Raw genomic sequence first — 47,284 nt, 5'->3', positions numbered from 1 at the left:
GATCCTCGGGAAGCCAATCCCGAAGCGAGGGCGGCAGGAGAAGCGACTGGTCCGGCTCGTAGCGTCGAAAGTCTCGCGGCATGGCTCACTCTAGCGAGACTCACCCCTCAATGGCCCTCTGCCGCGCAGACTCCTAGAGAAACCCGAGCATGCGATTCAACACCCCGCTGGAGATACGCGACACGTATCCAATAAGCTGCGGCCAGGATGGGAAGGCCAAGGTACGCCTCCGGCACGCCAGCCAAAGACAACGCCAGATAGACCGAGTTGCTCGAGCAAATGCCCAACACCAAGCCGGCGGTGGCCAACTCGAGAGCGTGGAGGCGCCAGCCGATCAATCTGATGATTGCAGCGCCTGGAACGAAGAACAGGAAGAAGATTCCGACTACATAGAGACAGCGATCCGTGATGGAGACAGGGGATGCAGCGCCAAGCCAAGGCAGCAACCCAACGACCAGCACAACGGCGACCGAGAAAGGGATAGGCCTTGAAGATCGGAGAGTTCGAAGACTGGCCATCGTTCTACTTGTACTTGGAATTCCTCTAACGGGATCCGAGCGCACTCGGCACAATGGTGCGATGCGATACAGCACGGGCCCGACCCGCGGATAGGCTACCTCGGGTGCACCAGGTCCGCCTACGGCCGGAGGTCCCCTGGGGAGTTAGGCCATCGTTCTCGCTTTCGATGTTTTCGTTGTTTGCGATCGTGTCGAAGACCGGGGCGCCGCGGTGGCGGGTGAGAGAACGGTAGTAGGCGAGTCACCTGGTCGCTGCTTCTGGCGTCGTGGTCCTTAGTTCGAGCCGGATGTCGCATGTGTTGATGACGACGTACGCGTCGAGGGAGAAGACTTCGTCGAAGGCCTCCAGGATCGGTTCGGAAACGGCGCCTAGTGAGCTACCGGAGTGGCCGAACTCCTTCAGGGATGCATTGAGAAGGGCGCCTCCGGAGAGCGTCATTCCGTCTGCTGGAAGGGGTGCCTGCAATTTCGCGTCGACTCCTTCCTCAGTGAGGTTCGGGAAGACCCGCCCGAGCAGCCAACTGGCGAGCCCGTAGCCGACCTGTTCCGACCCCCAACAGGGCGGTTCTGGGGTCGACCAGGTCAGCAGTTGCCCAGATCGTACCGAAATCGCAGTCGGGGATGCGACCCTCGATGCTCAGCAGTCACGCCTTTCTTTCCAACTACAGGCCCAATGCTTGACTGCGGTCACGATCGCATAACATTTGGAGGAAGGCGACGGATCGAACGACTCCGCCGAACCTTCGAAGGGGGCTGTTTCTTGTCACCGACCGACTGACGACTCGATCGGATAGGCTGACAAGTCAACTGTGAACTCCGTCCCCGCAGGTTGACTTGTTGAGACAGCCTCGATGTGGATGGGGCCGTTGGCGGGGTCGGCATCGATGCGGGCGAAGTAGGCGCCCCATCTTTCGATGGGGACGGACTTGCCGGCCTGGGTGGCGGCGAGGCTTGCGAAGGGGGCGTTTCGGTCAGCGGCTGCGATGATTGGACGTTCGCCGCTTTGGGCGGGCTCGGTGAGCACGAGAACGGACTCGCCGGTCGGCTTCCAGGCGCTATGTAGCCGGCCGCTTCGGGCGTACCAGAGGCGGTAGCCGCGAGGGTGGAGGCTGCTCGGAAGGAGCCAGCGGAAGCCCGAGAGTGCGCCGGTGGTGATGTGCTCGGTAGCGCCAGCCCTTGCGCGGCCGTTGAAGTGGGTGTGACCGCTCAGCACGTAGGCCACATCGTGTTTGGCGAACAGGCCCTCGTCGGACGCGAGTTGGTCTTCGTCGTCGAATGGCCACTCAGGGTCGAGCAGGAAGGGCTCGTGGTTGAGGACGACCTGGGTTCGCCCGGAGTGGAGAGCGAGATCGTCGTCGAGCCAGCTTCGCACTTCGTCGCGCATGCTTCCGAACGCCCAGGCCTGGTCGTTCAGGAAGGTGGCCTCGGGGCGATGCGTGTCGAGCGCCACGAAGTGAAAGCCGCCCCAATCCCAGCTGAATTGGGTAGGTCCTTTGAGGCACCGCCAAAGCCCGGTTCCGAAGTCCGGGTGGGTCGGCGAAACGTCATCGTTCTGGCTTCCGACGATCTCGTTGTTTCCGATCGTATCGAAGACCGGGACACCGCGGTCGCGGGTGAGCGAGTGGTAGTAGGCGAACCACCGGGCGGCTGCTTCCGGTGTTGCATTGTTGCTTTCGAGCAGGAGATCGCCGGTGTTGATGACGAAGCTCGGGTCGAGGGCGAAGACTTCGTCGAAGGCAGAACGGATCGGATCGGCAACCGCCCCCAACGAACTATCGGGTCGACCAAACTCCTTCAAGAACGCCTGAAGCAGGGCACCTCCTGAAAGGGTCGAGTCACCGCCCGGAAGTGCCGCGCGCAGCTCCGCGTCGACTTCATCCTCGGCGAGGCCCGGGAAGAATCGCCCGAGCAGCCACCGCCCGAGTCCATAGCCGACGCGATCCGGCATCCACCACGGTGGTTCCGGGATCGACCAGGTCAGCAGATCCTCGGCATTCTCGTAGACGTGGGCATCGGAGATCTGGATGAAGAAGAACTCGTCTTCTGTTTCCGTGCTGGGCTGGAGAGCGAAGTCGCCTCCGCCCTCGCGGTACCAGGTCTCGGTCGAGAACGATTCCCGCCGCGTCAGGGCAACGAACTGACCTCTGGCGGGGAGGGAGTAGCGACCGGTCGTATCGGTCTGGACCACGTCGCGCCCGTTGCTGACACCCATCCCGGCGATGCCGGGCTCCCCGGGCCCTTGTCGACCATCGCGGTCGAGGTCTTCGAAGACGACGCCACGCCATTCCGCTGCGTTCGCGCCAACCGCGACCGCGAGGAGAAGCAACGCGCGCGGAATCCAACGCACGAGTGGGCGTTCAGATCGCTTCACCCGTCGCCCACTCAGCGGCGTCGGCCGCCTCCGCGGCGTCCGCCGCCACCACCACCGCCCCCGCGACCTCGTCCGCCGCCGCCGCCGCCGCCGCTGCGGCGTCGGCCCCGCGGGCGATCGTCGGCCGGCGGTTCGCCGGCGGATGCGTCGGCCGCCTCCGGAGGGTCGTCGTGGACGCCCGTGTCCGGCTTGTGCTCCTGCAGATAGGATCCACAGATCGCTGCAAGCTCCCGCAGGCCCTCCTCGGTGCTGGTCATGCTCTTGACCAACGGCACCAGACGCTCGATGTGGAACGCTCGATCGCGAGGCGAGAGGTGACGGATCTCGTGTTCCACCTTGTTCGCCAGGCGCTCGCGAACCCGCTCGAGCAGATCGGCCTCGGTCGGCAGGGGCCGTTCCAGCACCTCGATGCGATTCACCTTCTGGAGATTCCGGAAGCTGCCCACATCAAGGCCAGAAATCAGGGACAGGGCGGTTCCGGCCTTGCCAGCGCGCCCGGTCCGCCCCGTCCGGTGGACGTAGACTTCCGCGGAGTCGGGTGCCGTGTAGCTGATCACGTGGGAGAGATCGCTGATATCGATCCCCCGGGCCGCTACATCGGTAGCGACGAGGAATCGCAGGGTGCCCGCCTTGATGCGGGCCATGGCCTTTTCGCGAGCCACCTGGGTGAGATCGCCTGAGATCTGGTCGGCGTCGAAACCATGGCGCTGCAGGTAGGAGGTCACGAACCGGACATCATCCTTGGTGTTGCAGAAGATGATGGCGCTATCCGGATCTTCGTATTCGAGGATGCGCCGCAGGTTCGCTTCCTTCTCTTGGGCCGTCGTCAGGTAGAAGAAGTGGTCGATCTCCGACGGACTGCTGTGACCTTCGACGAGCGAGATGAACTCGGGCTCATGAAGGAAGGCCCGCGAGAGGGCGAGCACCTTCTCGGGCATCGTCGCGGAGAAGAGACACGATTGGCGTTTCTCGGGCAGGTAGCTGCGGATCTCTTTCATGTCGGGCCAGAAGCCCAGGGAGAGCAGCTCGTCTGCTTCGTCGAAAACGACCATCTTGACGTTGTCGAACGACATCCGACCCGCGCCAAGGTGATCCAGGATGCGGCCCGGCGTTCCCACGATCACATGGACGCCTTCTTCCAGCGCCTCGACCTGGGGCCCGTAGGCCGTTCCGCCGTAGACGGGCAGGCAGCGCAAGCCGCGGTGCTCGCCGAGCGCGATCAGCTCCTTGCTGATCTGGCTTGCCAGCTCCCGCGTGGGCGCCAGCACGAGGGCCTGGGGCGCGGCCAGCTCCGGATCCACATCCGCGGCGATCGGGATGCCGAAGGCGCCAGTCTTCCCGCTGCCGGTGCGGGCCTGGACGATCAGATCGCCTCCGCGCCGCATCACCGGAATGGACTGGGCCTGGACCGGCATGGGATCCTTCCAGCCCAGGTCGGCAATGCCCCGGCGGATGTCCTCGGGCAGGTCGTTGAAGAGGTCGTCGTTTTCTTCGGTGTCAGTCAAGATCGCAGCACGGTACCGGATTCCCCCCCGAGACGCCCCGAAGGGCCGGTTCAGCTTCATCTGCGGGCCACCCGGAGGTCGTTAGAATCTCCTCTCCATGTCCCGAATCGCCCCTGAAGACGCCAAGCGGGTCGCCGAACTGGCGCGCCTGCGCCTGGACGATGCCGAGCTTCCGGCCATGACCGCTCATCTCGAGCGGATCCTCGAGTACGTGGATCTGCTCATGGAGGTCGAAACCGACGGGATCGAACCCACGGCCCACGCGATTCCCCTCGCGACGCCTACCCGAAGCGACGAACCCGCCGGGGAGTTCACACCCGAGCAGGCAGTCGCGAATGCGCCGGACGCGGACGGCACGGCGTTCTGCGTCCCGAAGGTGCTCGACGACGAGGCGGCGAGCTGAGCATGACGGAACGCTTTGGGAGTGTCAGCGAACTGCGATCCGCACTGGACGCCGAGCAGACGAGTAGCCGCGAACTCATCGAGCGCTCCCTCCAGCGTGCGTCCGGGGTGGGTGAGCGCCTCTCGGTCTTCGTCGATCTCCAGAACGATCAGGCCGTCGCAGCAGCCGATGCTGCGGACGCCCGACGAGCTGCTGGCGAGACCCGTTCCCCACTGGACGGCATCCCGCTCGTGATCAAGGACAACATCGTTCAGCAGGGCGAACGGGCCGGTTGCGCTTCGCGCATTCTCGAGGGCTACGTCTCGCCCTTCGATTCCACCGTCGTGGCGAAGCTGCGTGCGGCCGGCGCCGTGGTGATCGGACGAGCCAACATGGACGAGTTCGCCATGGGTTCTTCCACGGAGAACTCCGCCTACGGTCCGAGCCGCAACCCCTGGGATCTGGAGCGCTCGCCTGGCGGTTCGTCCGGCGGCTCGACTGCGGCCGTGGCGGCAGACATCGTGCCGCTTGCGCTCGGCAGCGATACCGGTGGCTCGATCCGCCAACCCGCGGCTTTCTGCGGGGTCGTCGGCATGAAACCCACCTACGGAAGGGTCTCCCGCTACGGGTTGGTGGCCTTCGCTTCCTCTCTCGACCAGATCGGCCCGCTCGGACGCAGCGCGGCGGATTGCGCGACGTTGCTCGATGTAATCAGCGGCCACGATCCCAAGGATTCGACATCGCTCCCGGAGCCCGCACTGACGACGGCGTCGGCGCTCACGGGCGACGTGTCCGGATTGACGATCGGCCTCCCACGGGAATATTTCGAAACCGAGGGGGCCGACCCGGCTCTGCTCGAAAAGGTGCGCGTGGCTGCCGGGATGCTCGAGGCCCAGGGCGCCAAGCTCGTGGAGGTCGATCTCCCGCACGCCCGCTATGCCGTGGCTGCCTACTATCTGATCGCGACAGCCGAGGCTTCGAGCAATCTCGCTCGCTTCGACGGTGTTCGCTACGGCCGCCGAGCTGAAGGGGCCGCCAACCTGAAGGAGCTCTACGAGCGCACTCGCTCCGAAGGCTTCGGCGCCGAGGTGAAACGCCGGATCCTGCTCGGAACCTACGTGCTCTCTGCCGGCTACTACGAGGCCTACTATCGGAAGGCCCAGAAGATCCGCACGCTTCTGCGCCAGGATTTCGATGCGGCGTTCGCCGGCTGCGACGTGTTGCTGACGCCGACGACCCCGGAAACGGCCTTCCGGCTCGGTGACAAGACCGAGGATCCGCTCACGATGTATCTCTCGGATATCTACACGGTTTCGGCGAACCTGGCGGGTCTGCCTGGCGTCTCTCTTCCGTGCGGTCTGGTGGAGGGGCTCCCAGTGGGGCTTCAGGTGCTGGGGCGCCCCATGGAGGACGCGGCTGTGCTGCGGGTCGCAGATGCCTACCAACGCCTGACGGACCACCATCTGGCGCGGCCTGAGGATCTGGCGTGAGCGCACATCCCGACTACGAGGTGGTGATCGGTCTCGAGGTTCATGTGCAGCTGCGCACGCGCAGCAAGCTCTTCTCCACCGCCGGGGTCTCCTATGGCGATGAGCCCAACCAGCACACGACGCCCGTCTGTCTTGCGCTCCCGGGAGCCCTTCCTGTCCTCAATGCCGAAGCGGTCGAGCTGGCCATCCGGGCTGGGGTCGCCACGAATTGCACGATCCACCCGACCTCGATCTTCGCGCGCAAGAACTACTTCTACCCGGACCTGCCCAAGGGCTACCAGATCTCGCAATTCGAGGAGCCTCTTTGCACCGACGGGTGGCTCGAGATCGAGACGGACTCGGGTGGCCCGAAACGAATCCAGCTGACCCGGATCCACATGGAAGAGGACGCCGGGAAATCCCTCCACGATGGCCCCACCGATCGGAGCCGAATCGATCTGAACCGGGCCGGGGTGCCGTTGGTCGAGATCGTTTCCGAACCCGACTTGCGTTCGGCGGAAGAAGCGACCGCCTATCTGAGGAAGCTCCACGCGATCCTCCGCACGACCGGTGTTTCGGACGCGGATATGGAGAAGGGACAATTTCGTTGCGACGCGAACGTTTCGCTCCGCAAGCATGGAGAGGCTGAACTCGGCACCCGCCGGGAGATCAAGAACGTGAACTCCTTCCGCTTCGTGGAGGCAGCGATCGAGGCCGAGGTCGACTATCAAGCTGATCTCATCGATGCAGGCGGCGAGGTGCGGCAGGCCACTGTGGGCTACGACGCGGAGAGTGATCGACTCTTCTTGATGCGGTTGAAGGAGAACGCGGACGACTACCGCTACTTCCCGGATCCGGATCTGATTCCGCTGGTGATCTCGCAAGAGCGCATCGATGCGATTCGCGCGGCGCTTCCGGAGCTTCCCGATGCTCGCCGGCACCGCTTCGAGGAAGCGCACGGGTTGGCCGCGGCCGATGCTGCCAAGCTGGTAGGCGCTGGCGCCCTGGCGGACTTCTTCGAGGCGGCCGTCGCGGCGGGTGCGGAGCCCAAGGCCGCCGCGAACTGGCTCACGCGGGATGTGCTGGCGTGGCTGAATGAGCAGGAGCGCGAACCAGGGGACGCGGTTCCTGGCCCGGAGGGCTTCCGTCTTGATCCGGAGGGCCCCAGTTTCAATGCAGAGGGCTTCGCGGGCTTGCTCGGCCTCGTCGACGCGGGTCGGCTCACGACCAAGAGCGCCCGTGATCTGCTGCCGGATCTGCTCGCCGAAGGAGGGGACCCCGAGCGGCTGATGCAGGAGCGCGGTCTGGAAGCGGTCTCCGATTCGGGCGCTCTCGAGGCGCTGGCGGATGACGTGCTTGCCTCGCAACCGAAGGCGATTGCCTCCTTCAAGGAGGGGGACAAGAAGGCGGTCAACTTCCTGATGGGCCAGGTGATGAAACAGAGCCAGGGCAAGGCCGACCCGGCCCAGATCCGACAAATCCTCATCGCCAAGCTCGAGGCCCTGTGATGCGTGTACTCCGAATCGTGTTGATTGCCCTGGTTGCCCTTTTCGTGGTTGCCCTCGGGGCCGTCGCCATCTTTCTTCCCCGAATTGCGGACCGTCCGGAGGTACGTGAGCGAATCGTCAGTGAAGCCCGCGCGGCAACCGGACGAGAGCTTTCCTACGAGGGCATCGGGGTTGGTCTCCTGCCCCCGCGTCTAGAGATGCGCGCGCCGGTTCTCGCGGGAGAAGAAGGCGACGCGCCGATCTCGGCGGACCGGATCGGACTTCGTATCGCATGGCTTCCACTACTCGCCCGGAAGCTCGTGATCGAAAGCGTCGACGTCGAAGGCCCGACGCTCATCCTGCTGCGCACCGCGGATGGCTTCGTACTTCCCTTCTCGCCTCCCGAAGAAGAAGAGGAAGCTCCCGAGCCGCGTGGCCCGCGGGAAGAAGAACCGGAGAGCGAGGGGTTCGACCTGTTGTTGCGTGGCATTCGGATTTCCGACGCCACGCTCACGATCGAGGATCGAATGCTCGAGCCTGCCGCGAGCCTGGTCGTTCACGATCTGTCCGCCACGCTCCAGGGAGCCTCGTTGAGCACCGCTGTGGATTTCGACCTGGCCGCCAAATTGGCCGAGACCGGGCGTCTGGCCATCCAGGGGCATCGGGCCTCTGGCGGCGATCTACAGCTGAGTCTCCAGTTGGCCGCTCTCTCGCTCGCCTCCTTGGAGCCGTGGATCGGCGATGACGATCTCGTTGGCAATCTCGAACTCGACGTGACGGCTGAGATGCAACGCGATGTCTTCGACAGCCTCGATGTGAAGGCGCGGCTCACGGACGCGACACTCGAGTTTGGAGATGTGGTCGTGACGGGAGTCCTGCCGGTGGTGGCGAGTCTTGCGGGACCGGCGGATCGCCTGGCGGGGCCCGTGGATCTGGATCTCGCCGATGTCGAGCTCTCCATCGACGAAACGTTTCGCAAGCCTCGTGGCATGCCTGGCCGCCTGGCCGGCCGGCTCATCCAGGAGGGCGATGCACGCACGCTCCAAGAGCTCGTGATCGAACTCCACAATCTGAAAGCGACCGGAAGAGCGAGTCTGGGAGAGCGCAGGGAGATCAAGCTGGATGCAGAAGCCTTCAGCCTGGCCGGTTGGGAGGAGCTGCTTCCGGCGCTGGGCGATCAACCGCTACCGGGAACGCTGCAACTCGACGGCCTCGAACTCGGCCTGGGCCCGCTCTCCGTGCAGGGAAGCTTCCTCGTCGCGGGTTTCGAGTATCCGCTCGAAGATGGCCAACTGCTCACCCTGAACGGTCGTTTCCGCGGCACCGGCGACGCGATCGAAGGCGAGGGACTCGATCTACGCGTGGCCGAGCAGCCCTTCCAGCTGGCGCTCCGCATTCATGATCTCGCTGGAGAGCCGATGTTCGCAGGACGCCTGGATGCCGATGATGCAGATAGCCAGCTGTTGCTGGCTGCGCTCGCCGGCAAGGAGGACACCTTGTCCGGACCGCTTCGGCTGCGCAGCGAGTGGTCAGGCGCGCTCACGGGTGAGGACGAGTTGCTCGAGAGGGTGAAGGGCAAGCTGCGCTTCGATATCGCACCGGGTCGGATGAAGGGAGTGTCCTTTCTGGAGAAGACCTTCAAGGGGCTGCGTGAAACGGGAGGTGCGGTGGTCGCCATCGGTCGGCTGGCCGCGGGCGAGAAGGCGGACAAGTACTACGGCGACGAGTTCAAGCGGCTCGGTGGCACCCTGGACATCCAGAAGGGCATCGCAAGTACGCGAGATCTGCGTCTCGACTACCTGGACTATCGTGTCGATCTGCGGGGGAACGTCGGTGTCGTGAGCCGCAAGCTCGATCTCACGGGCAAACTCACGATCTTCGAAGAACTCGATGAAGCCCTGGCTCCGACCGAAGGGGAGGAGCCCAAGGCGCCACGCGAGAGGGTGATCCCTCTGGCCGCGGTGAAAGGGACGATCGACGATCCGAAGGTGACCGTCACCGCCGAGGCGACTCGTGCTTTCGGTGCGGCCTACGTCGCGGACGATCGGCGCCGGAAGAAGTGGGAACGCAAGATCGACGAGCGGCTCGGCGAGGGATCGGGGGAGGACGTGTTGAAGCTATTGGATTCGATCCTGAATGATGAGCCTCTTCCCGAGGAACCCGAGGGCCAGGTGGCTCCGTGACAACGGCGGATTGGTTTACCGTCCGTTGGGAAGACGACGCAGTGGCCTTGCTCGACCAGCGGCTTCTCCCCGTTGAAGAGCGCTACCTCCATCTTCGCGATGTCGAGGCCGTCGCGGTGGCGATCGAAGATCTCGTCGTGCGAGGCGCGCCGGCGATCGGTTGCACGGCAGCTCTCGGGCTGGCACTCGCGGCCCAGCTCAGCGCGGCCGAAACGCCCGAGGCATTGGTGGCCGATGTCGACTGCGCAGCCGAGCGTCTCGCCCGAACCCGCCCGACGGCCGTGAACCTCTTCTGGGCCCTGGATCGCATGCGCGGCTGGCTCGTCGAAGCCGCTGCTACGGGCGCGAACGCAGATACCCTGCGGCGCGACATGCTGGCCGAGGCACGGGCGTTGGTCGATGAAGACATCGAGATCTGTCGATCGTTGGGCGCCGCGGGCGCCTCCTTGGTGCCTGACGGCGCGCGTATCTTGACCCATTGCAATGCGGGAGCGTTGGCGACGGGTGGCTACGGGACTGCCCTGGGTGTCGTCCGGGGCGCGGTCGAGGCCGGCAGGCGGGTCAGCGTTCTAGCGGACGAGACACGTCCCTTCCTTCAAGGTGCGCGGCTCACCGCCTGGGAACTCGATCGTGACCGGATTCCCGTCGAGGTGATCACTGACAACATGGCGGCGTACTTCATGGGCGCAGGCGAAGTCGATCTGGTGATCGTCGGAGCGGATCGGGTCGCGGCAAACGGTGACGTGGCCAACAAGATCGGCACCTATGGCCTGGCACTCCTGGCCCACGCCCACGATCTGCCCTTCTACGTGGCAGCGCCGTGTTCGACGATCGATCCGAACACTCCCAACGGAGAGGCGATCCCGATCGAAGAACGCGGTCGTGAAGAAGTCGCTGAATTCGGCGCGCGGCCCGTCGTGCCGGAGGGCGTCGGAGTCCGGCATCCAGCTTTCGATGTGACGCCTGCCCGGCTCGTCAGCGCCATCGTCACCGAACAGGGGATCGCAAGGGCGCCGTTTGACGCGTCACTTGCCGCTTTGCTGCGTGCGGCCTGCACTCCTGCTGCCGCTTCCTGAACTTCGTAGCGATCTCCCCTCAGCTCGGAGATCGAGTCGGACGATACATGGGGCCGGAGGCTTCCGGTGACCGCGACGATCCTATGTGTCGATGACGACCCCAACTTTCGGCGCATCCTTTCACGAGCGTTCCGCGAACAGGGCTACCAGGTCGAGACGGCCGGTGACGGCGAGACTGCACTCGAGCGCATGCGCACGATGCGCCCCGATCTCGTGACCCTGGATGTGATGCTGCCCCGGAAGGATGGCTTCAGCGTGCTCGAAGAGATCCGTCGGGACGAGGCCTGTCGGCTGCCCGTGGTGATGCTCTCGGGTTGCCGTTTCACGCCCGACTACGAAGCCCGCGCGCGCGATCTGGAAGCCGACGTGGTGCTGACGAAACCCGTTCCCTTGAAGACGCTGCTCGGCGTGGTCGGCCGGCTGGTGCCCGATGGAAAGGCTGCAAGCCAGAATCGTCCCCTCGATCTGTCGGGTACGTTTTCCGATCTGCCGTTCCCGGCGTTGCTTCACCACCTCCACGGCCTTCGCGCCAGCGGCGTATTGCGGCTCCAGGAGGGCGCGAAGAAGAAGCTGGTCCAGCTGCGCGGTGGACGGCCGGTATCCGTGCGTTCCAACATGGTGAAGGAGACGCTCGGCCATCTGTTGGTTGCAAGCGGCACCATCGGCTGGGATGTATTGCATGAGTCCGTCCGGCGTGTGAAACGCGGCGAAGGTCTTCAAGGTCAGATCTTGAAAGCCATGTACATGCTTGACGATGCAGACCTGGCTCTCGCGCTCTACAAGCAATCCGAACAGCGCTTGCTCGAGGTCTTCTCCTGGAGCGCCGGGAGCTTTCGTTTCCAGCAGGGTGCCAAGCTCAAGGGTGAGACGGTCGGTTTGAAACGCTCGGCGGCATCATTGATCCTCGAAGGTGTTCGTGAGCGGGCTTCCCTCGAGCAGATCGACGCTTTCCTGGCCGAGCGCGCCCACCTGCATCCAGTGCCGAGTTCGGCACCGTTTCACGCCTATCAAGACATCGGGACTGAGCCGGCAATCGAAGCCCTGCTCGATGACCTGGATGGCAAGCGCAATCTCGCGGAACTCTCAGGCCTCGCGGAGGCAGAGCGCCGCATCTTGTACGGATTGATCGTGGTCGGGCACGTCGATCTCGAGGTGGCCTCCGCCCAGGGCCGAACGATTTGTTCCCTGCCGCGCGCCGGCCGCGTTGCCAAGGAAAAGGTGCATGTCGTCGACGATCGTGCAGAGGGCCGCAGGGCCCAGCGCGCACGCAAGGAGTTGGCAGAGCTCGCGGAGCGTTTCGAGGGAAAGAGCGAGTACGAGATGTTCGGGGTTCCAAAGGGCTCCGATGACGCCACGATTCGAAAGGCCTTCGCCGAGCTTGCACTGCGCACCCACCCGGATCGATTCAGCGCGGAAGGTGAAGCCGTGCGCGGGCTGGCCGAGCAGGTCTTCGACCAGGTCAATCGGGCCTACAAGGACATCTCTACGGCAGAGGCGCGGAAGCAGACAGCTCAGCGCCAGGAAGAGGAACGCGTTCTGGGTGAGGGTCAGAAGGCCTTGCATGCTGAGCGGCTCTTCCAAAGGGGCATGGGCGCCCTGCGTGGACGCCGTTTCGACGATGCCGTGAAGTATTTCGCCGAAGCCGTCGAGGTCTACCCTGAAGAGGGCGAGTACCATGCCTACTACGGCTATTCCGAGTACCTGGCTGCCCCAGAGGATCCGGCGTCGCTGCGTCGTGCGAAGAAACGGGCCCTGCTTGCAAAGAAGCTGGCTCCGCAGCGAGCGGTGCCCTTCTTGATTCTCGGGCGCCTCTGCAAAGTGGACGGCCGGGCGGATACGGCGGAGCGCTTCTTCACCCGCGCCGTCGAGCTCGACCCGGATTGTGACGAAGCCCTCCAGGAACTTCGGCTGATCAGCCTGCGAAAACAGCGGAAGAAGGGGGTGCTGGGCCGGATCCTCAAGCGGGGTTAGGATCCTCCCTTTCGGCAAGACGCGTGAGGGATCATGGCTGGCAATCGCATCCAAGGAAAGAAGATCTGGCTCGACGGCCAGATGGTGGACTGGGACGACGCCCACGTCCATATCCTGACTCATACCCTCCACTACGGTCTGGGCGTCTTCGAGGGCATTCGGTGCTATCGCACGGATGACGATCGTTCTGCGGTGTTTCGGCTGCCCGAGCACGTGCGGCGCTTGTACGAGTCCGCCCATATCAATTTGATGAAGGTGCCTTTCGACCAGGGCAGGGTCAGCGAGGCGGTTCTTGAATGTCTGCGGGTGAACGAGCTGCCGGAGGGCTACATCCGCCCGCTGGTCTTCATTGGCGAAGGTGCGATGGGCTTGAACCCGGCGGACAATCCCATCCGGGTCGCGATCGTCGTCTGGCCGTGGGGTGCCTACCTGGGCGAAGACGGCATGGAGCGCGGTATCCGCGCGAAGATCTCCACGTTCAGTCGCCACTTCGTGAACTCGAAGATGACCAAGGGGAAGACCTGCGGCGACTACGTCAACTCGATCCTCGCCAAGCGTGAGGCGCTACTCGACGGCTACGACGAGGCCATTCTTCTCGATACCCATGGCCTGGTTTCCGAAGCCAGCGGCGAGAACCTCTTCCTGGTGCGTGGGGGTGTTCTCCATACGCCACCGCAGCATACCATCCTGGAAGGCATCACCCGGGACGCGGTGATCCGACTGGCCAGGGATGAAGGCATCCAGGTCGTGGAAGCCGCGATCACTCGTGATGAACTCTACGTTGCGGACGAGGTCTTTCTTACGGGAACCGCTGCCGAAGTGACTCCCATCCGAGAGATCGATCACCGCCAGATCGGTGAGGGCCACCGCGGACCCGTGGCGAAACTGTTGCAGAAGGCCTTCTTCGATGTGGTTGCCGGGAGAAACCCCAAGTACACCGATTGGTTGACGTTCGTCTAGCCATGTCCGCGGCTACGTCCTGCATCTTCTGTCGGATCGTCGAGGGCGATGCGCCTTGCGACCGCGTCCACGAAGATGAGCTGACCCTCACGTTCATGGATCTCTTCCCCGTCGGTGAGGGGCACGTTCTCGTCGTACCGAAGCGGCATTTCGAGAACATCTTCGAAGCCGACGAGACTTCACTTCTGGCCGTGATGGCGAACTCGCGGCGTATTGCACACGCACTCAAGGCCGCGCTTGCCCCCGATGGCATTGGCGTTCACCAACTCAATGGTGCCGCAGCGGGCCAGACCGTCTTCCACTACCACATGCATCTGATCCCCCGGAACACAGGCGACCCGGTCGCCCTGCACGGACGCACCGAGGGGGATCCTGTGGAGTTGAAGGCGACGGCAGCGCGAATCCGAGCGGCGCTCGAGGGCATTGCCTGACGGAGATCCGTTGGGAAACGGCGCTGGTGTCAGGCGAGCGTGCGGCTACGCGGACGCAGCCATCACTGCGGATCCAGCCGGATGAACTTCCTCGGCGGGAAGCCCGTCAGAATCCGGAACATGATTCCATTGTCATGTTCGATCCCCAGCCGGTCGTGCTCCTCGTCGCTCGCCGGGACGGCACGGTACGCTTGCTTTGGGCCGTCCAGTGTGACGTGCACATCCGGATTCTCGAGGGCCTGCCGGTACCAGCGGCGAGGCCAATGGTTTGCGGCAACGTAGAGTTGGTCACCACTCGTGAGCCGGGCCAGCACCCGTTCGCTCGCGTTTCCGTCCCCATCCAACGTAGAGATGACGAGCGTCTTCTCGTCCGCCGGTTGGAAGAATCCGATCAGGGACTCGAACGCAACGACAAGGCCCACGTACACACAGAGAACAATCGCGATGCGCTTCATTGCCACCTCCTGGGTGCCGCGCCCGTTCCGGGCTGAGCGTCGACCCAGACCCTAGCAGGCGCCACTTGGCAACCACGCCCTCGCCGTCAGGACGGCTCCAATCGGGCGCGGGATCAGGTCGAGATTTCGCGGGAGCGGAAGGCAATGCAAAGTGCCGCGATACCGATGGCATCCCAGCTCAGCAGGCGTGGCCATAGGTCGAAGGGCCCGATCGGAAGCGTGATCTCTTCCATCCAAACGGCGAGGGGAGCGGCCATGGCATGGAGAAGAGGGGGACCGTAGTTGCCGATCCAGGCAAGCCAACCCTCGTGTTCGATCGGGGTCAGCCCGAGGCCCCCGGCGATCGCAATGATTCCGACCACGCCGACGACCAGCAACCAGGTGGCGAGGCGCGGGAGAAAGAGCGATGCGGTCATGGCCAGACTGGCGATCGCGATCGCACCCAGCCCGCATGCTGCCCCAGCGACGGCCGCAGGGCCCATGGGGAGGGCGTTCCGGCTCGCGAACAAGAAGGCGGTGGCGCCTAGCAAGATCAGGCCGGTGAGCGCCACGATTCCAAGCGTGCCGAACAGGCGCGAGAGGGCGAAGACTTCGCGTCGAACGGGGCGGGTCAGGCTCAGCAGAGCTGTTCCGTCTTCGAGGGTCTGGGTCAAGTGATCGGCCGCGAGCACACCGGCGAGGGTGATGATCCACAAACCCAGGATGATGAACGTCACCGCCGCGCTATACCCGGCGAACTGGGCCAGTTCCTGGGCCTGGCCGTTGACCATGACCTCGCCAGCGGCACAACCCGAGCAACTATCGACCACCATCAGGGAGAGAATCGAGAGGACGGCGATCGCCGCGACGATTCGCCGCCGGATCGCGTCGCGTACCGCTTCGATGGAGAGCGGGACGAACCCGTGAAGCACATTCACGATGGGTCTCCCCGCACGAGGCGGACGAAGGCGTCCTCGAGGGTTTCGCCCTCGTGCACGATCTCGGCGGTGGAACCGCTGGCGACGATCCTTCCTTCGTGCAGGATGATCACCCGATCGCAGACCTGCTCCACTTCCGAAAGCACGTGTGAGCTCACGAGGACCGTGCAACCCCGTTCGCGTTCGCGGCTGATCCAATCCCGGGCATCGCGAATGCCCAGGGGGTCGAGGCCCGAGGTCGGTTCATCGAGGAGTAGTAGATCGGGCGCGGCGAGAAAGGCCTGAGCAAACCCGACCCGCTGGCGCAGCCCTTTGGAGAGCCCGACGAGACGATCCTCGGCACGATCCGCCACGCCGACCCGTTGCATGGCTTCTTCTACGTTCTGGTCGCGGTCGCCTCCCGAGAGCCCGGCGAGGGAGGCCTGCAAGGCGAGAAATGTCCGCACCTTCATGCGCCCGGGCAGGATCAGCCGCTCGGGCAGGTAGCCGAGGCCGGTTCGGGCGCTCGCCTCGGTCGGGGACCGATCGCGGAGACGCACTTCGCCGCCACTTGGCCGTGCGAGCCCCAACAGCAGGCGCAGGGCCGTCGTCTTGCCGGCCCCGTTCGGCCCGAGGAGCCCAACCGCGCTGCCTGCTTCGACCGAAAAGCTCACGCCCTCGAGCGCGGTTCGTCCGCCAAAACGTTTCGAAACGGCGTCGAGTTCCAGGGCGGGCATCGGAGCGAGGCTACACGGGGGCAGGCTCTCCGTCAGGGCTGACGTCCTCGTCTGCAATGAGCCCGCCGAGAAGATCGCGCCGGCTCTGCACTGGGACGTTCGGTCGTGTCTCGTTCGGAATACACCGGCCTTCGCTCCCCGGGGGGTAGTTCGGCCCTTGTCCATCGAGATTTGACGATTTCTGACATCTCACCGGGCTCTAGGGTGGCAGAAGGAAGGTGGCGATCGCGACCGTGACGCTCTCACCCAGATTTCGCACGACCCTGTTGTGTCTGACCGCGGTCCTCCCGCCGGTCCTCGTTCTCGTGTTGTCGATTCCTTCCTTGTTTCGATCCGAGAGCCCGGTTTTTCCCTGCCCTCTGTATCCGAATGCGGTGGTTGGAATGGGGGCACCGCTCTACCCGGCATGTTCCCTGGCGTACGGCACCCGCATCGACCGGATCGATACCCCGTATGGTGCGACCGTCATCCAATCGGCCCGGGACGTGCACTCCCTGGTTGCCACGCTGCCACCAGGCCGGATCTCACTCGGGCTGCCTCCGTCTGCCGAGCCGGAGGGCGCCGTCCGATCTTTCCTCGTGAACCCTCTCGAATCTCGGACTCGCTTCGCTGCGGCGATCGTGCTCTGTGGAGTCCTTCTTTCGATCGTGTTGCTCACGGCCGTGCGAGCCAGAGTGCCGGCCGCCATGCCTTTCGCCCTGGTCTACGGGAGTATCGGTGCGTTGATGGCTTCAGCCGTTGCGGGCTGGATGGAAGCGGCCCTCTATCCGGTCGAGTCCGTAGCGCGAGCGGTACTTCCCGCGGCGATCTCAGACCTGGCGATGGTCTTTCCTCGTCAACGAGGAATCGCGGCCAGGGTTCCAGGCATCCGGATCGTGCCCTACTGCTTTTTCGGCCTGCTGTGGATCGCTGAACTCGACGCGACCTTTCGATCTTCCCATTCGACGATGCTTCTCGTTCAGCACATCTTGATGGCGGGAAGCGTGGTCGCCTGGGCACTTCTCTGCCTCTCGTGCACGCTCGCGATTCGAGAGTCGCCTTCGCGGATCGAACGCAGCCAAGCCAGGGTCTTCCTTCAAGGCATCTCGGCACTCGGTGGCGTGGTTGGCCTTCTCTGGCTGGTCGATCGCCCCAGTGGAATGTGGTCGGCCGCAGCCGTCGGAGCCGCACTCTCTCCACTCCCTCCTGGCTACGCAATCGCTCGCTACCACCTATTCGACCTGGACATGGCTCTTCGCCGCGCCGCGGGTCAGATCGTCTATCTGCTCGCAGTCAGCACGGTCCTGTTCATTCCACTGCTATTGCTGCGGGAGAACCTGGTTCTCCCTGCCGAAGTACGCTCCGCTCCAGTCCTGTTGGCACTTGTGTTCGCCTTTGTCTTGCCACTGGATCTACTTCGCTCGACCATTTCCTCGTCGGTCAAAGCCGCTTTTCGGCCACGCGGACCCGAATGGGAGCGGCTGTCGAGCGATCCGGGGTTTGCTTGCATCGCACAGCTCAGGGATCCCGAATCGATCGCAGCCGTCGCCAGCAAGGTTCTCGGCATCGGGTTCCCGGAAGCAGAGAATGCGGTCTTCTGGAAACAGCGTGAAGGGTTTTCGCTGGCGTCCGCGACGGGGCCCGCTGCCTGCACTGATTCCGATCTGGCGGTCGTCGCATCAACGCTCTTCGCAGGGGGGCCAACCGACCTGAATCGCGTCGAGCTGGGCGATGCCGGAGAACTTCTCTTTCAGTCCGGCGTCGAGGTGAGTTGTCCAATCGTCATTCGAGATGACGTCGTAGGCTGGATCCTGATTTCGCCCGCGAAGCGGGGAATGTTCGTTCCTTCGGGCCATCTCGGTTTCCTCGCTTCGATCGCTGCACAGGCGGCATCTGCATTCGAGGCGTCTCGTCTGACAGAGGCCCTGATCGTGGCGGAGCAGCTCGCTGCCTCGGGCCGAATTCACGCAGAACTGGCCCACGAAATCGGGAAGCCGCTCGGGGCACTCGAAGTCACGGCGCGGAAGCTCCGGGAGACCCGCCTGACGAAGGAAGGCCATGCCAGCGCACGGTCCATCGAGAGGTTGGCAGCGCAAATTCGCGGGATCGTCCGCAGCGTGCTCGGCGGTGCGGCCGTTGCATCCGAGGCCGCCCCGGTTCAACTCGGCGACATCGTGGAGCGGGCGCTTCGTGAGATCTCCGAGGTGATGGGGGAAGGGCGTGTCGTGGTGCATCCATTCCCGGCTCTTCATGGGCTTCCGATCGGGTCACACCGACTCGTTCGCGTCCTGGTCAACCTCCTGCACAACGCGATCGAGGCCAGCAAGGAAGGTGACCCGGTCGAACTCCGAGCGTTTGCGACGAATTCCGACCTCGTCCTGGAGATCGAAGACTCCGGATGCGGCATGACTTGCGACCAGCTCCGCATGGCGATGAGGCCGTTCGAGTCCTTTCGGCCCGGAGGCACAGGGCTCGGTCTCGCCATCTCCCAGGAGATCGTGGAGGGGCTCGGCGGGCGGATCCTGCTCGAGTCGGGAGAGGGAAGAGGAACGATGTCGCGCGTGTCGATTCCCAGAGCCGAACTCGTTCGCTCATGCGGGATCCGGAGGGCAACGCCCTTGAAACGAAGAAACGAGACGAGCCCGTGACCCGCTCCAGTGGCCGGTGGTTGCGAGCCCTGACTCTCCTTGCGTCGCTCTTGTTCGCGAACGCAGGCGATGCCACCCGTGAGGATGTCGGTTCACTCTCGTCGGAGCGCATTCTTCGCGAGGCCTTCGAGCACAGATACGGCTGTGATCTCAGCGCTCACGTCGAACTTCTCGTCACCAATGTCGCCGGTGAGCGAATGGAGCGAAGGCTCGATCTGGCCAGCAAGTACATCGATGGACGACTCCACAGCCGGGCGCAGTTCTCCGAACCGCAATATCTCCGAGGCACGGGCCTCTTGATCATCGAGCGAGCAGACCTCTGGAGTGCGGACGAGCAGTTCATCTTCCTTCCGTCGCTCCGACGGGTCCGCCGGATTTCGGGAGCCCAACGGGGGGATGCGTTTCTTGGGACGGATCTGACTTACGAAGATTTCGAACGGCATCGGGTGGAGGACTACGCACTCGCGCCCACGAGACTCTCGTCGACCGCAGGCGAAGACGTGTACGTGATCGAGGCGACGCCGCTGCTCCCGTCACCACGGACCCGGGTGGAATTCCATGTCGCTCGGAGCGACCTCGCGATTCTTCGCATCGAAGATTTCAAGAGCAGCCGAGAGCCCTTCAAGATCATCGAAATTCCACGTGGAGGTCTCCACGTGGACGGCGTGTTTCGCGTGCCCACGCTCATGACCGTCTACAGGCCGGCACGGGGAACCCGAACGGCCGTCCGAATCGAGAGGCTGACCTTGAATCCGTCGCTGGCGGAAGGGCTTTTCTCCAGCGCAGCGCTGGAATCAGGGAGATCCATCCCCATTTCGAACAAGGAGTAGAAGGAATGACGAATCACCGGACGGTTTCGAAGATTGTCGGGGTGGGTACTGCACTCCCCGCGTATCGAATCACACAACATGAGTTCGCAGAGCGCATCGCTCGGCTACACGGGCCGGGCACGCACGAAGCCAGGAGCGCACGAGCTGTCATGCGACGTGCCGGTGTCGAGACGCGGTATAGCTGCATCCCGGATTTCGGGTCGGGTTTCGTAGGCGTCCCCTTCGGCGCCAAGGGCACGACGGCAACAGAGCGCTTTCGCCTGACGAGTGAACTTTCGCCAGGTCTCGCATCCGCTGCAGCGCTCGAGGCCATTCGTTCAGCAGGCCTTGCTGCGACGGATATCGACCACGTCCTGGCTGTGTCCTCGACCTGTTTGTTCTCTCCTGGGATCGATCGCGCGATCATCGAGGCCAGCAACCTGCGCGCGGACGTTGGTAGAGGAATGGTCGGCTTCATGGGCTGTGAGGGCTTTTTCTCCGCCCTCGGAATGGCAAGTCGAATGCTGGGAGGTTCGCTCCGAAACGTTCTCATCGTCTGCGTGGAGCTTCCTTCGCTCCAGTTCAGACTCGATGACACTCCTGGTACGCGAGTCGCCAATGCCATCTTTGGAGATGGTGCCGGTGCCCTCGTTCTTTCATCCGACGACCGATGCGAAGGCATCGGGGTGGGCGAGATGTGGGCTCGGCACGAATGGACGGCGCCTGAATCGCAATGGGAAATCGGCACGTACGGTATCGAGTTCGGCATCTCACGTGGAAGCCCAGACTGCACGTTGGCATCGGATGCACGGCTGGCGTTGGACCTTGGGATTCAGAAGGGGGCAGGCCGCAGCTTCGCACTGCAGGCATCGGATGAGCGCACGATTTCCCTGCTGAGCCGGATGCTGGAAGCCGATTCCGCTTCAACGGAGTGCGCCAGGTCGGTACTGCGAGATACGGGAAATACGATCAGCGCCAGCATGGTATTCGTGCTGAAGCGCCTCATGATCGCGAGACTCGACCCGGCCGCAATCATCGGTCTGCGCCCGGGCCTGTCTGCGCATGTCGTCCCAACCAGGATCTAGCGAGTGGCGATGAGCTTCTTCTCGAGGCCCGCGCTCGCGCATCCCATTCTGGCGTTGGTGTTGGTCGGGATCGTGAGTGGGGTGGCGATTGCGGGGGTCCTACGACTCAGTAGTGATACAGGCTTCCGGTCCTACATCGGATCTTCCCACGCCGCTGTTCGTGAGTTCGACCAATTCATAGACGGATTCGGAGGCGGCCTGCCGATCGCAGCGGTCTGGAGCTGTGAGGACAAGAGCGTCTGCGACGATGTCTTCGATCCGCGCTCCATCGAAATGGACAATGCGGTTGCTTCTGCCATGCGGCGACAGTCCGAGGTACGCCGGGTCGATAGCCCAGCTACGACCAGCGTTCTTCTGGAATCACCCGCTGGGCTGGAATCTCACCTGCTTCACGCCGCTGCATCGCCGGGCGAGCGCGATCTGCTCCGGAACGCCGTCCTCTCGGATCCGATGTGGTTGCGAGCCCTGGTCTCCGAAGACGGCAACACGGGGGCGATCGTCATCGAACTCGCGTCGTCGGAGAGCGCTTCGACCATCGCGGTCGTCCGGGCGCTCCAAAGGGAGCTCGCTCCCTTCGAAGAGCGGGGCTTCGAGTTCCATCTGGTAGGTCAGGCGGTCGAGCTGCTGGTCACGGACGAAGATCTCGCAGCGGACTCGGCGCGGCTCGTTCCGGCGACGGTCGCCCTGATCGCCCTGGTCATCTTCGCTCTCTACCGATCGTGGCTGCCCGTGGTCGCGACCCTTCTCACGCTCGGCGTGACGCTCCTGTGGACGATGGGACTGATGGGCTGGCTGGGTTGGGCGCAGAACGCCATCACACAAACCCTGGCCCCGTTGATCATGGTCATCGGGGTCGCAGATGCGGTGCATCTCATCACGGCTGTCGTCGCGAAATCGGCATGGACATCCAGAGGAATCGGGGAGGCTGTGCGAAGTGTGGCGTCTCCCTGCCTGATGACGAGTGTCACGACCGCAGCAGCCCTCGCTTCGTTCGGCGTGAGTGGCGTGGAAAGCCTCGCAAGGTTCGGAATCGTCGCTGCCTCGGGAGTGTTGATTGCCCTCGTGTTGAGCTTCTCCCTTCTTCCAGCACTACTTCTGCTCCTGCCGGGCGAGCAGAAGAGAGAGCAGGTCGGGACCTCGTGGGATGACGTTCTCGCATCGGTCGTCGACCTTGCGCAGCGTAGGAGGGTGCTCGTGCTCACCTTCTCCTCTGTTCTCATGGCGTTTGGTGCAGTCGGAGTGCACCAGCTCCGCGTCGACGTGGATCCCTACGAGCTGTACGGGCCGGGAAGCCAGGTGGTCCAGTGGGCCCGTTTCGTCGAAACACGATTGCGTAGCCCCGATTCGGTAGAACTCGAGGTACGCCCCCCGGTCGGCTCCAGCTTCGAAACGGCCGGAAACCTCGAGGTCCTGGATGGAATCAGCCAGCGTATCGATAGCATTTCGGGGCTGACGAACCCTCGCAGCATATTAGGCCCGATCGAGGCCCTTCGAAGCCGCCTGGGTTCCGAGGCCGAGGACCTGCCTGGCCGCGAGGCCTTGTTTCTGCTCTCGGTTTCGGGCGGTGACAGCATCGATCCATGGTTGAGCCTCGACCGACGGCGCGCGCGAATCTCGACGGAGGCGAGGAAGATGTCCCAACGGGAGAGGGACGAGGTGCTTGGCGCGCTGAATGGGATCTTGCGCGAAATCCTTCCGGAGAGCTGGGCTTACACGCTCACCGGACCGCTGGCCGTCTACTACCAGATGGTCGAGGAGATTCACGGGACCCAGCTTCGAAGCTTCGCGATCGCGGCTGGAATCGTGTCGCTCCTCTCGATGCTGTTTCTGCGTTCCATTCGGCTCGGCGTCATCGCCATGCTGCCTACCGTGGCTCCCGTGGTTCTCACCCTGGGCGCCATGGGACTCTGGGGCGTCCCGCTGGATATGGGTACGGCGATGGTGGCGACCGTGATCATTGGAATTGCGATCGACGATTCCCTCCACCTGCTGAATCAGCATCGCCGGGGGCTCGACCAGGGGCTTTCCGCCGCTGACGCCATGAATCGGTCGGTTCGATTCGTCGGCCGCGCGGTGATCACGACCTCGCTGGCACTCGCGCTCGGGTTCTTCTCGATGACGTTCTCTTCCTGGCAGAGCATTGCCAGCTTCGGTTTTCTTTCGGCCATCGCCATCATGGGCGCGCTCACGGCCGATCTCCTGCTGTTGCCAGCGATCGTCAGCGGGCCGGTGGCCGGCGATCGAGCAGCGCAGTGATTCTTCTGCGTTGACATTGTGTGACAACGTAATACGTTCTCTTCATGGTGGATGATCCTGCTGGCAAGGCCGGTCCCGAAAGGGGCCAAACCCGCGATTCTCAACAGGATTCCGAGAAGTGGGAACGTGCTCGCAAAGCTCGCTCGGGTGGCCGCAAGGAGCGAATCCTCCACACCCGGATCTCGGAGCAGCTTTCCGAGGACATCCGCGCCATCGCGGATGATCTGCGGGTGCCGGTCTCCAACCTGGTGCGGAACGTCCTCGAGGAGGCGTTCAGCGCCGCGGAGAGGGTGACGGACGACGTCGGGGACCTGCTCGACGAGGTGCTGGGCGAAGCCGAACGTGCCAGCGAGCGTGTACAGCGTTTCCGGGAAAAGCAGGCACCTCGGGAGGAACGCCTTCGCGAGACCATGGAACGCGCTGGTGATCAGGTGGGCCGCGCGGCCGAACGATTCGCCGATACCGTGGACCGGCTTGCCCAGAGAGCGCGGGAACGATCCGCAGCCCGGGAAGACACCGCTTCGGGCACGGCTCGGCCGTCGCAAGGGGAGAGCGAAGGCTCGTCTCCTCAGGAGCCGGCCGCGGGCGGCTTCGACGACATCGTTGCGTGGCAGCCCGTCGTCTTGAACACGGCGCAGACCTGCGCCGCCAGCGGTGAGACGATCCAGGCCGGCCAGGACGCCTACATGGGCATCGGTGGCGCCGGGTTCAGCAACGTGTACGTGAAGGAGGTACCCGTGTCACACTCCTCGTGATGCGGATTCAGGATCTTCCGACACCTGCACTGCTCGTCGATGGTGTCGACCTCGAGCACAACCTCAGCAGCATGGCCAAGGCGCTACCGGGCCCGCGCCTGCGTCCGCATGTGAAGGCGCATAAGTGCACGGCGCTGGCGCAGCGGCAAGTCGCCCAAGGTCATCGCAGCTTTACGTGTGCGACGATTCGCGAGATGGAAGGGATGGCGGCCGCCGGTCTGGGGGACGATCTGCTGCTCGCCAACGAAGTGCTCGATGCCCGCAGGTTGGGCGAGCTGGATGCCCGTGTGACGGTTGCCGTCGATTCGCCCGAAACGATCTCCGCCGCAGCTCGTGGGGGCGTGCGCGACGTCTTGATCGATGTCAACGTGGGCCTCCCGCGTTGCGGCTGTGCCCCCGAGCATGCCGGGGACCTGGCTGCGATGGCTCGCGAGGCAGGGCTCGAGGTCCGCGGTGTGATGGGCTACGAGGGCCACCTGATGATCGTCTCCGATCGCGAGAAACAGGCGGAGGGAGTGCAGGATGCGATGGCGCTTCTCTCGGCTGCCCACGCCGATGTCGGGGGAGAAGTGATCTCGGCCGGTGGGACCGGGAGCTACGATCTGAACGAGGTCGCGACCGAGATCCAGGCCGGCTCCTACGCCCTGATGGACACTGCGTACGGAGCACTCGGTCTACCCTTCCGCTGCGCCCTTCAGCTGGAAGCCACCATCATCTCCGTGAGCGAGACGTACGCCGTAGCGGATTGCGGCCTCAAGGCCCTCGGCATGGATCATGGAAACCCGGAGATCGTCGGCGGCGGGAACGTCTGGTTCTGCTCCGACGAGCACATCACGTTCGCGCCCCTGGCATCGGCGAAGGTGGGCGACCGCATCCGCCTCTTGCCGGCCCACGTCGACCCGACGGCCGCCTATCATGAAACGCTGCACGTGGTGGACGACGAGCAGGTGTTGGAGAGCTGGCCGATCGACCTGCGCGGCTGGTAGGCCAAAAAAAAGCGGCCGTTCGCGCGAAGCGAACGGCCGCTGGAATCGACCCTTCCGGGAGCCCCCATCCGGGTGATTTCCGTCCCGGCGTCAGTGGGATCCGAGCGGATCCACGAACACGAATTCGAACGGGTCCTTCAACATCATATCGATCGGCATCTTCCATTCCGTGGGCCGGGTGACCATCACGACGGCTTGCATGGGGACCCATACAACTGTGCTGGCGACGAGCCCTGCGAATCCAACGGGCCGCAAGAATGCCAAATCCCACATCGGACTCGTCTTCCCGGCGTCAACGGTTTCCATCCGCTCCAACGCGAAGGTCGCTGCCGGTGCGGACAAGGTGGCCAGGATGGCCGCCGTTACGAGAAACTTTCGGACGAGATGGCGCATGTGGATCCCCCCATGCCGTTGCTGTTCATGGAGGGGTATCGAGCAGCCCTCGTAGGAACTGAAGAGCGCACTCATCCGCAACTCCCACTCCGTATGCCGCAGCCGGTGTTCCAACCTCCCGGAATTGCAACGAATCTGCGAGACTGCCCCGGCATGGGGCGCCGCCGGCTGTTCATCGTGATTTTGATCGTAGGGATTGTCTTGACGCTCCTTGCCGGCGCCCATTGGCTCCTGGCTCGACGCCTCGTCGTGGATCCCGGGTTCCAGGGCCCGTTGCGTTGGTTTGGCCTCACGGTGATCGCGTTGCTGGGCGTCGGTGCCGTTCTCCAACCCGCACTCGAGCGCGTGCTTCCGGCGTTGTGGACGCGTCGGCTTTCGTTCCCGTTCCTGGTGTGGATGGGGCTCTTCTGGATCGGACTCAATGCGGCGCTTGCCCTCGATTTGTTCGGGTGGTTCGGCGCCCGGTTCGGGTGGCCTGCGCCGGCCGCCGGGGCAAAGGCGATCGTTCTTGCGCTGGCGATGGCCGGGTTCGGCGCGGTCGGCCTGTGGAATGGTTTGCGTCCGCCGCCGCTTCGCCGCGTTACACACCGGCTCCAGCGTTGGCCCGAGCCGCTCGATGGTTTTCGTATCGCCCAGATCAGCGATGTCCACATCGGGCCCGTGCTGGGCGAGTCCTTCGCGCAGGCGCTGGTCGCAAGAGTGAACGCGTTGGATGCGGACTTGATCGTGATTACCGGCGATCTCGTTGATGGACACGTCGAGAAGCTCCGCAACGATGTCGAAGCGTTCCGAAAGCTGCGGGCCCGCCACGGTGTCTTCTTCGTCACCGGAAATCACGACATCTATTCGGGAGATGAAGCCTGGGTCGCCCGCATCCGAGAACTCGGAATCCGAGTCCTCCGCAACCAGCGCGTGCGCGTCGAGGCCAACGGATCGGGCTTCGAGTGCGCCGGTGTCGACGACCATCGGGGCGATTGGGCCAGGGGCAGCTCAGAGGATCTTGCACGAGCACTCGACGGCTGGGAGCGCGAAGAGCCGCTGGTCCTCCTTGCCCACGATCCGGCGACCTTTCGCAAGGCGAGCCGGGAGGGCGTCGATCTACAGCTCTCTGGCCATACCCATGGCGGCCAGATCTGGCCTTTCCGCTGGCTGGTGCGCCTCTCCGTCCGTTGGGTCGCCGGCTGCTACCAGGAGGGCGAATCCCACCTCTATGTGAGCCGCGGCACCGGCTTCTGGGGCCCACCCATGCGCCTGCTCGTCCCCGCTGGTTGACTTGTTGGGCTACTTGGCATCGCCGAGGCGGGCGTCTTTGGTGGGGCTCTTGAGCCACTCGCCGACGTCGTTGGCGATTGCAGCGACGCATCGGTTGAGCATTCCGCAAGTGCCTTTGCCAGTGAAGGTGTTGCGCTTGGCACGGAAGGTGCCGATCTCGCGCCCGCCCTTCTTCAGGGTTCCGTAGACGGTGACCCACTTCGGGCCGGAGAAGACTCCGCCAGGCGGCGCGTGGATGTCGCGAATCAGCAGTTCGAGGCGCGTGCTACCGCCCCCGCCGACCGAGAGGCCCTCGATCGATTCAGCGAAGATCTCCGGGATCTTCGTGTCGAGGGCACACTCCTTCTTCACCTTCGGCGAAGATCCGGATTGCGGGTGATACTTGATCTTGGCGGCCACCTTCGTGTCGGCCCAGCCCGGCGCGGCCGCAACGAAAAGAATGGCGATGGCCAGCGAAAGGCCTCGAAGCGTACGGTTCCCCATCGATCTCTCCTCCCCGGAAAATCGACCGGAACGTAGCGAAGCCATTCAGGCCCGCAGGATCAGGACGATCCCCAGCAGGCCGAGCGCCACCCAGGAGGCGGTCCTGAAGCGGGCCGTGCCCACTCGGCGGGCGATGGCGAAGCCCCCGACCAGGCCCAGCATGACCACCGGGATGGCAACGGCCGCATCGATCAGGATGCTGCGATCGAACATCCCCTGGCTTGCGGCGGTCAGGGCACGGCTGGTTCCGATCGTGAGGAAGAGCAACTGGATGGTCGCGCGAATCGCGTCCGGAGACTCGGATCGGCGGTAGAGGTGGGCGATCAAGGGAGGCCCTCCGGTGTTGAAGGCGCCCCCGAGGAATCCGCTCACCAGGCCGATTCCGGAATCAAGGATCGGCGTCTCCCGCGTCTGCAGCCGCGGGCGCCACAGGCTCCACAGGGCGATGACGACCGTCGTGGCGCCGAGGACCTGCACCATCAGCGTGCGGTCGAGGGTCCCGAGGGCGAGCACGCCGAGAACCACGCCAAGGAGAAGGGCAGGAGCGATTCGCAGCGCTGGCCGCCAGAGAACGTGCTTCCGCAAGCTGAAGAGCTGTCCGCTCGTCGTGACGAGCCCGCAGAGGTTCACGACGCCCGCTGCATGGAGCAGATCGTGGGAGAGGGTGAGGCCTGACATCGCCACGATCCCGAAGCCGAAGCCCAGGAAGCCCTGGAGGGCGGCTGCCAGGGTGAGAATCGCCAGTACGGCCAGATCAGGCATGGCAGCAGTTAGTAGCAGAGCACTGGCAGGGGAGGCTCAAAGCTCCGAGACTCGGGGATCCAGCCCGTGGCTCACCGGCCGGCCCGCCCCCCCCACCATGCCCAAGTCCCTAGAGTTCATCGACGTTCGCGGTGCCGCTGAGCACAACCTGAAACGGGTCGACGCGAAGATCCCGAAGCACAGGTTCGTCGTGTTTACGGGGCCCTCCGGGTCGGGCAAATCGAGTCTGGCCTTCGATACGATCTATGCGGAGGGGCAGCGCCGCTACGTCGAATCGCTCTCTTCCTACGCCCGGCAATTCCTCGGCCAGATGGAAAAGCCCCGCTACGACCACATCCGCGGCCTCTCACCCACCATTTCGATCGAACAGAAGGCCGCCAGCAACAACCCGCGCTCGACCGTCGGAACGATCACCGAGATCTACGACTATCTGCGGGTGCTGTTTGCGCGGATCGGCCGCCAGCATTGTCATCAATGCGGCGAGGCGGTCGAGCAGCTCTCTGCCGCGGAAATCTCCGCCCGATTGCGCTCGCTTCCCAAAGGCACGCGCTTCTTGTTGATGGCGAGGTTGGTCGACAACCGCAAGGGTGAATACCGCGAGCTACTCCAGGAGGCGGTGAAGGAAGGCTATGGGCGCTTCCGCATCGACGGGAAGGTCGTGCGGGACGATGAACTGCCGACCCTCGACAAGAAACGCAAGCATACGATCGACGTCGTAGTCGATCGGCTCTCCGTACCGACCGAGAAGACGCGGAGCTTTTCTTCGCGGGTGACGGATTCGGTGGAGACGGCTCTGCAAAAAGGCAATGGGGCCTTGCTCTGCAGCATCGTTGGCGGTGAGGAGCGACTCTACTCGGAGCAACTCTTCTGTCACCAATGCGAGATGGGCTTCCCCGAACTTTCACCCCAGAGTTTCTCCTTCAACTCTCCGCTCGGGATGTGCCCGGATTGCAATGGGCTCGGAACGAAGCCCGAGATGGACCCGAGCCTCGTCGTTCCGGATCCGACGAAGACGGTGCGCGAGGGCGCCATCGAGCCCTGGGCAAAGGTGGTCGAGCGCGGTTCGGATAGCTGGACCGGATCGATCCTGGCGAACCTGGCCAAGACCTACAAGATCGATTTCGATCGTCCGTGGCAGAAGCTCTCGAAAAGACATCGACAAATCCTCCTGTATGGAACCGGCGAAAAACGCGTCGCCATGTCGATGAAATTCGCGACGGGCAAGATCGAGTTCCAGCGCCGCTTCGAGGGTGCCCTGAACGAACTCTACAGGCGGTTTCGGCAAACGAAGAGCGAGGGGATGCGCAAGTACTACATGCGTTACCTCTCCGAAGCGGAATGCTCCACCTGCGATGGGCAGCGTCTGCGCCCAGAGACGCGGGCCGTATTTCTCGGCGGCTCCACGCTCCCGGAACTCGCGTCCCGCACGATTCGTGAAACGCACGAGTTCATCGACGCCCTGAAGCTCTCGCGCAACGAGAAACAGATCGCGGAAGAGGTCTTGAAGGAGATCAACGGTCGGCTCGGATTCCTGATGGATGTCGGGCTGAACTACTTGACCCTCGATCGACCCGGGCCTTCCCTTTCCGGTGGTGAGAGCCAACGCATCCGGCTCGCCAGCCAGATCGGGAGCGAGTTGACCGGCGTGCTCTACATCCTGGACGAGCCGTCCATCGGATTGCATCAGAGGGACAACGGGCGGCTCCTCACGACGTTGGCGAAGCTGCGGGATCTGGGCAACACGGTGATCGTGGTCGAGCACGATCAGGAGACGATCCAAAAGGCGGATCATGTGCTCGATTTCGGGCCCGGAGCCGGCGTGCATGGTGGCGAGGTGGTGTTTTCCGGCACACCCGCACAGTTGCAGCGCTCCTCGAAATCGGTGACCGGCCGCTACCTCTCCGGGAAGGAATCGATTTCCACGCCGACCGGCCGGCGCAAGGGCTCCGGTAAGAAGATCCGCGTGGTAGGTGCCGAGGCGAACAACCTCAAGAAGGTGAGCGTCGAGTTTCCCCTGGAGACGATGACCGCCGTTACGGGGGTTTCCGGTGCCGGCAAGAGCACTCTCGTGAACGCCGTTCTCTACCCAGCACTGAAACGACATTTCTTCGACAGCAACGATGCGGTGGGCGCGCACAAGAAGCTGGAGGGTGTGGATTACGTAGACAAGGTGATCGAGATCGACCAGCGCCCCATCGGGCGTACGCCCCGATCGAATCCGGCGACCTACACCAAGGTCTTCGACGAAATCCGAAAGGTCTTCGCCCAGACCCAGGAGGCGCGAACCTATGGCTACAAGCCGGGCCGCTTCTCGTTCAACGTAAAGGGTGGTCGCTGCGAGGCCTGCGAGGGTGATGGTGTCCGCCGCATCGAAATGCACTTCCTGGCCGATGTATTCGTGCCTTGTGAGATATGCCGGGGGAAGCGGTTCAACGAGGCCACGCTGCGGGTGCGTTTCAAGGGGCTCAACATCGCCGAGGTGCTCGATCTTTCGATCGAGGAGGCCCTCGACGTCTTTGCCAACCAGCCGAGGGTGCTGAGCGGTATTCGTACACTCGCTGAAGTGGGTCTTGGCTATGTGAAGCTCGGACAGCCGTCGCCGACCCTCTCCGGTGGAGAGGCTCAGCGCATCAAGTTGGCGCGGGAGCTTTCGAAGAAGGCGACCGGGAGGACGCTCTACGTTCTCGACGAGCCCACGACGGGCCTGCACTTCGACGACCTGAAGAAGTTGCTCCAGGTTCTCGATCGGTTGGTCGAGGCCGGCAATACCGTGCTCGTGATCGAGCACAACCTCGACGTGATCCGATGCGCCGATTGGGTCATCGATCTCGGGCCGGAAGGTGGCGACGCGGGCGGCGAAGTGGTGGCGGCCGGTACGCCGGAAGAGGTCTCCAAATGCAAGGAGAGCTACACCGGGAAGTACCTTCGGCGGGTGTTGTAACCATCGTGGACTCGAAGGTGGCGCCCATGGATCGGCTTCTCGCGCTGATGGCGAGGCTGCGGGATCCGGAGAACGGTTGCCCCTGGGATCTGGAGCAGCGCTTCGAAACGATTGCGCCCTACACGATCGAAGAAGCCTATGAGGTCGATGATGCGATCCGTCGCGGCGACCGATCGGAGCTTCGCGATGAGCTCGGCGACTTGTTGTTTCAGGTCGTCTTCCACGCACGCATGGCGGAAGAGGCGGGGGACTTCGCGTTCTCGGATGTCGTCGATGCGGTTTGTGAGAAGATGGAGCGACGACATCCCCACGTATTCGGCGCGGCTCCGGCCGGAGATGCGACCCACCAAACCCGGCGGTGGGAAGAGATCAAGGCGGAGGAGCGCCGCCAGAAAGGCGATCCGGGGGTTCCGCTCGCTCTTCCGGCATTGACCCGAGCAGCAAAGCTTCAACGACGCGCGTTGAATATGGGTCGTCCCGAACTATTGACCTCTCGCGGAGCTGCGACCTTCGGAGATCGACTCTTTGCAATGGTCTCGGAGGCCCGCTTGGCGGGGCTGGATCCGGAGCAAGCGCTGCGCGAGGCCAATGCGGATTTCGAAGGGGCGTTGGATGCCCCGAGGTCGGAGGAGTGATCGAGCGTCTGGTTCTCACCGTCTCCGGGGCCGGACTGCATGAGTTCACGGAGCAGGTGGAGAGCGTCGTTTCAGGCTCCGCTGTCCAGGAGGGCCTGTGCACGCTCTTCGTCCAGCACACGTCGGCGAGCCTCTTGATCCAGGAGAATGTGGACCCCTCCGCCCGGCGGGATCTCGAAGCCTGGCTCGACCGGCTGGTGCCCGAGGCCGATCCGCTCTACACACATACCCTCGAAGGGCCGGACGATATGCCGGCCCATATCAAGGCGGCGCTGACGGCGACTTCCCTGGCCATTCCGGTCCTCGGCGGTCGGCTCGGCCTCGGCACCTGGCAAGGCGTCTTCTTGTGGGAGCACCGCCGAGGACGATCCGAGCGGCACGTCCTGATCCATCTCAGCCCGTAGCGCGACGAGGAGGGCCCATGTCCCGACGAGAACAGATCCGCATGACCGAGGAAGAACAACGCGAATTCCTCGCCAAAGGTCACACGATCATCATCAGCTCGATCGGCAAGGATGGGGTGCCTCACCCGATGCCGATGTGGTTCGGTGTCGAAGATGACGGCGCGATCGTGATGAGCACCTTTACGAAGAGCCAGAAGATCAAGAACCTCGAACGAGATCCCCGGGTGAGCTTGCTCGTGGAGGATGGCGAGGCGTACAACGAGCTGCGCGGTGTCGTCATCTACGGAACCGCGGAACTGGTGCGGGATGACGACGAAGTCGTCGAGATTCTCATGCGGATCAATTCGAAGAGCCTTCCCGAGAGTGTCGATGCCGACGCACTTCGAGCTTCGCTTCGTGCCACCGCTCCAAAGCGTACCGGCATCCGCATTCGGCCCGACCGCGTCGTCAACTGGGATCACCGCAAGCTCGGCGGCACCTACTGAGGGGCCTTTCGCATCAGGCGTCCATCAAGGCTTCAGCGCGGTGGTAGGCCGCGTCGAAGGGGTCGAGGCCATCGATCGGATCACGGCGCGTCACCACCCCGCCGACCAGGAAGTAGAGGCTCTGCGGCAGGAAGAAGGCCCAGAGCGCCAGGGCGACGTGCATCGGATCGGGGCCCGCGATGGCGCGAGCGAGCAGTAGGCCGATGCTGAGGGCGACGCCCTCGATGGCAAGGCTGCGCGCCAGGCCGCCGGTCTGGAAGAGACGCACGCGGCCGATGGCGAGCACGGCCACCGCGCCGGCGATCGCACTGCCAAGGTCTGGGGCCAGGGCGAGTACGCCGGCGCTCATGAAGGTCGCGAGCATGCCGGCGCCGAGCGCGCGCCGAGGGCTCGCGCCGAGGCCGGCGACGTAGACCGACGCCACCGCGAGCAGGTAGATCGCAAGGGCGTCGCCCGGCGCCGCAATCGGGTGGAGCAGCAGGGACACCGCGGGCCAACCGGCTGCGGCGAGCCCGCCAAACAGGATCGTGCGTCCGAATCCGTGCCAAGCCATCACGCAACACCTCCCGCCAACACATCGCGTCGGCGCAGCAGCTCGAGTTCGACCTCCTCGTCCGCGACGTCCGGCGGGTCGCAGGCCTCTGCGGGCCGCGACGCCAGTGCAAGCTGGCTTCGCGCCCGGACGCGAAGCGCCTGGAAAGCCTCTTGCTGTTCTTCGAGCCGCAGCTCCAGCTTCTCCCGCGCCGCGGCGACTTCCTCGATCTGCGTGCCGAGGTTCTCGAGCTCCCGGCGTTCCGGCAGGAGTCGGCGAACCGCGAAACGCGCAAGCTCCTCCTTTTCGCCGGCGAGTGCGAGTGCCACATCTTCGTCGAGCGCTGCCACGGCCGTCTGCCTCCGCTCATGCTCGTCACGCAGACGCGCTTCTTCTTCGGTCAGTGCCGCCACACGAGCGCGTTTCTGGAGCAGCTCCAGCTCTGCTTCGCGCAGCGCCTGGCGAAGCAGCAGGCCGCGCTCTTCCAGGGCGTCCACGACGCCGTGGGCATCCGCGCGCAACAGCGCGCCGATGCGGTCGATGAGTCTCAAGGGCATGGGAATCTCCTTTCAAGCAGGTCGTCGTTGGGGCCGATCGAGAGGAAGGGGCCCTCACCAGATGTACCTGGCGTCGTGCCGAAGTGCTGAAAAAGCCGGGTAAACCAGGCACTTCGGCGTTTACGTTGGATTTACCTTCGCTGGTCGATCGCTCTCTACACTCTCCGCAAGGACCCTCCATGAAGACGACCGAACAAGAGACGAAGGCGCGCATCCTGGTGATCGAGGACGAGCCCGCCATCCAGAGCGGCCTCTGCGACGTGCTGGCCTTCCATGGCCATGCGCCGACCGGGGCAGACACGGGCGAGGATGGCTTGCGAGAGGGCATGGTCGGCCAATACGACCTGGTCCTTCTCGATATCATGCTTCCGGGCAAGAGCGGCTTCGATGTCTGCGAGGAGTTGCGCGCGGAGCTTCCGCGCTTGCCCATCCTGATGCTGACGGCTCGTGGTTCGGAAGAGGACGTGGTTCGCGGTTTCCGATGCGGAAGCGATGACTACGTGACGAAACCCTTTTCGATCGCCGAGCTGATGGCCCGGGTCGACGCGCTCCTGCGCCGTGCCTCGAACAGGGTCGCGGTGCGAGCTGCACCGTTTTCACTCGGTGGCGTCCAGGTGGATCCAGAACGTCGCGTCGCCATGGTTGGAGAAGGCGAGATCGAGCTTTCCAAACGCGAGATCGAGCTGATGGCCCTGCTGGCCCAGGAGCGAGGGCGGATCGTCAGCAGGCGTACGCTTCTTCAGGAAGTCTGGGGTTTCGATCGCCCGGAGAGGTTGGAGACACGAACCGTCGATATGCACATCGCCAACCTCAGAAAGAAGCTCGGCGAGGCGCGAGACGTGATCGAGACCGTCCGCGGTGAAGGCTATCGGGTCGCGGGCTGATGCTGGCGCGTCTCCGTCTGGTGTTCGTTCTATTGGCCTTGGGCCTTGCGGTTCCCGGTTTTCTTCTCGTGCGCCGTGCCCTCGACGGTGTCGCTGTCGAGCAGGCCGGGAGACATCGCGCCGTGGCAGAGCGCGTCTTCGACGAGATGGAACGCACTCTCTCGGTCTTCCTCCAGGTAGAGGAGGAGCGACCTGTCGGCCACTACCGCTATGTGTGGACTCCGGTCGGAAGCCAGCCGGGAGTGTTGTTGCGTTCACCGCTAGCGGCACCGTCACCCGAGGCTTTCGTGATCGGGCACTTCGAAGTGGATGCCCAGGGCGTCGTGCATACGCCTCTTCGCCCGGGCCCGGGAGACGCCCGCGGAAGTGAGCCTCTCCCTTCGCCCGCTGCGGAAGCCGCCGCCGAGCGAGTGCTCGGCCTGGCTCGTCGCGCCTGGCCGAACGCTGCGCCACCGGAGCGCGCGGAGGAAAAGCAGGCGCCCGGGACGACCGTCGCGGTAGGCCTTGCGGCGAAGAAGGATCGCGAACTGCGCAAGGAGGTCGATGAGGACAGCTCGCTAGGGGGTGCCTATGACGCTTTGCAATCGCTGAATCGAGGCGCAGCCTTGCGTCAGAAGCGCAGTCAGAAGGTGGTCGAGGTGGCCGAGGCGGCGCCGGCTAGCGAGGAAGTCGTGGTTCCCATGGGAGGTCGAAGTACGGGTGCTTTTGCAGCCGCTCCGTCTGCCCCGCAGGTTCAGGATGCAATGCCATCCACGTTGGGCATCACGGTTGGAGATACCGGTGCCTTCGCAGACGGGTATGTGGAGGAGGATACTCCGACCCTTGCGGAACCTTCGGAAACGGAGACACAACGCTTCGAACCCAGCTTACCAAGGCCCGTCGCACGACAGGTCGCCAAGGCCAGCTCGGCACCCGGCGCTCTCATCGTCGATCCGATCCAGGGTTTCCGCCTCGACGAGACGCATCTCGTCCTTCACCGCACGATCTGGCGCGGTACCCAGGCGATGCGCCAGGGCCTGATCCTCGATACAGGAGCCCTCGAGACGGTACTGCTCAGCACGGCTCTCGCGGGGTTGCCGAGCGTGGAGGCGCGTCTGGTCTTCCCTGGCGTGGAAACGGCGCCGTCTTCCGAAGGGGCGTTCAGCTATCGGCACCGTTTCGCAGAGCCCTTCGATGCGCTCGCCGTCGATCTGAGCCTGCCGTTGTTGGCTGGGGGCTCTGGCGCCCGGACGATCTACGGGCTCAGCCTCGCATTGGTTCTTGCGGGTTCGCTTGGGTTGGTCGCCGTCTACCGGATGGTGGCGGTTGCGATCGGCTTCGCGGAACGCCGCAGCAACTTCGTGGCTGCGGTTTCCCACGAGCTGAAAACGCCGCTTACGGCGATCCGCATGTACGGCGAAATGCTGCGTGATGGCATGGTGCCGACCGAAGAAAAGCGCCACGAGTACTACGGTACGATCACCGCCGAGTCCGAGCGCCTGTCTCGCCTGATCGACAACGTACTCGAGTTCTCGAGGCTTCAGCGCGGTAGTCGCGAGATGAGTTGGGTTGTCGGCGATCTCGGCCCCGTCGTTCGGGAGGCCAGCGAAGTTCTCCGGCCTCATGCCGAAGCGCAGGGTTTCGATCTGGATGTCGAGATCGCCCCCGAGCTACCTGGCGTGCGATTCGACCGGGATGCCGTGCTGCAGATCCTGTTCAACCTGGTCGACAATGCACTGAAATACGCCAAGGATGCTCGGCAGAAGAAGGTGAGCATCCTTCTCGAGCGCGACGAGGGCGGCGTGCTGTTGACCGTCCGAGATCGTGGCCCTGGCGTGCCGCCGGCAAGTCAGAAACGCATCTTCGAGCCATTCCACCGGGAGGAGAACGAACTCACCCGCCGCGCCCAGGGCACGGGCATCGGCCTCTCCCTCGTCAAAGGCCTGGCGGAGCAGATGGGTGCCGCCCTACGCACCAGCAACGCCGAAGGCGGCGGCTTCAGCGTAGGCCTGGCCTTCACCACCTCGACCAACGCAACCAGCGGGCTTCGTAGGCGATCACATCCAGCGAGAGCGGGCCGTGGGCGCCGTAGACCAGGGTCTGCTCGATGTCTGCCGTCTTGGACGGGCCACTGATCCAGGTCAGGTGGTGGTCGTCGTAGGCGTCCGCGGGCAGAGCTGCGGTCGCCCGGTGCTGGTCGGGGAAGATGCAGGCTACCGGAAGGAGCAAGATCAAGTAGCGGCATAGGAAAGGCAGGGCCCGGTGTTGCGCGTGCTTGCCCTCCACCGCGACGGCGGCGTTCTCGGCGACGCCCACCGTTCCTTCCACAATGGCAACGGCCACATCCTCGAAGGCGCCGGGAGGTGTGTTGGGTGGTGCGACGATCCACGGACCAGGTCCAAGGCGCTCGCTCGCGCCTTCCGTCGCGAGGATGCGTCCACCCTGGGCTCGGAGGCCAGCCACCCGCATCGCTTCCTCTCCGAGCGCCCAGGTTGCGACCGGCCCATGGGCCTCCCCGCCAACCGCCCGCAGGCGCGAGGCAAAAGGTCCGAAGCCACCGGGTAGCTCCGGCGGGGGATGCGCGCCCGGATGGCTCGCGGTGTGGGTCGTGGCGGCACGAACGCGGCCCAGGATGGCTTCGCGGTCGCTCATCCTTTCTCCCGTTCCCGGCGCCAACGCGTCGCGAAACTCGGCCCCGGATGGCGCGGAAGCTCCCGGGTGCGCAGCCAGCCATGGGCCGGGTTGCCGGGGAAGCGCCGACGCAGGATGGGCCAGATGCTCCGAGCGATCCCGCTGGCGAAACGGAACCAACCGGGACGCGCCATGACCCACGCCGCCAGACGGGAGGCGCTGGATGCCGGGGTCCAGCGTCGAATCCTCTCTGTTCGCCAAGTGAGCAGCTGATCATGGAGGTCGATGCGAACGGGACAAACCGCCGTACAGCTTCCGCATAACGAGGATGCGTGGACCAGTGCTGCGCCCTCGGCCCGCATGGCTGGCGCGAGGACAGAGCCGATGGGGCCGGGAATCGGGCCCGGGTAGGCATGACCGCCGGATCGCCGATAGACGGGGCAGGTGTTGAGGCACGCACCGCAGCGAATGCAGGCGAGGGCGCTTCGGTGGTTCTCCTGGGCGAGAAGCCCGGTCCTTCCGTTGTCCACGAGCACGATGTGCAACTCCGCCCCGGGGCGAGGGCCGGTGACCACGCTCGTGTAGGCTGAAATCGGCTGGCCCGTCGCGCTTCGGGCGAGCAGACGCAGGAAGACCGGAAGATCCTCCATGCGCGGGACCAGCTTTTCGATTCCGACACAAGCCACATGCAGACGCGGCAGGCTCATGCCGAGATCGGCGTTGCCCTCATTGGTGACCACCACGATCGATCCGCTTTCAGCCACCGCAAAGTTCACACCGGTGATCGTCGCCTGGGCCGCAAGGAAGCGCGCGCGAAGATCCCGCCGAGCTGCGCCGGTGAGCCGCTCCGGCGAGGTCTCGCCGCGTGGCGTTCCCATATGCCGATGAAAGAGTTCACCGATTTCTTCACGCGATCGGTGGATGGCGGGCACGATGAGATGCGAAGGCGGCTCGCGGTAGAGCTGGACGATTCGCTCGCCCAGATCGGTGTCCACGACCTGGATCCCCCGCGCTTCGAGGTAGGGGTTGAGCCCGCATTCTTCGGTGAGCATGGATTTGCTCTTGACGACTCGTTGCGCGCCGCGCTCTTCGAGCAAGCCACCCACGATGCGCTGCAGAGAAGTCGCATCCTCGGCCCAGTGAACCACTGCGCCAGCTCGGGTCGCTTGTGTCTCGAATTCCTCGAGGTAGGCATCGAGGTGGTCGAGGCTGTGGGCCTTGATCGCCGCTGCGCGCTCGCGCAAGGCTTCCCAGTCGGGGACTTCCGCCGCGGCTGCATCCCGTCGCGTGCGCAGGTCGAAGGCCGCGGCATCATGACGCGTGAGCCGCCCCGGGTCTCCGAGTCCGCCCCGCGCGCCGAGTTCGAGGGGATTCGTCACGCGTCGTCACCCGCGGCGAGAATCTCGGCAAGATGGATCGGCTGGGGTCCGTAGCCCTCCCGGCGTCGCAATCCGTCCAGGTGCAAGAGGCAGCTGACGTCGGTGCTCGTCACGTATTCTGCGCCCGCATCGGCCCATTCACGCAGCCGGGCGCGGCCCATGCGTGCTGAGACTTCTGGGAATTTCACGGCAAACATCCCTCCGAAACCACAGCATTCGTCGCGGTCCGAGGGTACGCGGACGAGCCCGGCGACCGCATCGAGGAGGATGTCGATCGGTGCCGGCTCGGACGCCCCCGGCAGCTCACTCGGCGAGCCAAGGCCGAGCTCCCGCAGGCCATGGCAGCTCGGCAGCACCGCGACCCGGTGCTCGAAGCGGGCGCCGAGCGAGGTCGTGCCCAGTTCGCGCACGAGGAATTCTCCCAGCTCGAAGGTGTTCCGGCGCTGGACTCGATCGGCTTCGTCGAGGCCGATTCCGAGTTCGCCGTAGCGGTTGCGTACCGTGGCAACGCAACTTCCGGAAGGGCAGACGATGGTCTCATGGCCCTCGAACTGGCGCAGGTGCCTCTCCGCGAGGTTTGCCGCGGCGCTCGCTTCGCCCATGTTCAAGAAGGGCTGGCCGCAACATGTCTGCTCCGACTCGTAGCTCACCTCACAGCCGGCGCGTTCCAGAACACGGACGCTGGCCATTCCGACCTCCGGTGCCAGCTGGTCGACATAACAAGGAATGAAGAGCGCGACGGGCCGGATCATCGGTTGGTGCTACGCATCGGGGAAGAGGGCCCGGACCCGGTCCGGATCGATGTGGTAGACCTCGGCGCAGAATTCGCAGCGTACCTCGACCGGACCGCCTGCCACTCGCAGGGCTTCGGCCTCGTCCCGGCCCAGCAGGGCAACGGCCGCGATGACCCGCTCTTCATCGCAATGGCAACGGAACGCGGCCGCCTGACGCATGAGGGCCTGGCCTCCGAGGCCGTCCACGAGAACGTCGACCATGGCCTGGGCACCGCCATGCCCACGGCAAAGACGAGAGGGAGGCGGCAGTGCGGCAACGTTGTCTTCCAATCGGGCCACGGTTTCGTCCGAGGCGCCTGGTAGCGCCTGGGCGAGGAAGCCGCCCGCGCCCACGATTTCTCCCTTGGGCCCGAGTGCAACGCCCAGGCCCACCGCCGAAGGCGTTTGCTCGCTTTCGGTGAGGTACAAGGCCAGGTCTTCGCCAACTTCACCTGACACGATCGGGACGATGCCGGTATAGGGTTGGCGCCAGCCGCGGCGGTGACGCACGACCGAGAGCTCGCCCAGGCCGATGCCCCCCGCGACATCGAGCTCGCCACCGCGCAGCGGAAGATCCGCCAAGGGGCGAGACGCATAGCCGCGCACGCGGGCGTTCTCGTCGGCGACCGCGAGCAGCGTTCCCAGCGGGCCGTTTCCGTTGAAACGCAGCTGGACCGTCTCGTCGTCCTTGCCGCCGGCCCCGAGCAGGATTGCGCCGATCAGCACGCGGCCGAGGGCCTGGGTGGCGAGTGGGCCCAGCTGGTGGGGGCGGGCCGCCTCGGCCACCAGGTCGGTCGCTTCGAGCGTACGGATCGCCACACCGCCGTCACTCGTCAGCGTGCGTAGCAGCTCGCCTCCCTGCCCGTTCGTCGCCATCGCGGCGTAGAGTACCCTACGGATCCAATGACGGACCCCACGCCGGAGATCACAGCCTTCCACCACCGCATGGTCGACGTCGGCGCCGCGACACTGACGGGCCTGCATGCCCTCGAGGTGTCTGGCCGGCATCTGCATCCGCCGGTGTCACTCGAATCGTCCGTGGCCGAGATCTCGCCACCACGACGACCACCCAGGTTCGAATCCAACAGCTGCTCGGCCTGACCGCGCCGACCTACCGCCACCATTTCCTGCTGATGGAAGAGCGCGGCGGCAAGCTCGCCAAGTTCCATGCTGCCGTTGATACGTCAGCGCTCCGTTCCGGAATGAGTGCCCGGGAGATCGTCGGTTTCCTCGCCGCGGCCGCGGGTCTTCGTCCAACAGAAGCTCCCACGACCCCCGCGGAGCTTCTGCCTGCCTTCACCTGGGAATCCGTTTCCACGACCGATCGTTGCGTGGCCTGGACAGCCCCGAAGTTGACGTTGCGCCAGGACGACGCTCGCCCGCCCGACCGCAGGGATTGATCCGTAGTGGGATCACTCGGGCTCCGATTCTCCTTCGTCCGCATCCGGAAGTAGCATCCTCCCCTCCTGCTCGGGAAGCTCCTCCACCTTCCCGAGGCGCTTCTGGATCAACTCGGACCGCTCGGTTGCCTGCCCGATCGTATTCGATGCCTCTGCGAGCTTCTTGTCGACCTTTGCCAACAGCTCTCCGAACTTTCCGTACTGCCCCTTCACGGCGCCCAGCAATTTCCACACATCGGCGCTTCGTTTCTGGATTGCGAGGGTTCGGAAGCCCAGCTGAAGGCTGTTGAGCAGCGCGGCCAACGTGGTGGGGCCCGCAACGTTTACCCGCATGTCGTTCTGCAGGGCCTCGACCAGCCCAGGCCTTCGGAGCACCTCCGCATAAAGACCCTCGGTGGGGAGGAAGAGCAGTGCGAAATCCGTCGTCTTGGGTGGGCTGATGTATTTGTCTCGGATCGAGCGTGCTTCGGCGCGCAGCCGTGCCTCGAGGGCCTTGGCCGCTTCGTCCTCGGCCGTCACATCGCCGCGCTCGTGGGCTTCGATCAAGCGCAGGTAGTCCTCCTGAGGGAACTTGGCATCGATCGGGAGCCACACGGGATCGCCCTCGTCGCCGTCCGGGCCGGGCATACGGACGCCGAAGTCGACGCGCTCCGCGCTCGCCCGCTTCACCTGGACCTGCTTCTCCCATTGCCCGGGTGCCAGCATCTGATCGAGCAGCGATTCCAGCTGCACCTCGCCCCAGGCGCCGCGGGTCTTCACGTTCGTGAGGACTTTCTTGAGATCGCCCACTCCCGTTGCAAGGCCCTGCATCTCACCGAGGCCCTTGTGTACGGCCTCGAGCCGCTCGCTCACCAGCCGGAAGGAATCGCCGAGCCGCTTCTCCAGGGTTCCCTGCAGTTTCTCGTCCACGGTCGCACGGATGGCGTCGAGCTTTTTCTCGTTTTCGGCCTGGATGTACTGGAGGCGGCGATCGATGACGCCCCGCACGATTTCGAGTCGCTTCTCGACGGTCTCGCTGACGACACGAATCGCCCCGCCGACTTCCTCGCGCAAGTGCCGCGTGCCCTGGCTGAACTCCTCGCGGTTGCGCGCCAGTTCGTCGCGGAGCACGCGCTCCGTGCGCTCCTGGGCGGTGTTCACCTGATCGAAGCGCGAGGCGAGGGCCTCGGTCGGGTCCCTGCGCAGGCGCCCGAGCATCACCGCCAACATCCCGGCGCACATCACGAGCAGCGCCACCACGACGACGAGCCCGATTTCTTCCACGCCCCCGCTGGCCAGGCCGCGCCAGAAGGCCTCGAATGACGCTTCGAGTGGGCTGGTCGCAAGCTCTCCAGGATCCACGAGTCACCTCCCCCGTCTCAGGGTACCCGCCGGAGTCTGCCTGGCCGCTGTGTCGCTTCCGGTCACGAGGGCCCTGGGGGCGTCAAGGCGCGAGTGCCGCAGGTCGATGGAGGGATATGGCTACCCTCATCGTCCTGGCAATGGCAGCCTTCGTGCTCGTTTGCCTGGCGGTGGGCTTCCGGCTGCTCGCCCTGGCCCGAAAAACGCGGGCGCTGCCAGAGGCGGCCATGGGGATCGGCTTCCTCCTGATCGGGGGCATGGGCTACGGCCTGGTGGCCGCCGCCGGCTGGGCCGCCAAGGTCGGCTCACCCGGATTGCCGTGGTTCTGGGGTGGTTCGCTCCTGGCGGTGAGTTCAGGCTGCGTCTGCGTCGCATTCTTCACCGGGCAGGTGTTCAGGCCCGACGGCCGGGGCAGAGCCCTCTTCATCGGACTCGTGCTGGCCACCTTCGGCGGATGGCTCGGTCACGGGCTTTCACCCGGCTTTGACCGCATCGGCCTCTGGGGCCCTTGGGCATGGCTCGGCTTCGCGGGCCGCGTGGGTTGCCTTGGCTGGGCAGCCGTCGAGTCCTTGCGGTATTCGACCCAGGTCCGGAGGCAGTTGCGGATCGGCCTGGGAGACCGCGAGGTTGGCGAGCGCTGCATGTGGTGGGGCGTCGGCGCGGGCGCCGCGTGCGGGGTGTTCCTCCGCAACGGTCTCGCCCAGTTCCTCGGACACGTCGATTTCACGGCACCGAGCGCCGCCATTCCTACGGTGATGCTCGGGTTGATCGCTTCCGGAGCGATCTGGAGGGCCTTCTTCGTGCATGCCGAGGCGAAGCCCGAAGTCGCCTCCCCGCCCGCGACCTGAAACGAAGCGAGTCGTCGAGAATCCCGTTCCAGACGTCTTTACCGGCGGCAATCTCCGTTCCGTCCGTCGCGAAGCAACGATCGACGGCCCGATCCGGCCGGTTTCGTGCAACCCCGCGCCTCGGGTGCTCTCGAGTGTTCGCCATCCATTCAGCGATCACTTCGAACGCTTCCGGCGTCTGGTCGAATCCCTTGGCACCTGCGCCGGGTCAATTGGAAAGCTCCGCACGCCGCATTGGGCAGGATGTCGCTCCCCGGGATACCCTTCCTGCGTCCTCTAGAGCGAGATCCATGCAGTACCAGCACATCACCATCGCCATGTGGGACAACCGTTGCACGCGGTACTCGGTCGTGACGGATGTTGGCGACGAGCACCGCCTGATGCATCGGGTCACGTTGCTCGGCGATGTGCCCTATTTCGAGGGCTGACCTGGAAGAACGCGTGACGAAGCGTCCCTGGCTCCCCTACCTGTGGACCGGCCAGCTGCTTTCCGGAGTCGGCGACCAGCTCCACCAGGTGGCGGTGGTATGGATCGCGACCCAGGAGGTCGGTGGTTATGCGGCCTGGGTGGTTTCCGTAGGGGCCATCTTTCGGGTCGGGTTTGGCTTGTTGGCCGGAGTGCTGGCCGATCGTTGGAACCGGCGGCGCACGATGATCGCCAGTGATCTGGTGCGGGCCGGCGCTGTGGCGACGCTCCCGCTGGCCGCGTGGCTTGGCGATATTTCACTCTGGCACCTTGCAGCGGTCTCGGCCGTTCTCGGTGCCCTCGATTCGCTCTTCCAGCCTGCGCTTCAAGCGAGCCTGCCCGCCCTCGCGCCGGAAGCCGAGCGCCTCCAGCGGGCCAACGCGCTGCTGAACGTGACGAGCCGTCTGTCCTTGATCATCGGGCCGGGCATCACGGGTCTTCTCCTCGGCCTGATTCCGATCAGTCAGTTCTTCAGCCTGAACGCCGCGACCTTCGTTGCATCCGCGCTGGCTGTCGCGGCGATCGGTCGGCAGATCGCGGCACGAAACGGCCCGCCGGTTTCGAGCGAGGCGGGTCGTGGCCTGCGCGGCGTGCTCGAGGAACTCCGGGGTGCGGTGCGGCTGACCGTGGCCCACGACGGGCTTCGCTGGGGGCTCGCGGCGCTGGTCCTCTCGAACGTGACTTGGACCGCGGCCATCGTCGGGCTGGCCTTGCTGGTCGATGTGGGCTTCGAGCGTGATGCGGGTTCGTACGGTGTGCTGTTCGCGGCGTATGGCGTGTCGAACGTGATCTCGAATCTGGTGCTCGCCTGGCGGCCGATCGCGCGGCACGTCTGGGTGATGAGTGTGGGCGGCCTGATCTTCAACGCCGGCTTCATCGCCGTCGCGTGCGCACCCAGCTTCGAATGGGCGGCCCTGCTGATGTTGCTTCCCGCCATCGGGGGCCCGATGACCGACGTGCCGATCCTGATGATGGTGCAGCGTGATTTCCCGTCGGATCAGATCGGCAAGGTCTTCAGCTTGCGCACCACGCTCTCGAGTGCGGGCCTTGCTGTCGGCTACGCGGTGGTCGGGCCGCTATTCGAATTCTTCGATGTGCGCACGGCGCTGATCATCGCCTGCTTGCCAGCTTCACTTGCCTACTTGGCGGCGCTGTGGCGCTTCCGCGGCCAGCCGCGCGAGGCCTAGAGCGGCACTTCGCTGCGCCCGCGGCGTTGGCCCAGCGTTTCCCAGCTCTCGTCTTCCCGCTCGGGCATCAGTACCCACATGACCACGTAGACGATGATGCCGGGGAACGCAGCCGAGCCCACGGAGACGAGAAAGAAGAGCACCCGTACCAGGGTTGCATTCCAGCCGAGCCACTCCGCCAGGCCGCCACAAACGCCCGCTACCAGGCGCTGTTCACGGGAGCGCTGCAGTCCGGGCTTCTTGATCGGCATGTCCTCATTCCTCCAGGGTCTTGGTCACGCGGTCCCGTACTACGCGCAACCTGCCCGGAAGGTTCAGAAAGAACGCCCTGCTCCCCTAGGGGAAGAGGTTGGAGAGGATCTGGGCGCCACCGACCCAGGTGCCGATCATGCTGCCGAGGGTGGTCAGGATGAAGACGAGGAAGATTCGGAGCAGGCGGTTGCGCCACCAACCACTCGGACTGGCCAGATCGTCCCAAAGGGTCGGGAACTCCCTGACGAGGGGCGGTTTGAAGTAGGTCTGCACGAAGGCGGTGACGTAGCCGGCGCCGATCACCGGCGTCAGGCTCGTCACCGGTGCGGCGCAGAAGGCCGATACGATGGTGGCCGGGTGGCCCAGGGAAATCACCGCACCAAGGGCCGCCGGGATACCGTTGGCCAGTACCCAGAAGAGGAGGTTCTCGCCCGCCGCTGCTGCTCCCTGCCGGTAGCCGATGAACAGGATGGAACCGAGGATCACCGCGGGGATCCCCCAGCCGATCCATTTCCAGATGCCGGAGCTCTCGGGCATGTCTTCGAGGACCCCGAGGTCCGGCCGATCGTCCGCGCGCAAGGCTTCGAGCATCCCCTGCACGTGTCCGGCGCCGACCACCGCAACGAGCTTGTCGCCTTCGGTCTGGCGGATGCGTTCGGCCAGGTAGGTATCGCGCTCGTCGATCAATACGCTCTTCAGGCCCGGGAACGCATCGCCCAGTTCGGCCATCATGCGCGAGAGTACGTCCTCCTTTCGCAACTCCCGCAGGTCGTCTTCATCGAGGTCCTGCTTCTCGAACATCCCGCCGAGCAGCGAGGAGAGCAGCATCGCTTTATGCCACCAGCTGAGCGCCTGCCAGGCCCGGCGCAGGGTGATGCGCACATCCCGGTCGACCAACGAGATCGGAATGTCATTCGCCTGCGCGACCTTTGCTGCTTCCATCAGCTCGCTGCCCGGCTTGACGCCGAGCTTCAAGCCGAGCGTGCGTTGATACGCCGAGAGCAGCAGATTCATCATCAGCGTGGCCAGCTGCTTGTCGTGGATGACCTGCCGCAAATCGAGGGATTCGAAACGCTGGGGCTTCGAAAGGGCTTCGAAGCGGCGTTCGTCGAGCTCGATGCAGACCTGATCCGGCTGCTCCCGCTCGATCGTCTCGCGAACCTGCTCGACGGATTCCTGGGAGATGTGTGCCGTGCCGACGACGATGACCTGGCGCCCATCACTCTGGACGACGTGGACATCCTGGGGTGAGTTGGTCTCGGGCGTGTCGATGGGGCTCTCCGGCGGCAAAGTCGGGGGAGCTTACCAGACGCGTCGGCCGGCTCCGGCCGCGGCCGGGCGATAGACTCCTCCCGTGTCGATCGCCTTTGCGAAGCTCCACGGCGCCGGAAACGCCTACCTGGCCGTGGACGGGCGGCACCAGCCTGCCTCTTTCGACGGGTCGGGCCTGGCCCGCGCCATGGCCTCCCATCACACTGGCGTGGGTTCCGACGGGCTCGTGCTGGTGCAGGCCGCCCGCGGCCCCGAGGCCGCTGTCCGCATGCGCATCTTCAACTCCGATGGCAGCGAAGCGGAGATGAGCGGCAATGGCGTCCGCCTCTTCGCGAAGTTCGTCCTCGACCGCGGCCTTGCGGAGCCCGGCGGGGATGGGGGCCTGCGGATCGAAACCCAGGCAGGATTGCGCATCGTGTGGCCTCGTTTCGATGAGGATGGCGCGATGTGTGCCGGCCGGGTGGCGATGGGGATTCCTGAAATCGATGGCCAGGAGACCCTCGAGCTACCGGGCGGTCCGCTGAAGGTCACGATCCTCTCCCTCGGCAACCCCCACGCCGTGCATCTTACCGAGCGTCCAGTCGCCGGGTTTCCTCTCACTGCCCTCGGCCCCGAGATTCAGCGCCACCCGCGGTTCCCGAACCAGGTGAACTTCGAGGTCGTGAATGTCCTCGCGCCAGAGCGTCTTCGCGCTCGCGTGTTCGAACGGGGTGAGGGCGAGACGCCATCTTCCGGGACGGGCAGTACGGCTTGTGCCGTTGCCGCGCGCGTGGCGGGCCGAAGCGGGCCCGAGGTCGAGATCTCGCTGCCGGGTGGCGTGCTGAACGTGGCCTGGGGAGGCGAGGGCGAAGAGGCCTGGCTCGACGGCCCGACGGTGGAGATCTTCAGGGGAATCTGGCCCGGTCGCTGACGCCCTACACTCCCGAGTCATGAACCCGCGTGTGCTCTGGGGGGATGCTGGGCGTGTCTGCGCTGCGGCGCTCGGGGTGTTCTTCGCGGCGGGTTGCGTGGGACCGGTACCTGACGACCCCGTGGACCACTGGGTCGTGCTCCAGCTGGATCAGAACCACCTTGGGTTCGACTCAGCGCGCGGTGTGCCCCGCGCAGTAGGAATACCCGTCGTCGGTTCCCTCGGCATTGATCTTTCCGAGCTGCATCTCCAGCACGTTCGGGTCTTGCATCTCCAAATGGATCGAGGTCCGGATTGGTGGATCCGAACCGTGCCGGGCATCGATCGATACGTTGTGGGCGTTGGCGGTATGGGTGCGGAGCAAGGCTTCGTTCCGGGCTTCGAACCCTACCAAAGGGCCACGATGTTGGCGATCACGAGAAACCGTAGAAATCTGATCATCTAGCCGTGGTCGCGCGCGAGTGCTGGTTTCTCGTCAGAACGGCGAATCGGTGTCGGTCGGATCGGTGTCGAGTTCGCGATCGAGAGCCGCGAGGTAG

46 protein-coding genes are annotated in these 47,284 nt (G+C 64.7%); 28 read left to right on the top strand and 18 right to left on the bottom strand.

Features of this window, described 5'->3' with window-relative positions:
• Nucleotides 1-759: 759 nt before the first annotated feature.
• The 3 genes from GY937_29410 to GY937_29400 form a co-directional block, all read right to left on the bottom strand.
• Complete coding sequence (locus tag GY937_29410) at nt 760-984, bottom strand: hypothetical protein (protein ID MCP5060833.1); 225 nt, start codon at nt 982-984, stop codon at nt 760-762.
• Between the two features lie 297 nt (nt 985-1,281).
• Nucleotides 1,282-2,889 carry a hypothetical protein gene (locus tag GY937_29405; protein ID MCP5060832.1) on the bottom strand — a complete coding sequence of 536 codons (1,608 nt, stop codon included), beginning with the start codon at nt 2,887-2,889 and terminating at the stop codon, nt 1,282-1,284.
• 11 nt (nt 2,890-2,900) lie between these two features.
• Nucleotides 2,901-4,394: a DEAD/DEAH box helicase gene (locus GY937_29400; GenBank protein ID MCP5060831.1), complete on the bottom strand. Its 1,494-nt coding sequence runs from the start codon at nt 4,392-4,394 to the stop codon at nt 2,901-2,903.
• A gap of 97 nt (nt 4,395-4,491) precedes the next feature.
• On the opposite strand from GY937_29400, the gene gatC reads away from it, so the two are divergent.
• From gatC to GY937_29360, 8 genes are all read left to right on the top strand, one after another.
• On the top strand, nt 4,492-4,797 hold the full coding sequence (gene gatC / locus GY937_29395; protein ID MCP5060830.1) for an Asp-tRNA(Asn)/Glu-tRNA(Gln) amidotransferase subunit GatC: 306 nt from the start codon (nt 4,492-4,494) through the stop codon (nt 4,795-4,797).
• Between the two features lie 2 nt (nt 4,798-4,799).
• Entirely contained in the window at nt 4,800-6,266 is a 1,467-nt protein-coding gene (gene gatA / locus GY937_29390) for an Asp-tRNA(Asn)/Glu-tRNA(Gln) amidotransferase subunit GatA (protein MCP5060829.1), read from the top strand.
• A complete protein-coding gene (gatB, locus tag GY937_29385) occupies nt 6,263-7,753 on the top strand; it encodes an Asp-tRNA(Asn)/Glu-tRNA(Gln) amidotransferase subunit GatB (protein MCP5060828.1) in 1,491 nt (496 codons plus the stop codon). The genes gatA and gatB overlap by 4 nt, the downstream gene beginning before the upstream one ends.
• Nucleotides 7,753-9,915, top strand: coding sequence for an AsmA family protein (locus GY937_29380; protein MCP5060827.1), 2,163 nt, complete (start codon nt 7,753-7,755; stop codon nt 9,913-9,915). The genes gatB and GY937_29380 overlap by 1 nt, the downstream gene beginning before the upstream one ends.
• Nucleotides 9,912-10,991: an S-methyl-5-thioribose-1-phosphate isomerase gene (gene mtnA, locus GY937_29375; protein MCP5060826.1), complete on the top strand. Its 1,080-nt coding sequence runs from the start codon at nt 9,912-9,914 to the stop codon at nt 10,989-10,991. Before GY937_29380 ends, mtnA begins: the two co-directional genes overlap by 4 nt.
• A 66-nt stretch (nt 10,992-11,057) precedes the next feature.
• A complete protein-coding gene (locus GY937_29370) occupies nt 11,058-12,962 on the top strand; it encodes a response regulator (GenBank protein ID MCP5060825.1) in 1,905 nt (634 codons plus the stop codon).
• A 33-nt stretch (nt 12,963-12,995) separates the two neighbouring features.
• Nucleotides 12,996-13,922: a branched-chain amino acid transaminase gene (locus GY937_29365; GenBank protein MCP5060824.1), complete on the top strand. Its 927-nt coding sequence runs from the start codon at nt 12,996-12,998 to the stop codon at nt 13,920-13,922.
• Nucleotides 13,923-13,924: 2 nt separating this feature from the next.
• Nucleotides 13,925-14,353, top strand: a complete 429-nt coding sequence (locus GY937_29360; GenBank protein ID MCP5060823.1) for an HIT family protein — start codon at nt 13,925-13,927, stop codon at nt 14,351-14,353.
• A gap of 62 nt (nt 14,354-14,415) precedes the next feature.
• Here the strand turns inward: GY937_29360 and GY937_29355 are convergent, their stop codons facing one another.
• The 3 genes from GY937_29355 to GY937_29345 form a co-directional block, all read right to left on the bottom strand.
• A complete protein-coding gene (locus tag GY937_29355) occupies nt 14,416-14,808 on the bottom strand; it encodes a nitroreductase family deazaflavin-dependent oxidoreductase (protein ID MCP5060822.1) in 393 nt (130 codons plus the stop codon).
• 113 nt (nt 14,809-14,921) lie between these two features.
• Nucleotides 14,922-15,725 carry a hypothetical protein gene (locus tag GY937_29350; protein MCP5060821.1) on the bottom strand — a complete coding sequence of 268 codons (804 nt, stop codon included), beginning with the start codon at nt 15,723-15,725 and terminating at the stop codon, nt 14,922-14,924.
• Entirely contained in the window at nt 15,722-16,441 is a 720-nt protein-coding gene (locus GY937_29345; protein MCP5060820.1) for an ABC transporter ATP-binding protein, read from the bottom strand. Before GY937_29345 ends, GY937_29350 begins: the two co-directional genes overlap by 4 nt.
• Nucleotides 16,442-16,659: 218 nt before the next feature.
• Here GY937_29345 and GY937_29340 point away from each other — a divergent pair, with 218 nt between their 5' ends.
• From GY937_29340 to GY937_29315, 6 genes are read left to right on the top strand one after another with little or no spacing between them, the layout of a single operon-like run.
• Nucleotides 16,660-19,068 (top strand): HAMP domain-containing histidine kinase, encoded by a 2,409-nt coding sequence (locus tag GY937_29340; protein ID MCP5060819.1) that lies wholly within the window; start codon nt 16,660-16,662, stop codon nt 19,066-19,068.
• Complete coding sequence (locus GY937_29335; protein ID MCP5060818.1) at nt 19,065-19,898, top strand: outer membrane lipoprotein-sorting protein; 834 nt, start codon at nt 19,065-19,067, stop codon at nt 19,896-19,898. The genes GY937_29340 and GY937_29335 overlap by 4 nt, the downstream gene beginning before the upstream one ends.
• A 5-nt stretch (nt 19,899-19,903) precedes the next feature.
• A complete protein-coding gene (locus GY937_29330; GenBank protein ID MCP5060817.1) occupies nt 19,904-20,962 on the top strand; it encodes a hypothetical protein in 1,059 nt (352 codons plus the stop codon).
• Nucleotides 20,963-20,971: 9 nt separating this feature from the next.
• Nucleotides 20,972-23,218 carry an MMPL family transporter gene (locus tag GY937_29325; GenBank protein MCP5060816.1) on the top strand — a complete coding sequence of 749 codons (2,247 nt, stop codon included), beginning with the start codon at nt 20,972-20,974 and terminating at the stop codon, nt 23,216-23,218.
• Between the two features lie 44 nt (nt 23,219-23,262).
• Nucleotides 23,263-23,973, top strand: a complete 711-nt coding sequence (locus GY937_29320) for a hypothetical protein (GenBank protein ID MCP5060815.1) — start codon at nt 23,263-23,265, stop codon at nt 23,971-23,973.
• Nucleotides 23,973-24,959, top strand: coding sequence for a metal-activated pyridoxal enzyme (locus tag GY937_29315; protein MCP5060814.1), 987 nt, complete (start codon nt 23,973-23,975; stop codon nt 24,957-24,959). The genes GY937_29320 and GY937_29315 overlap by 1 nt, the downstream gene beginning before the upstream one ends.
• Before the next feature lie 90 nt (nt 24,960-25,049).
• Here GY937_29315 and GY937_29310 read toward each other — a convergent pair whose 3' ends face one another.
• Nucleotides 25,050-25,427: a hypothetical protein gene (locus GY937_29310; GenBank protein ID MCP5060813.1), complete on the bottom strand. Its 378-nt coding sequence runs from the start codon at nt 25,425-25,427 to the stop codon at nt 25,050-25,052.
• A 78-nt stretch (nt 25,428-25,505) separates the two neighbouring features.
• On the opposite strand from GY937_29310, the gene GY937_29305 reads away from it, so the two are divergent.
• Nucleotides 25,506-26,624 carry a metallophosphoesterase gene (locus GY937_29305; protein MCP5060812.1) on the top strand — a complete coding sequence of 373 codons (1,119 nt, stop codon included), beginning with the start codon at nt 25,506-25,508 and terminating at the stop codon, nt 26,622-26,624.
• 9 nt (nt 26,625-26,633) lie between these two features.
• Here the strand turns inward: GY937_29305 and GY937_29300 are convergent, their stop codons facing one another.
• Both GY937_29300 and GY937_29295 read right to left on the bottom strand, forming a co-directional pair.
• Nucleotides 26,634-27,107 (bottom strand): hypothetical protein, encoded by a 474-nt coding sequence (locus GY937_29300; protein ID MCP5060811.1) that lies wholly within the window; start codon nt 27,105-27,107, stop codon nt 26,634-26,636.
• Nucleotides 27,108-27,152: 45 nt separating this feature from the next.
• Entirely contained in the window at nt 27,153-27,869 is a 717-nt protein-coding gene (locus GY937_29295; protein ID MCP5060810.1) for a sulfite exporter TauE/SafE family protein, read from the bottom strand.
• A 97-nt stretch (nt 27,870-27,966) separates the two neighbouring features.
• Between GY937_29295 and uvrA the strand changes: the two genes are divergently transcribed.
• Genes uvrA through GY937_29275 form a run of 4 tightly spaced genes read left to right on the top strand, consistent with a single transcriptional unit; the run spans nt 27,967 to nt 32,334 of the window.
• Nucleotides 27,967-30,810: an excinuclease ABC subunit UvrA gene (gene uvrA, locus GY937_29290; protein MCP5060809.1), complete on the top strand. Its 2,844-nt coding sequence runs from the start codon at nt 27,967-27,969 to the stop codon at nt 30,808-30,810.
• A complete protein-coding gene (gene mazG, locus GY937_29285) occupies nt 30,765-31,445 on the top strand; it encodes a nucleoside triphosphate pyrophosphohydrolase (protein ID MCP5060808.1) in 681 nt (226 codons plus the stop codon). Before uvrA ends, mazG begins: the two co-directional genes overlap by 46 nt.
• Complete coding sequence (locus GY937_29280) at nt 31,442-31,849, top strand: YjbQ family protein (protein ID MCP5060807.1); 408 nt, start codon at nt 31,442-31,444, stop codon at nt 31,847-31,849. The genes mazG and GY937_29280 overlap by 4 nt, the downstream gene beginning before the upstream one ends.
• A 17-nt stretch (nt 31,850-31,866) precedes the next feature.
• Nucleotides 31,867-32,334: a PPOX class F420-dependent oxidoreductase gene (locus tag GY937_29275; GenBank protein MCP5060806.1), complete on the top strand. Its 468-nt coding sequence runs from the start codon at nt 31,867-31,869 to the stop codon at nt 32,332-32,334.
• Nucleotides 32,335-32,347: 13 nt separating this feature from the next.
• On the opposite strand, the gene GY937_29270 is transcribed toward GY937_29275, so the two are convergent.
• Nucleotides 32,348-32,890, bottom strand: a complete 543-nt coding sequence (locus tag GY937_29270) for a hypothetical protein (GenBank protein ID MCP5060805.1) — start codon at nt 32,888-32,890, stop codon at nt 32,348-32,350.
• On the bottom strand, nt 32,887-33,423 hold the full coding sequence (locus GY937_29265; GenBank protein MCP5060804.1) for a hypothetical protein: 537 nt from the start codon (nt 33,421-33,423) through the stop codon (nt 32,887-32,889). The genes GY937_29270 and GY937_29265 overlap by 4 nt, the downstream gene beginning before the upstream one ends.
• Nucleotides 33,424-33,602: 179 nt before the next feature.
• Between GY937_29265 and GY937_29260 the strand changes: the two genes are divergently transcribed.
• Both GY937_29260 and GY937_29255 read left to right on the top strand, forming a co-directional pair.
• Nucleotides 33,603-34,307: a response regulator transcription factor gene (locus tag GY937_29260; GenBank protein ID MCP5060803.1), complete on the top strand. Its 705-nt coding sequence runs from the start codon at nt 33,603-33,605 to the stop codon at nt 34,305-34,307.
• Nucleotides 34,307-36,421 (top strand): HAMP domain-containing histidine kinase, encoded by a 2,115-nt coding sequence (locus GY937_29255; protein ID MCP5060802.1) that lies wholly within the window; start codon nt 34,307-34,309, stop codon nt 36,419-36,421. The genes GY937_29260 and GY937_29255 overlap by 1 nt, the downstream gene beginning before the upstream one ends.
• On the opposite strand, the gene GY937_29250 is transcribed toward GY937_29255, so the two are convergent.
• From GY937_29250 to GY937_29235, 4 genes are read right to left on the bottom strand one after another with little or no spacing between them, the layout of a single operon-like run.
• The gene (locus GY937_29250) at nt 36,303-36,938 is read right to left on the bottom strand and encodes a hypothetical protein (protein ID MCP5060801.1); all 636 of its coding nucleotides are present in this window, start codon (nt 36,936-36,938) and stop codon (nt 36,303-36,305) included. The genes GY937_29255 and GY937_29250 overlap by 119 nt on opposite strands.
• Nucleotides 36,935-38,296 carry a lactate utilization protein gene (locus tag GY937_29245; protein MCP5060800.1) on the bottom strand — a complete coding sequence of 454 codons (1,362 nt, stop codon included), beginning with the start codon at nt 38,294-38,296 and terminating at the stop codon, nt 36,935-36,937. Before GY937_29245 ends, GY937_29250 begins: the two co-directional genes overlap by 4 nt.
• Nucleotides 38,293-39,048 (bottom strand): (Fe-S)-binding protein, encoded by a 756-nt coding sequence (locus GY937_29240; GenBank protein ID MCP5060799.1) that lies wholly within the window; start codon nt 39,046-39,048, stop codon nt 38,293-38,295. Before GY937_29240 ends, GY937_29245 begins: the two co-directional genes overlap by 4 nt.
• Before the next feature lie 9 nt (nt 39,049-39,057).
• The gene (locus tag GY937_29235) at nt 39,058-39,945 is read right to left on the bottom strand and encodes an Hsp33 family molecular chaperone HslO (protein ID MCP5060798.1); all 888 of its coding nucleotides are present in this window, start codon (nt 39,943-39,945) and stop codon (nt 39,058-39,060) included.
• Nucleotides 39,946-39,972: 27 nt separating this feature from the next.
• Between GY937_29235 and GY937_29230 the strand changes: the two genes are divergently transcribed.
• Both GY937_29230 and GY937_29225 read left to right on the top strand, forming a co-directional pair.
• Nucleotides 39,973-40,170, top strand: a complete 198-nt coding sequence (locus GY937_29230) for a hypothetical protein (protein MCP5060797.1) — start codon at nt 39,973-39,975, stop codon at nt 40,168-40,170.
• A 32-nt stretch (nt 40,171-40,202) separates the two neighbouring features.
• Entirely contained in the window at nt 40,203-40,469 is a 267-nt protein-coding gene (locus tag GY937_29225; GenBank protein ID MCP5060796.1) for a hypothetical protein, read from the top strand.
• 12 nt (nt 40,470-40,481) lie between these two features.
• Here the strand turns inward: GY937_29225 and rmuC are convergent, their stop codons facing one another.
• Nucleotides 40,482-41,690 carry a DNA recombination protein RmuC gene (gene rmuC / locus GY937_29220; protein ID MCP5060795.1) on the bottom strand — a complete coding sequence of 403 codons (1,209 nt, stop codon included), beginning with the start codon at nt 41,688-41,690 and terminating at the stop codon, nt 40,482-40,484.
• 236 nt (nt 41,691-41,926) lie between these two features.
• Between rmuC and GY937_29215 the strand changes: the two genes are divergently transcribed.
• The 3 genes from GY937_29215 (at nt 41,927) to GY937_29205 (ending at nt 44,311) form a co-directional block, all read left to right on the top strand.
• Complete coding sequence (locus GY937_29215) at nt 41,927-42,658, top strand: hypothetical protein (GenBank protein MCP5060794.1); 732 nt, start codon at nt 41,927-41,929, stop codon at nt 42,656-42,658.
• A gap of 290 nt (nt 42,659-42,948) precedes the next feature.
• On the top strand, nt 42,949-43,086 hold the full coding sequence (locus GY937_29210; protein MCP5060793.1) for a hypothetical protein: 138 nt from the start codon (nt 42,949-42,951) through the stop codon (nt 43,084-43,086).
• A 13-nt stretch (nt 43,087-43,099) separates the two neighbouring features.
• Nucleotides 43,100-44,311, top strand: a complete 1,212-nt coding sequence (locus tag GY937_29205) for an MFS transporter (GenBank protein MCP5060792.1) — start codon at nt 43,100-43,102, stop codon at nt 44,309-44,311.
• Here the strand turns inward: GY937_29205 and GY937_29200 are convergent.
• Nucleotides 44,308-44,562 carry a PspC domain-containing protein gene (locus GY937_29200; GenBank protein MCP5060791.1) on the bottom strand — a complete coding sequence of 85 codons (255 nt, stop codon included), beginning with the start codon at nt 44,560-44,562 and terminating at the stop codon, nt 44,308-44,310. The two genes, GY937_29205 and GY937_29200, sit on opposite strands and share 4 nt — an antisense overlap.
• Before the next feature lie 85 nt (nt 44,563-44,647).
• Nucleotides 44,648-45,835 carry a TraB/GumN family protein gene (locus tag GY937_29195; protein MCP5060790.1) on the bottom strand — a complete coding sequence of 396 codons (1,188 nt, stop codon included), beginning with the start codon at nt 45,833-45,835 and terminating at the stop codon, nt 44,648-44,650.
• A gap of 82 nt (nt 45,836-45,917) precedes the next feature.
• Here GY937_29195 and dapF point away from each other — a divergent pair, with 82 nt between their 5' ends.
• Together dapF and GY937_29185 are read left to right on the top strand one after the other, a co-directional pair.
• The gene (gene dapF / locus GY937_29190) at nt 45,918-46,745 is read left to right on the top strand and encodes a diaminopimelate epimerase (protein MCP5060789.1); all 828 of its coding nucleotides are present in this window, start codon (nt 45,918-45,920) and stop codon (nt 46,743-46,745) included.
• Between the two features lie 19 nt (nt 46,746-46,764).
• Entirely contained in the window at nt 46,765-47,190 is a 426-nt protein-coding gene (locus tag GY937_29185; GenBank protein MCP5060788.1) for a hypothetical protein, read from the top strand.
• Nucleotides 47,191-47,284: the final 94 nt, after the last annotated feature.

This window comes from bacterium (genome assembly GCA_024228115.1).
GTDB lineage: Bacteria > Myxococcota_A > UBA9160 > UBA9160 > UBA6930.
The sequence above is the reverse complement of the archived record's forward strand: the minus strand, read 5'-3'. Positions and strand labels throughout refer to the sequence as shown.

Excerpts from the sequence above, each read along its gene's own strand:
- GY937_29355 (MCP5060822.1), bottom strand. The coding sequence starts at position 14,808 with ATGAAGCGCATCGCGATTGTTCTCTGTGTGTACGTGGGCCTTGTCGTT.
- GY937_29315 (MCP5060814.1), top strand. The coding sequence starts at position 23,973 with ATGCGGATTCAGGATCTTCCGACACCTGCACTGCTCGTCGATGGTGTC.
- GY937_29320 (MCP5060815.1), top strand. The coding sequence starts at position 23,263 with ATGGTGGATGATCCTGCTGGCAAGGCCGGTCCCGAAAGGGGCCAAACC.
- GY937_29240 (MCP5060799.1), bottom strand. The coding sequence starts at position 39,048 with ATGATCCGGCCCGTCGCGCTCTTCATTCCTTGTTATGTCGACCAGCTG.
- GY937_29325 (MCP5060816.1), top strand. The coding sequence starts at position 20,972 with ATGAGCTTCTTCTCGAGGCCCGCGCTCGCGCATCCCATTCTGGCGTTG.
- GY937_29230 (MCP5060797.1), top strand. The coding sequence starts at position 39,973 with ATGACGGACCCCACGCCGGAGATCACAGCCTTCCACCACCGCATGGTC.
- GY937_29345 (MCP5060820.1), bottom strand. The coding sequence starts at position 16,441 with ATGCCCGCCCTGGAACTCGACGCCGTTTCGAAACGTTTTGGCGGACGA.
- GY937_29200 (MCP5060791.1), bottom strand. The coding sequence starts at position 44,562 with ATGCCGATCAAGAAGCCCGGACTGCAGCGCTCCCGTGAACAGCGCCTG.
- GY937_29255 (MCP5060802.1), top strand. The coding sequence starts at position 34,307 with ATGCTGGCGCGTCTCCGTCTGGTGTTCGTTCTATTGGCCTTGGGCCTT.
- GY937_29225 (MCP5060796.1), top strand. The coding sequence starts at position 40,203 with ATGGAAGAGCGCGGCGGCAAGCTCGCCAAGTTCCATGCTGCCGTTGAT.
- GY937_29260 (MCP5060803.1), top strand. The coding sequence starts at position 33,603 with ATGAAGACGACCGAACAAGAGACGAAGGCGCGCATCCTGGTGATCGAG.
- rmuC (MCP5060795.1), bottom strand. The coding sequence starts at position 41,690 with ATGTGCGCCGGGATGTTGGCGGTGATGCTCGGGCGCCTGCGCAGGGAC.
- gatA (MCP5060829.1), top strand. The coding sequence starts at position 4,800 with ATGACGGAACGCTTTGGGAGTGTCAGCGAACTGCGATCCGCACTGGAC.
- GY937_29215 (MCP5060794.1), top strand. The coding sequence starts at position 41,927 with ATGGCTACCCTCATCGTCCTGGCAATGGCAGCCTTCGTGCTCGTTTGC.
- GY937_29185 (MCP5060788.1), top strand. The coding sequence starts at position 46,765 with ATGAACCCGCGTGTGCTCTGGGGGGATGCTGGGCGTGTCTGCGCTGCG.
- GY937_29265 (MCP5060804.1), bottom strand. The coding sequence starts at position 33,423 with ATGCCCTTGAGACTCATCGACCGCATCGGCGCGCTGTTGCGCGCGGAT.
- GY937_29295 (MCP5060810.1), bottom strand. The coding sequence starts at position 27,869 with ATGCCTGATCTGGCCGTACTGGCGATTCTCACCCTGGCAGCCGCCCTC.
- gatC (MCP5060830.1), top strand. The coding sequence starts at position 4,492 with ATGTCCCGAATCGCCCCTGAAGACGCCAAGCGGGTCGCCGAACTGGCG.
- GY937_29235 (MCP5060798.1), bottom strand. The coding sequence starts at position 39,945 with ATGGCGACGAACGGGCAGGGAGGCGAGCTGCTACGCACGCTGACGAGT.
- GY937_29365 (MCP5060824.1), top strand. The coding sequence starts at position 12,996 with ATGGCTGGCAATCGCATCCAAGGAAAGAAGATCTGGCTCGACGGCCAG.
- GY937_29275 (MCP5060806.1), top strand. The coding sequence starts at position 31,867 with ATGTCCCGACGAGAACAGATCCGCATGACCGAGGAAGAACAACGCGAA.
- GY937_29360 (MCP5060823.1), top strand. The coding sequence starts at position 13,925 with ATGTCCGCGGCTACGTCCTGCATCTTCTGTCGGATCGTCGAGGGCGAT.
- mazG (MCP5060808.1), top strand. The coding sequence starts at position 30,765 with ATGCAAGGAGAGCTACACCGGGAAGTACCTTCGGCGGGTGTTGTAACC.
- uvrA (MCP5060809.1), top strand. The coding sequence starts at position 27,967 with ATGCCCAAGTCCCTAGAGTTCATCGACGTTCGCGGTGCCGCTGAGCAC.
- GY937_29210 (MCP5060793.1), top strand. The coding sequence starts at position 42,949 with ATGCAGTACCAGCACATCACCATCGCCATGTGGGACAACCGTTGCACG.
- GY937_29310 (MCP5060813.1), bottom strand. The coding sequence starts at position 25,427 with ATGAGTGCGCTCTTCAGTTCCTACGAGGGCTGCTCGATACCCCTCCAT.
- GY937_29380 (MCP5060827.1), top strand. The coding sequence starts at position 7,753 with ATGCGTGTACTCCGAATCGTGTTGATTGCCCTGGTTGCCCTTTTCGTG.
- GY937_29305 (MCP5060812.1), top strand. The coding sequence starts at position 25,506 with ATGGGGCGCCGCCGGCTGTTCATCGTGATTTTGATCGTAGGGATTGTC.
- GY937_29330 (MCP5060817.1), top strand. The coding sequence starts at position 19,904 with ATGACGAATCACCGGACGGTTTCGAAGATTGTCGGGGTGGGTACTGCA.
- GY937_29250 (MCP5060801.1), bottom strand. The coding sequence starts at position 36,938 with ATGAGCGACCGCGAAGCCATCCTGGGCCGCGTTCGTGCCGCCACGACC.
- GY937_29300 (MCP5060811.1), bottom strand. The coding sequence starts at position 27,107 with ATGGGGAACCGTACGCTTCGAGGCCTTTCGCTGGCCATCGCCATTCTT.